This window comes from Geobacter sp. (assembly GCA_009684525.1).
Lineage (GTDB): Bacteria > Desulfobacterota > Desulfuromonadia > Geobacterales > DSM-12255 > Geoanaerobacter.
The window spans coordinates 57,672-115,025 of sequence record WKKR01000002.1 but is presented as its reverse complement, the minus strand read 5'-3'; the positions used below and the strand labels follow the sequence as shown (position 1 = coordinate 115,025).

Below are 57,354 nucleotides of genomic sequence, written 5' to 3'. Positions count from 1 at the left end.
GCAGTTGACTTGATATGGTATCAGCATGTATATAACACATTTCCGCTAAGTATGAAGAACGCATAAGGAGTTAGTATATGAAACGGACCTTTCAGCCGAGCAATACATCCCGCAAGCGCACCCACGGCTTCCTTGTCCGCATGTCGACCAAGAACGGCAGGCTGGTGATCAAGCGTCGTCGTGCCAAAGGGCGCAAAAAACTGTCTGTAACCATTGCATCCAAGTAATTGTCCCGACCAGAGCATCCCAACTCGTTTCCAAAGTCGCTTCGTCTCCGTAAACGTCGGGATTACCTCTCCGTAAATCAGCAGGGGCAGCGGGTTACGGCAAGCCATTTCATCGTCATTAGACGTGACTGCCCCGGCAGTGCGGTGCGTATTGGTATAACCGCCAGTAAAAAAGTCGGTGGAGCCGTAGTCAGGAACCGCATCAAACGCTTTGTTCGCGAGTGCAGCCGTCTTCATAAGGAATGGTTTCAGCAGGCCGACTATTCGCTCATTGCTCGTTCCAGTGCTGCGCGTCTCGATTTTGCGGGTGTCTGCAGGGACCTGCAACGCGCCCTGCAGAAGCTTCAGGCACATCATGGCTAACAGGATCGTTATTTACCTCATCGGTCTGTATCAACGGTACCTGTCCCCCCTGAAGGGGCCTACCTGTAGATTTTATCCTTCCTGTTCCCACTATGCCATAGAAGCGATACAAAAACACGGATTGCTCCGGGGTGCCTGGTGTTCCGTACGAAGAATCGCCAAATGCCATCCTTTTCATCCCGGCGGTTTCGACCCCGTTCAATAGACCAGCGAGGTAGTTCATGGAAAAGAGAGTTCTCATCGCCGTAGTCCTCTCCATTGCCGTTATGTACGGTTTTTCATATTTTTTCCCCCAGCCTTCATCCAAGACCGCAAAGCTGCAGGTAGCCCAGCAGGGCATCAGTTCAGCGCGTCAGGCTGCTGTTGGAACGGTTGCAACAACTATGGCGCCGCTCGCTGCAACTCTTCCGACTTCCCAGGCACCGGAGCGTGAGGTTACAGTCGAAACCGATCTGTACAAGGCGGTGTTCACCACACGCGGGGCGAGCCTGAAACAGTTTGTGTTGAAGAAGTACCGCGAAGACACAGCGAAGGGAAGCCCGGAAATTGCCCTCGTTAATGGTTCCAGCCCTCTGACACTTACCAGCTCTGCCGACGGGTTCCCCATTGACCCGAACGCCACCTTTACCACTACCTCCGGTAATGTGACCGTTTCCGGCACAGAGAAAAAGGATATCGAATTCGTCTGGACTTCAGCGCAGGGAGTGACATTCCGCAAGATCTACACGGTAACCGGCAACGGCTACGGTATCGACCTGAACCAGCAGCTGGCTAATGCGGGAACGGCACCGGTCAATGGCGTGCTGCGGCTGATCCTGGCAAACAAGGTTGTGACCGGTAGCAAGACGGGTCGATATGAAGTTCATGGACCGGTAACCCTGAGCGACGATAAGGTGGTATCGCTCTCTATCGCCGATTTGGCCAAAGGTGCGAAGACCTACGACAAGCAGCTCGTCTGGACCGGATTTGCCGACAAGTATTTCCTTAATTGTATTATTGCCAAGGATGCCAGTCTGGCGAGCGCGCAGGTAACCCAGGCTGGTGCCGGTGTTGCCGAAAATATCGTTTCCTCCCAGCGGTTGACCATTGCTCCAGGCCAGACAGCGACCGTACCGTGCCGGCTCTATTTCGGGCCAAAGGATCTGGAAATCCTCAAAGGGCAGGGGAGCCGACTGGAAGAGGTTATTGATTTCGGCTGGTTCTCTGTACTCGCCAAGCCGTTGCTGTTTGCTCTCAAGTTCTTTTACTCATTTACCCATAACTATGGTCTGGCCATCATCATCATTACGGTGATCCTGAAGATTTTCTTCTATCCGCTCACTCATAAGAGTTACAAGTCGATGAAAGAAATGCAGAAGCTGCAGCCGAAGATGCAGGCTCTGAAAGAGAAGTTCAAGAACGATCGGGATGCCATGAACCGCGCGGTCATGGAGCTCTATCGCGAGCACAAGGTGAACCCCCTGGGGGGCTGCCTGCCGATGGTCGTCCAGATTCCGGTCTTCTTTGCCCTTTACAAGGCGCTCATGTTCTCCATCGAGCTGCGCCATGCGCCGTTCTACTTCTGGATCCAGGATCTCTCCGCCAAGGACCCCTACTATGTGACCCCGATCCTGATGGGGGCCTCCATGTTCATCCAGCAGAAGATGACTCCCACCAACATGGACCCGATGCAGGAGAAGATGATGCTCATGCTGCCGGCGGTCTTCACCTTCATGTTCCTGAGCTTTCCGTCGGGATTGGTACTCTACTGGCTGGTCAACAACATACTGACCATTGCCCAGCAGGCGTATATCAACAAGTCTCTCAAGGAGGCATAGGCTCGCGATGTACATCGCCGACACGATTGCCGCCATCAGTACCCCCCTGGGCGAGGGGGGGATCGGCATCATCAGGATAAGTGGACCGGACGCACGGAGAATAGCCGAGCGGATCTTTCAGCGCACGAACAGCGGTGGCCTTATGAGCCACCGTTTTTATTATGGGGAGATAGTCGACCCTGCTTCCCTGTTGCCGTTGGATGAGGGGTTGATGGTCTTCATGCGCGCGCCCCGTTCCTTTACCCGCGAAGACGTTGTTGAGCTGCACTGCCATGGCGGCTATCTGCTGGTGCAGCAGATCCTGTCACTGATCCTTGGTCAGGGGGTGCGTCTTGCCGCACCGGGAGAATTCACCCGGCGAGCATTTCTCAATGGCCGTATCGACCTGCTTCAGGCCGAGTCGGTGATCGACGTTATCCGTGGCAAGACCGATGCTGCACTGGCGCTCGCCCAGCACCAGCGGGAGGGGAGGCTCTCCCGGCTCATTGCTGAGGCGCGCCAGCATCTGGTGCATGTCCTGGCCCTTCTGGAGGCGTATGTCGATTTTCCTGACGACGAGATCGGTGGTTTCCACCGGGAGCAGCTCGATTCTCGGTGTTCAGCTGCGCAATTGATCATTGCCCAGCTGCTGGGAAGTTATGATGAGGGACGCGTGCTGCGCGACGGGGTATCGGTGCTGATTGCCGGCAAGCCCAATGCCGGGAAATCGAGTCTCCTCAACACCCTCCTCAGGGAGAAGCGTGCCATCGTCACCGCCATTCCGGGCACGACCCGCGACATGATCCAGGAAGTAGTCAATATCGGCGGACTGCCGGTCACACTTATCGACACGGCAGGTATCCGCGAAACCGGCGACGAGGTTGAACAGGAAGGGGTGCGTCGCACCATGGAGGCGATTCCCCGTGCCGATCTGGTTCTCTTCCTGGTCGACGGTTCCCGTCCCTACGACAGTGACGACGAGCAGATCTGTGCTTCCCTGACGGGGCGTCGCTTCCTTCTTGTCAAGAACAAGTCCGATCTAAACGAGAGGGTGGAGCTGCCAGCCGGATTGTCCGAAGTCTCTCCCCTGGACATCTCGACCAAGACCGGCGCGGGCATCGACGAACTGAAGGATGCAGTCTGTCGGGAATTCCTCCACGGTCGGGCCGTGGACAGCCGCGAATTCGTGGCGCTGTCACGTGCCCGTCACCGGGATGCCCTTGTCAAATGCCAGTCTGCGCTGGTACAATTCGGCGAGAGCCTGACTGCCGGACTGCCTCCCGAGATCGTGGCTGTTGATTTGCGCGAGGCGCTCTCCGCCCTTGGCGAGGTGACCGGCGAGACCACGCCGGACGAAGTGCTAGACCTGGTCTTCAGCCAGTTCTGTGTCGGGAAATAACAGCATGTTCCACGTGGAACAAAGTGTGTAAGGCCCCATGGGGAGCGGCGTTGTCCCTGGGATACAGTATCATTGTCGTATGGTGTGTGGAACGGAAAACAGGATATGGGAATGATCGTCTATGACAGGCAGTATGATGTCATCGTGGTGGGTGCCGGGCATGCTGGATGCGAGGCTGCCCTGGCCGCAAGCAGGATGGGGTGCGCGACCCTGCTCCTCACCATTAATCTCGATGCCGTTGCCCTGATGTCGTGCAACCCTGCCATCGGTGGACTGGCCAAGGGGCATCTGGTCAAGGAGATCGATGCCCTCGGTGGCGAGATGGGAAAGAATATCGATGCCACCGGCATCCAGTTCCGCATCCTCAATACCAGAAAGGGGCCTGCGGTCCGTGCCTCAAGGGCGCAGGCCGACAAGCAGCAGTATCGCCTCCGGATGAAGCGCATCCTGGAACACCAGGAACACCTGGACCTGAAGCAGGCCGAGGTGACGGCGCTGCACGTGGAAGAAGGCAGGGTCCTGGGGGTGGATACCAGGGGCGGGGTTCGTTTTTGCGGTACGACGGTGATCCTGACCACCGGCACCTTCATGCGCGGACTGATCCACATCGGACTGGTGCATTATCCGGGCGGCAGGGCCGGGGATATCCCTTCCATGGGGCTCTCCGACCACCTGCGTGAGCTGGGGTTCAATGTGGGGCGTCTGAAGACCGGGACGCCTGCCCGTCTTGACGGCAAGACCATCGATTTCAGCCGGCTGGAGGCACAACCGGGCGACGACCCGCCCGTCCCTTTTTCCTTCTCCACCGAGCGGATCGACCGTCCCCAGGTTCCCTGTTATATCGCCTACACCAACGAGCGGAGCCATGAGATCATCCGTTCGGGACTCGACCGTTCACCCCTCTATGCCGGGATCATCGAGGGGATCGGCCCGCGCTACTGCCCCTCCATCGAGGACAAGGTGGTCCGCTTTCCGGACAAGGACCGGCACCAGAGTTTCATCGAGCCCGAAGGGGCCGATACTGTGGAATACTACCCGTCGGGGCTCTCCACGTCGCTTCCAATCGACGTCCAATGGGCGTTCTACCGCAGCATCGTCGGGATGGAGCGGGTGGAGATCATGCGGCCCGCCTATGCCATCGAATACGACTATGTCGACCCGATCCAGCTGCATGCCACGCTGGAAACCAAGGTGGTGCAGAACCTCTTCCATGCCGGCCAGATCAACGGGACCTCGGGGTACGAGGAGGCGGCAGGGCAGGGGCTTGTCGCCGGGATCAACGCCGTGCTCAGGGTCAAGGGGAAGGAGCCGCTGGTTCTGGGGCGGGACGAGGCCTACATCGGGGTCATGATTGACGACCTGGTGACGCTCGGAACGCGGGAGCCCTACCGGATGTTCACCTCGCGGGCCGAATACCGGTTGCTGCTGCGCGAGGACAATGCCGACCAGCGTCTGCGCCGGATCGGCCACGAGGTCGGGTTGGTGCCCGAGGAGGAATACGGCCGCTTTGCCGCGAAGCTGGCGCAGATAGATGAGCAGCTGGCACGTATCCGCCAGACCCGGATCGCTCCATCAGCCATGGAACCTGACTTCATGGAAGAGTACGGTCTGGTCGGCCTGCAGAACGCAATGAGTCTGGATCAGCTCCTGCGCCGTCCGGACGTTGGCTGGCGTGACCTGATCCGGCTCGACCCGACCATTGGTGAGGCCGATGCCCGAATCTGGGAGCAGATCGAGATCCAGGTGAAATACCAGGGGTATATCGACCGGCAGCTGGAGCAAGTGGCAAAAAGCCGGGTGCTCGAAGGGGTCAGGATCCCGACCGGCTTCGACTACACAACGCTTGCCGGTCTTTCGACCGAAGTGCGGGAAAAGTTGGCAAAGTTTCAGCCCGACACCCTCGGCCAGGCGTCACGGATTCCCGGCATCACACCTGCCGCAATCGCCATCCTCTCGGTCTCTCTCAAGGCGCGGAGCAGCCGGTGAACGCGGCGGAACGGGAACTGCTCCGTGACGGCGCCTTCCAGCTCGGCATCGACCTGGACGATGCCTGTCTGGATCGCTTCGCCCTGCTGGCGGGAGAGCTTCGGCGCTGGAACGCCAAGGTCAATCTGACGGCGCTGAAGAGTATCCGCGACATCGTTACCCGTCATTTTATCGATTCCCTTACCATTGCCACATTGCTGCCGCACGGGGCACACCTGCTGGACATCGGCTCCGGCGGCGGCTTTCCCTGCATCCCCCTGAAGATCGCCCGCCCCGACCTGGAGATTGTCTCGGTGGACGGCGTGCAGAAGAAGATCCTCTTCCAGCGCCATGTGGCCCGCCTGCTCGGATTCGACCATTTCTCGGCGGTCCATGGCCGGGCAGAATCGCTGGCCCAGGCCATGGACCGGCAATTTTCCGTCGTGGTCGCCCGTGCCGTCGCCGACGTGGAGACACTGCTCCGGCTCGGCCTTCCTCTCCTTGCCGACAATGGGATAATGATCGCCATGAAGGGGAGGCAGGGGAGGGAAGAGATCGAGTTGGCACGCGAGACGATTTCAGCGCTGGGGGTGGTGGTAAAGGATGTGCATGAATTGCGTCTGCCGGTGAGTGGCGACGAACGGACCCTGATTATCCTCGGTCGCGAGGTGGGTATGGCAACGATTGCTGCTGAAAACACGAAAATCGCGTGAAACGCCTTCAGTGGCTCTCAGAGCCGTTTTGGTCCCTTGTCGAGGTCGTGGTATTGGCCAGCCGGAAAAAACCTATTCTACGCATATTTTGAGCGCCCTCTTTTTGCATAAAAACTGTGCAGTTTGAATCTCCCTCCTGTAGCGATTATTCGTTCCCGTTTTTGCTGATCAATTTGTGTGCAGTACCGTGGCGGCAATGAAACCCTGACCTAGACGATGCCGTCATGGAGCTGTCGGAATTATCTGCTTCCACCTGCGGCGGAGAACTCGCGGATCATGAGCGCCTCCTTTTCGGGAATGCCGAGCGACAGCAGAAAATGGTGATGCGCTTCTGGAGCTCGACGTTCGAACTCCACATGCAGCTGATTCATGGCATTGTCGTCCATACCGGCGGCGCGCAGCAACTCGACGAACATCTCCTTGTCCACGGAAGACTTCGGACCCCCCTCCTCCTTGAGCCTGAGCATCCTTGCCAGCATCCGCTGCTTTGCCTGCAGGGCATTGATCTCCGCACCGATCTGGTACAACCGGCGTTGCAGCACAGAGGTCGTGTCGTCGCCGGCAACGTCCAGGATCGTTCGGATGCCCTCAATATCCAGTCCGGCCTGCTTCAAGGAGCAGATGGTCGCCAGCCGCTCGCGATCGACTGTCGAATAGCAGCGATAGTTCGCGTCGCTCCGCATGGAAGGCCGGAGCAGCCCGATATGATCGTAATACAGAAGTGTGCTGCGCGATAACCCGAATTGACGGGCAAGCTCGGTGATACGGTACATGGCGCCTCCTGATGACTGACAGGAACAGCCTCCGGCAGGGCGCCGGAGGCTGCTTTTACGTCAGGCGGATTTGGTGCGGATCTCGGCTATCCGACCTGCGGGAAGCCCCAGCCATTCGAGAAAACTCTGGTGCCCATTTGGATTTTCCTGCTCGAACAGCCTGTGCCAGCGCTCCATGGCGGCATCATCCAGGCCGATGGCCCGGAAACGCGCAACCCACTCCTCTACCGTGACTGCCTGTTTCATCGTCGTACTCCTTTCGCTGCATGATTAGTGTGTGCGTCATGGCCGTGACAAAATCAAGGGTAAAGTGTGAAGCTGTAGACGGGTCAAGGATGAAAATTGCAGTGAAGCACGATTGTGCTCGCAGAGTGATAACCGAAGCGGCGCGGCGGCACCGATGGACGCGGGGCTTAAAGGGAGGTATGGTTTCTATAAATGCAGAGAAAGGAGTCTGACCATGCGATACATACTGATGCTCTGTCTGGCAATGGTCGTTGCAGGCAGTGCGGGGTGCGCCAGCACCAGAAACTTTGTACTGCTCCGCCATCCCGTCACCAACAAGACCGTGGAATGTCCGGGAGAAACCGGGATCGACACCGGTTCAGCCGCGCAAATGAAAACCTGCGTCGAGTCGTACAAGAAGGAAGGGTATGAGGTGATAGTCAGCTATTAGCGAGATCCGGCGTGTTCGGGGAGAATACCGGTAGCCGGCGGCAGAATCACTTCTCCCGGTTTTCGGTGCAGGGCTCGGTGCGCGCAACGGCGCGGTTGTGCAGGTTCTGTTCGTGGAGATAGGTCCGCAGCTCGTATTCCCTGAGCAGTCCGCGGTCGACGAAATACCTGCCGACAGGGAGCTGCAGCATCTTCTGGTGGGTCAGGATGACCCTGACCTGGGCCTCGCTGAGCAGCCCGAGCTTGACGGCCCGCTCGCCAAAGGTGCCGGGGATCTCAGTTGCGGAGCGGATGACCGAGACGAAATAGGGATCGAGCCACCCCCAGGCAGCAGCCAGCTCGCCAAAGGGGGGGCGCATGTCGCGCTGCCAGATGATGGCCTTGACCACGGCCTGATAGGAAACGGCTGACCGGTAGTAGAGATAGAGCCCGATCTTCAGGGGGAAGGTGGGAAGAGGTCCGTCGTAGTAATGCTCTTCGGGGTTGCGGGCCGGCTTGCCTGAGGAGTAGCGCGGTCTGAACGGCCTGGAAGTACCGTGCACATGGGGTCTCTGGAATGGTGAAGCTGGTGCGGGGTGCCTCGCCTTGGACCAGAAGGCCTGCTGCAGGGAGAGAGTGTCACGTTTCCGTATGTAGCCGGTCAGCAGCTCGTAGGCGGACGTCACCCGGCGGAACTGGTCGGCCTGTCGCGTGGTATCGGGCAGGCCGACGCAGGAGTCGGGGTGGTATTCCTTGGCAAGTGAACGATAGGTGCTTTTCAGCTGCTGGGCATGCAACTGGTCAAGAAAGACCGGTTGGATAAGGACGTCGGGGAACAGCACCCTGCAGGCGTCTAACAACTGTGGTGATGCATTGGCGCTGGATATGCCGTTCATGCGTTCCAATCCTTAGACGGTCGATAAATCTGCAGTGATACCGGGGCCGCGGTCGAGGGTGCCGTGATGTGCCACCCAGGCAGCGCATCGGCCAGGAAAGGCCGACCGTTTGCGTGCTACGTTAATCTCATGAAAATATGGATAACAGGATACCCGTCTCCATGCAGCAGGTCAAGAAAGTGTGTGCAATGGAGCGTCAGTCCTTGAATTGCAGCTGGTAGAGCCGGTAGTAGATGCCCCGGTCCGCCATCAGGCGGTCGTGAGTCCCTTCCTCCACCTTTTCACCCCGGTGAATCACTACGATCCGATCGGCATCGCGGATGGTGGAGAGCCGGTGCGCAACGACCAGGGTGGTGCGGCCCGCCATCAGCCCCTTGAGCCCCTCCTGGATCAGCCGCTCGCTGGCCGTATCGACGCTGGCGGTTGCCTCGTCCAGAACCAGCACCTCGGGGTTGAAGGCAACGGCCCGGGCAAAAGAGATCAGCTGCCGTTCGCCGGCCGAGAGGTTTGCGCCCCGCTCCCTGACCTCTTCCTGGTAGCCATGGGGGAGCCGGTCGATGATACGGTCGGCACCCACGGCTGCAGCAGCCTGCCGGACGCGCTGGCGCGCGGCCTCATCACCCAGGCAGATGTTCTCCTCGACGGTGCCGGTGAACAGGTAGGGATCCTGGAGCACCACGCCGGTCCTGCGCCGCAGTTCGTTGAGCGGGATGTCCCGCAGATCGATGCCGTCCAGGGTTATCCCGCCGCGATTCACATCGTAGAGCCGGGAGAGGAGGCGGGTCACCGTGGTCTTCCCCCCCCCGGTTTCACCGACCAACGCCACCTTTTCGCCTTGCCGCAAGGTCAGGTTGAACCCCTTCAGCACATGATCATCCCCCTGGTAGGCAAACCAGACATCCCGGAAATCGATGACGGCCGCCGGTCGGGGCGGGATGGTGCGGTGTGCCTCGTCCGGTTCGGGGAGGGTATCGCGGGTGTCAAGGAGGTTGAACAGCCGCTCCAGTGCGGCCATGGCGCCCTGCATCACCGAATACTTGGCCGACAGGTCGCGGATTGGCGAAAAAAACTTCTCGATGTACTGGATAAAAGCGACCAGGGCACCGAAGGTGAGGGTGCCGCCGAGGATCTCGCTGCCGCCGTACCAGATGAGAAGCCCGACTGCAACGGAAGAGAGCGCCTCGACCCCGGCATAGAGGGCAGCATCCCAGGTGATCACCGGCAGGTTGGCATCCCGGTAGGAGGCGTTCAGACGGCGGAATTCCTCGTGCTCTGCTGCCTGGCGGTTGGAGAGCTGGATCAGCGACATGCCGGAGATGCTCTCGTTGAGAAAGGTGTTGAGGCTGGCGAGCCTGGCCCTGACCTGTCGGAACGCTGCCCGCATCCGGCGGCGGAAGGTGAAGGCGATCCAGATCAGGAACGGCAGCACCGAAAAGGTGACCAGGGAGAGCTGAAGATTCATCCAGAGCATCACTGCGACGATCCCTACCAGGAGGAGCAGGTCCCCCACCACGGTGATGATGCCTGCGGCAAACATCTCTCCCAGCACCTCAACGTCGCTGGTCAGCCTCGTCACCAGGCTGCCGGTGGGGGTCTTGTCGAAAAAGGCTGGCGAAAGCCGCTGCACGTGGGAAAAGAGCTCGATACGGATGTCCTGCATGAGCCGCTGTCCCAGGTACTGGAGAAGCCAGACCTCCAGGAAGGAGAGAAGGGATTCGGCCATGATGAGCAGCAGGAAGAGCGCTGCCAGCCTGGGCAGGCCGGCCAGTTGGCCGGTCATGATGTGATTGTCGATGGCCAGCTTGATCAGGTAGGGCTGGGCCAGCTTGGCGACGATGGTCAGCGGCAGTACGGTGAGCGCTGCCGCAACCAGCAGACGATAGGGCGCCAGGTAGCGGAAGAACCGCGCCATCAGCGCACGGTCATAGGCCTTGCCGACTATTTCGTCTTCGTATATCCCGCCGTGGTGCATTCAGTACCCTTCGATTTCCTGGCGGAGTTGCTGCTCGCGGTGGATCGCGGCGTAGCGGCCATTGAGCCCCAGGAGCTCTTCGTGGCTCCCCTGTTCGGCAATCCGGCCCTGCTCCAGGACGATGATCCGGTCGCAGTCGCGCAGGGCCGAGAGCCGGTGGGAGACGATGATGACCGTCCGCTGGCCGTAGTAGCCTGAAAGGCCGGTGAGGATCTCCTCTTCGGTGCGGGCGTCCACTGCCGACAGCGGGTCGTCCAGGATCAGGATGGCCGGGTCGTTGAGGATTGCCCTGGCAATGGCGGTGCGCTGTTTCTGCCCCCCGGAGAGGGTGATCCCCCGTTCACCGACCATGGTGTCATAGCCGCCGGGAAACCGGGAGACGTCGCCCGACAGGCTGGCCAGCCCGGCTGCCGCCTCGATCTCCTCCTGGGTGGCGCCTGCGCTGCTGAAGGCGATGTTGTCCCGGATGGTGCGGGAGAAGAGGAAGCTCTCCTGGGGGACATAGCCGATGGCGCTGCGCAGGCCGGCAAGGGGGAGGGTGTTGATGTCGATGCCGTCGATGAACAGCATGCCGTCGGCAACGGGGTAGAGCCGGGCGATGAGCTTCACCAGGGTCGATTTGCCGGAGCCGATCGGCCCGACGATGCCGAGCCGCGAGCCGGCCGGTATCTGCAGCCCGATCCCGGCAAGGAGCGGTTCGCCGCCATAGGAGAAGGAGAGGTTGCGCAGTGTGATCTCGCCGCGGAGAACCGGCACGGGAGTTGCCCGTTCCGGTTCGGTTACCACCGGTTCGGCGGCCAGGATGGCGTTCAGCCGGGACATGGAGGCGGCACCGCGCTGGGCCAGGTTGAGGATCCAGCCGAAGACGATGGTTGGCCAGATCAGCATGGCGAGATAGCCGTTGAAGGCGACGAAATCCCCCAGGGTGAGGGTGCCGCCGACCACCCGTTCGCCGCCGACCAGAAGGACGATGAGGGTCCCGAGCGCACCGGTTGCGGCCATGACCGGGATCATGAACCCGCGCAGCTGGGCGATCCGCATGTTGCTCTCCATGTAGCGCCCGCTCGTTTCCCGGAAGGAGGAGATGGCTGCCTCTTCCCGACAGTAGGCCTTGATCACGGCTGCCGCGGAGACATTCTCCTCCACGGCGCTGGTGAGGCGTGCCAGCTCTTCCTGGGCCCGTTTGGAGCGGCGGAACATGGAGGCGCTCAGGCGCTTCACCACGAAGATCATGGCAGGGAAGGGGAGAACGGCATAGAGCGTCAGGGAAGGGCTGATGCTGATCAGCAGGGTAAGGGCAGCAACGTAGAGAATGGCGGTGTTGATGATGTTCTGCACCCCGAAACCGACCAGCATCCTGACGTTGGTCAGGTCGTTGGTGAAGCGGGACATCAGGTCGCCGGTCCGCCCGCCGGTGAAAAAGGGCTGGTCAAGGGTGAGCAGTTTGGCGTAGAGGTCGTCCCTGATCCGATATTCGATGCGACGGGCCGCATGGAGCAGGGTGGTGCGGGAGAAGATGCGGATGAAACCGTGCAGGAGGGCGGCACCGATGATCATTCCGCCGTACCAGGAGGGTGAATGGGCGGCTTTTCCGGGTGCCTGCAGGCTTTCGATGGCCAGCTTCAGGAGCCAGGGGATCAGAAGGGCGAATCCGTTGGTCCCTGCCAGGAAGAGAGCGCCGAGGAGATAGCTCCGCCGGTTCTCGCCTGCATAGCGGTATAATCGTGACAGCTCGCTGATGGGGCTCCCCGTCCGGATAGGATGACCTGCGTGAACGATTCAAGTTGTACCCTGTTTTTTCCGGGCTGTCAAAGCGTTTGCCCCATACCTGCATGGTCGCGATCAAGAATGCCGCTGGAAATGCCGTAATTGTTCGCAAAAAGGCTCAATGCCGGTTGCAGACATTCCGGGATTGGAGTATAGTGCTGGATGCTGCAGGTCGCCCGTTCTAGAGTTGTGTATACCGTGCAACTTATTGATTGACAAAGGCGTGTGGCATATGGTATCGATTTTTTATTGATAGTAAAAACTTTAGCCGATATGAACGAGATACAACGTTATTCTCTTTTAATAGTTTAGTGCGACTAAAAAACCTCGCCAAGCTTTCAGCTCTTCCCCTTCCCCTGTGATGCGGTATCGGGTTTTCCGAAAATCCCCCTCTTTTCGCACAGATGTGGAAAAGGAGTCACTATGAAGCATTCCAAGATGACCCTCTCAGCCGAAACCATGAATCTCGGCTTTGTGAAGAAGGTGGAGCAGCTCTCGGGCAGTTCGGTGCGGCGCTGTTTCCAGTGCGGCAAATGCTCGGCCGGCTGCCCCATGCGCTCTTTCATGGAACACCCCCCCAACCGTATCGTCCGGCTGCTGCAGCTGGGGCAGTACGAGCGGGTGCTGGCGGGCCGTTCCATCTGGTATTGCGCCTCCTGCGAAACCTGCACCACCCGCTGTCCCAACAAGGTCGACCTGGCGGCGATCATGGATGCGCTCAGGAAGCTTTCCTGGGATGCCCAAGGTCCGTCCAAGGAGAGCCTGGTGCAGCTGGCCAACCGGCTCTTCATCGACAACATCCGCACCTACGGTCGCCAGTACGAGATGCGCCTGGCCGCTGTCTTCAACCTGAAGAGCGGCAAGCTTCTGAAAGACTTCATGCTCGGCCCCTCGCTCTTCACCAAAGGTAAACTGAAGGTCTTCCACAAAAAGAACCGGAATATTGGCGAGATCGAACGGATCTTCAGCAGAATCGAGGAGCTGCGGCGAAAGGGTGAGGCAACATGACACCGGCAAAAAACATCCTCAACTATTCCTATTACCCAGGCTGTTCCCTGCACGCCTCGGCCAAGGAATATGACGAATCGACCCGGGGCCTGTTCAAGGCGTTGAAGATCGGGCTGCACGAAGTACCCGACTGGCTCTGTTGCGGTGCCACCCCGGCCCACAACGTGGACGAACTGTTGTCGCTGTCGCTGTGTGCCAAGAACCTGGAGCTGTCGAATAAGGTGGACGGTGACTTGGCCGTTGCGTGTGCCGCCTGTTTTTCCCGGCTTAAGGTGACTCAGCATCGGCTGGCGGAAAACGAGGAGAAACGGCAGCAGGTGGCCTATGCCCTCGATGCCCCGCTTGCCCTGGACAAGCCGGTCAAGCACCTTCTGGAGATACTGGCCACCGACTTCGGCCTCGACCGGCTCGCCGCTGCGGTGCAGAAGCCGCTTTCGGGGCTTAAGGTCGCCTGCTACTACGGGTGCCTCCTGACCCGCCCACCCGATGTCCCTGAGCTGGACGACTGCGAGGCCCCCAGCATCATGGAGCGGGTCATTGGCGCGACCGGGGCGGAGACGGTATCCTGGAGCCACCGGATGGAATGCTGCGGCGCCAACTTTACCCTCTCCCGTCCGGGTGTGGTTCTGAAGCTTTCCGGTGAGGTCCTCGCCTCTGCCAAGCGGGCCGGTGCCGACTGCGTCATGGTCGCCTGTCCCCTGTGCCACGGCAATCTCGATATCCGGCAGAGAGAGATTGAGGAGGCGACCGGCAATCGTTACGGCATGCCGGTTTTCTACATGACACAACTGCTGGCCCTTGCCGCCGGCGTAGCCACGGGCAAGCTCGGCTTCGGCAGCATGATGGTCAGCCCTGAGCCGCTGCTGAAAGCGAAAAATCTATTATAACGACCACGGAGGCACGGAGCAGATCAAAACCGGGGCTTCTTTTCAGGTTTTCTCCGTGTCTCAGTCTCCGTGGTGGATTTAAATGAGGCTTTAGATGTCCAGAATCGGTGTCTTTGTCTGTCATTGCGGCGAGAACATCTCCCGCACCGTCGACGTGGAAAAGGTCGCGGCCGAGGTCGGCAGGCTGTTCGGCGTTGCCTACACCTGCGACTACAAGTACATGTGCTCCGATCCCGGCCAGAACCTGCTCAAGAAAGCAGTAGCCGAGCACAAGCTGGAGGGGATCGTCGTTGCCGCCTGCAGCCCCCGGATGCACGAGAAGACCTTCCGCAACGCGGCAAAAGCCGCAGGCGTGAACCCCTTCCTCTGCGAGATGGCCAACATCCGCGAGCACTGCTCCTGGGTCCACGAAGACCGGGACGAGGCGACTGCCAAGGCCATTGACATCGTCGGCATGATGGTCGAGCGGGTGAAGAGGAACAAGAAACTCCAGCCGATCACCGTGCCGGTGACCAAAAAGGCCCTCGTCATTGGTGGTGGCATCGCCGGCATCCAGACTGCCCTGGACATTGCCGATTCCGGCCACCAGGTCGTGCTCGTCGAGCGGGAGCCTTCCATCGGCGGGCATATGGCTCAGCTCTCCGAGACCTTCCCGACCCTGGACTGCTCCCAGTGCATCATGACTCCCAAGATGGTCGACGTGGTCAACCATCCCAACATCACCCTCCATACCTACGCAGAAATAGAGGCGGTGGACGGCTACATCGGCAACTTCCAGGTCAAGGTCAGAAAGAAGGCCAGAAGCGTCGACATGGCCAAATGCACCGGCTGCGGGATCTGCATGGCCAAGTGTCCGCAGAAGAAGATTCCCAACAGTTTCGACAAGAACCTGGGCTTCAGGCCTGCCATCTACGTCCCGTTCCCCCAGGCAGTCCCCAACACCCCGGTGATCGATCGCGAAAACTGTACCTACTTCAAAACCGGTAAGTGCGGGGTTTGCCAGAAGGTCTGCGGACCCGGCGCCGTCGATTACACCCAGGAAGACGAGATCGTAGTCGAACAGGTGGGGGCCGTGGTCGTTGCCACCGGCTTCCAGCTCTACGACATCGGTCCCAAGCCTGCCGGTTCACCCATCGAAGGCTACGGCGAATTCGGCTACGGCACCATCCCCGACGTCATCGACGGGCTCACCTTCGAGCGGCTGGCATCCGCCTCCGGGCCCACCGGCGGCAAGATTCAGCGTCCGTCCGACGGTACCGAGCCCAAATCCGTGGTCTTCGTCCAGTGCGTCGGTTCCCGTGCCCGTGAAAAGGGGATCTCCTACTGCTCCAAGATCTGCTGCATGTACACCGCCAAGCATACCATGCTCTACAAGCACAAGGTCCACGACGGCCAGGCGTATGTCTTCTTCATGGACGCCCGCACCCCCGGCAAGGGATACGACGAGTTCTGGCGCCGCTCCATCGAAGAGGAGGAAGCGGTCTACATCCGTGGTATGGTCAGCCGGCTCTACCAGAAGGGTGATAAGATCGTGGTGATGGGGAGTGACGTGCATGTCGGCGTCCAGGTGGAGATCGAGGCCGATCTGGTGGTGCTCGCCACTGCCGTTCAGCCGAGGGAAGGAGCCGACACCCTGGCGCAGAAGCTCGGTATCTCGTACGACAAGTACCACTTCTACTCTGAGGCCCACGCCAAGCTAAGGCCGGTGGAATGCGCTACTGCCGGGATCTACCTGGCCGGCGCCTGCCAAGGGCCGAAAGACATCCCTGACACCGTTGCCCAGGCCTCTGCTGCCGCTGCCAAGGTCATGACCCTGTTCTCCAGAAACGAACTGGAGCGGGAACCGATCGTCGCCAAGGTCAATGAGCGCTTCTGTGTTGGCTGCCTCGCTTGCCGGAAGGTCTGCCCCTACGGTGCGGTGGAGGAGAAGGAGATCCGCGACCGCAGCGGCAACCTGATCAAGGTGGTCGCCTATGTCAATCCCGGCGTCTGCGGCGGCTGCGGCACCTGCCAGGCCACCTGCCCGTCGAAGAGCGTCGAGCTGGACGGCTATACGGACGAGCAGATCATGGCCATGATCGAGGCTTTATGACAACCCACCACGGGGGCACGGAGACACGGAGAAAGTCAACAACTGGGACATAATGGAAAGATGCATGTTTTTCCGGTTCAGAAAAACGTGCGCCGTTATTTTCCCCAAACCTGGTTCTTCTCCCGCGTCTCTCCGTGCCTCCGTGTCTCCGTGGTGAAAGGTTATTGAACTATGCATGTTGACAAAGTGAAACATGACTTCGAACCGAAGATCGTCGCCCTGGTCTGCACCTGGTGCACCTATGCCGGTGCCGATCTTGCCGGCACCAGCAGGATGCAGTACCCCCCCAATGTCCGGGTGGTGAAGTTCCCCTGCACTGGCCGGATCGACCCGGTCTTCATCCTCCGGGCTTTCCAGAAGGGGGCCGACGGGGTGCTGGTCTCCGGCTGCCATCCGGGCGACTGCCACTATATGGCCGGCAACTTCCACGCCCGCAGGCGTTTTGCCGCTTTCCGCAAGCTCCTGGAGTTCGTCGGTGTTGATCTCTCCCGCCTCCAGTTCTCCTGGGTCTCTGCTGCCGAGGGGGGGAAGTGGGTGGAGATGGTCACCGAGCTGACAGAGCGGGTGCGCCAGTTGGGGCCGCTCACGGAATTCCGGGAACTGGAACTGGCGGAGCAGTGGTCCGGTTCGACCCTTACCACTCCGGAACTCAAAGAGGCGTACCAGGCGATCTGAACAATACCCATTCAATTCACCACTAAGACACTAAGAGCACTAAGGAAGGCAAAACAGATAAACAGTTTTAGGATTTTCTTCGTGTACTTAATGCCTTAGTGGTGAGAACGGTTACGAGAATTATGAACAAAACCGCACGAAAACATGATTCCGCCGTACTGGTCGATGAGGGCTACTGGTCCTCGGTCAGCCAGGCGATTCAGCAGGAGGCGGTTCGGCTCCTGGAACAGGGGGCAGTGGCCGGTGTGGTCGGCTACATTGCCGGCCGGCGCACGGGGACTGCCATGCCGGTCGTGGCAGCCACTCCTGATGAGGCTCGGCAGCTCATCTTCTCCCCTGCCTGCGTCAACAACCTGGCTCTCTACTTTACCAAGGCGAAGAAAGAGGTTAGCTCCAAGGGAAAGCTGGCCATCGTTGCCAAGGGGTGCGACTTGCGTGCCCTGGCCGGGCTCATGGGAGAAAGCCAGCTGAAGCGGGAGGACGTTTACATCATCGGCATCGCCTGCGCCGGGGTTTACGGCGCCCATGCCGACCGGAGCCAGCCGCTGTGCGATGCGACCATTGCCCGCAAATGCCGGGAGTGCACGGTTCATGAGCCGACAGGTGCCGATGCGGTTGCAGGGACGCTCCCTGCACTGCAGAAGCTTGAGCCCCTTGAAGCGCAGGAGCTGGCAAGGCTGGAGGCGATGACGCCGCAGGAGCGCTGGGCCTTCTGGAAGGAACATTTTTCCCGCTGTATCAGGTGTCTTGCCTGCCGGCAGGTCTGCCCCTTCTGCTTCTGCGAGCAGTGTCTCTGTGACCGGAACCGGCCCCAGTCGGTGGAGACCACTCCCCGGCCCGCCGGCAACACGGCCTGGCATATCGTCCGTGCCATGCACCTGGCCGGCCGTTGTGGCGGTTGCGCTGAGTGCGAGCGGGTCTGCCCCATGGATATCCCGCTCAACCTCCTCAACCGGAAGATGGCAAAGGAGCTGAAGGAGCTGTACGACTACGAGGCTGGCCTGACCCCGCAGGAAAAGGGGCCGCTGACCGAGTACAAGGAAGACGACGACGAAAGCTTCATAAAGTAATAAGTCTTTATTACCACGAAGACTCTAAGGGCACTAAGTAAGATCAAAGCCCCTGGTTTGGGTGTATGCCAACACGATTGGAAGTTCTTAGTGTCTTTAGTGCCTTAGTGGTGAAATAAAAGGTTCCTTATGCCAAAAACCATAACTGAACAGAATCTCAACAGTCTCATTGATGCGCTGGTGCAGGATGGCACCCGGGTGGTCGGTCCGAAGCGGGCCGGCACCATGACCGTCTACGAGCCTCTTTCCGCGGGGGTGGAACTCTCCCTGGCGGAGATGCCCCGGCGTTCCGCCAAGGAAGTCTTCTTCCCGGTCTGCGAGAACATCCTTTCCTTCCAGCGCACCGAGCAGGGGACGACGGTGACGGATGTGGACGTCTGCACCTTTCCCGAGACCGTGCTGGTGGGTGCCCGCCCCTGCGATGCCGCGGCGGCTCCGGTGCTGGATGCGGTCTTCTCCTGGGACTACCGGGACGAGTTCTTCCTGGAGCGACGGAAAAAGACCACGGTCATCGGCGTTGCCTGCACGAAGTGCGATGACGCCTGCTTCTGTACCGCTGTCGGGCTCTCCCCGGCAGAGACCAGGGGGAGCGACCTCTTCCTTACCCCGCTGGCAGGTGGGGGGTATGTCTGCCAGGTAGTGACTGACAAGGGTGAGGCGCTGGTCGACCAACATTCGCAGCTCTTTGCCGATACCCCCTCGGCTACGCCGCAGCCGCTGGCCGAGCCCGCAGCGGGTCAGTTCGATCTGAAGCGGATCAAGGCGTGGCTCGACAATCACTTCGAATCGCCCTTCTGGGTCGGCATCTCCGAGCGGTGTGCCGGCTGCGGCGCCTGTGCATTCCTCTGCCCGGCCTGCCACTGCTTCGATATCAACGACGAGGGGACGGAGAAGGAGGGGCATCGCCGCAAGCACTGGGATGCCTGCGCCTTCGGCAAGTTCACCAACCATGCCTCCGGCCACAACCCCCGCGACGCACAGCCCGAGCGCTACCGGAACCGGATCATGCACAAGTTCAAGTATTACGACGACAAGTTCGGCCAGACACTCTGCACCGGTTGCGGCCGCTGCATCCGGGCCTGCCCGGTCGGCATCGACATCGCCGCGATCCTGGACGAGATACAAAAACAATAACATCTACCACGGAGACACGGGGGCACGGAGAAAAGCAACATCGTAACCTGACTGCTGACAACTCCGTGTCTCCGTGACTCCGTGGTGGGTTCTAAAGGTTGTCACCATGTGCGATCACAGCAAGAACATCTACAAGCCCCATCTCGCCACCATCGAGGCGATCCGCGACGAGACCCCGGATATCCGCTCCTTCCGCCTGGTGTTCCAGGATGAAGAGCTGCGGAACAGCTTCTCTTTCCGGGCCGGCCAGTTTGCCGAGTATTCGGCTTTCGGTTATGGCGAGTCGACCTTCTGCATCGCCTCTTCCCCCACGCGGAAAGGGTACATCGAGTGCTGCTTCCGTGCCGTTGGCAGGGTAACCGATGCCCTGCGCCGTCTGGAGGTGGGAGATGCCATCGGTGTGCGCGGCCCCTATGGCAACTCCTTTCCCATCGAGCAGTTCGAGGGGAAAAACCTGGTCTTTGTCGCCGGGGGGATTGCCCTGCCGCCGCTCCGGACCCTGATCTGGAACTGCCTCGACCTGCGGGAGCGGTTCGGCGAGATCACCATTGTCTATGGTGCCCGCTCCGAGGATGATCTGGTCTACAAGCATGAACTGAAGGAATGGGAGGCACGGCCGGACGTCAGGCTCGTCAAGACCGTCGATCCCGGCGGCAACGGTCCGGCCTGGGACGGCAGGGTCGGCTTCGTCCCGACCATCCTGGAAGAGGCTGCCCCCAGCGCGGCTAACACCATCGCCCTGGTCTGCGGCCCGCCGATCATGATCAAGTTCACCCTGCCGGTCCTTGAGAAGCTCGGCTTTTCCGACGAACAGATCTATACCACCCTGGAAAACCGCATGAAGTGCGGTCTGGGCAAGTGCGGCCGCTGCAATGTCGGCAATGTCTATGTCTGCAAGGACGGCCCGGTCTTCACCGCCGCCCAGGTCAAGGCCATGCCCCAGGAGTTCTGAGCCGGAGGCCCCGGTGATCGTGCCACCCCGGGGCCTCCGTGCCTGCCACATATCTTCCCACCCTGCACCAGTCTTCTTTTCCTCTTATCCGATCACCACCCCGATCTCGCCCCTTTTCACGGTACGGACCGTGACAGGCTGCGCTTACCCTGCAGGCAAGGAGATTCCATCGGCACCATTTGTCATTAGCGTCTTCTATGTTACTATTTTGCTGAGGGAATGTCGGCAGAGCAAAACATAGGGCACATTCCATGGAAACGGCACATCGAGGTATGAACGGGACCGGAGAGGTGAGGCTCAAGGGCTGCGTGCTGGGGGTGCTGTTCGGACTGCTCGGTTTTGCGGCAAACGGGTTCAACCTTGAACTGTACCATGGGATAGATTTTCTCTTCGGCTCGATCTTTGTCATGCTGGCAGTCGGATGGTTCGGCATGGTGCCGGGCCTCATTGCCGGCATGATTTCCGCCTCCTTTACGGTCATGCACTGGCACCATCCCTGGGCTCTGGTCGTCTTTTCCTGCGAGGCGCTGACAGTGGGGTGGCTGCACCAGCGCCGCGGCAAGGACCTCGTCATTGCCGACACACTCTTCTGGTTCGTTGCCGGGATACCGCTTTCGTGGCTCCTCTACCGCAGCATGCTCCAGATGTCGCTGGAACAGGTGGCGTTCATTGTTTCCAAGCAGGCAGTCAACGGCATCTTCAATGCCCTCCTGGCAGCCGTCATCCTTGCCTTCTTCCGGGTCCGTTCGACGCTGAAGGGGACGGCAACCGGCACGGCGACGTATCTTCGCAGCTTTCTGTTCATCGTGATACTCTCCCTCCTCCTGATTCCCGCACTCTGCTTCATGGCCATCGATACCCGCTACGACATCAGTGCCAAGGAAACGGAAACGCTGCTTCGCATGAACCATTATGCCGAAACGGTGCGGGACATGGTTGACGAACGGATTGCTGAGCAACGGAAGGGGGTGCGGGAGGGGGGAACGGTCACAAGCCAGGTTGCGGCAGCCATGGGCCTGGGGTTTCTCGACAGCAAGCTGTCCAGCTATGCCGCGAAACGGGGTGTGCTGATCACGGTCGTGGATGGGCGGGCAAACGTTGTCCTTTCCACCGCAGGGGGGAGAACACGGGGAGAACGATACGATCCGAAAAAAGATCGGGAGATTGCACTCCTTCCGCATGGGGTCAATCTGGTCACGCCAAGGGCCATGCTCGGGGAGAGCGCCTTTGCGCGGTTTCAGAAGTCTATCTACCTGAAAGAGGCACCCCTGGAGAACGGGACGGACTGGTCGATCCTGATAGAAGCGCCCCTTGCCCCGCTCTTCGTGGCCATTCGGAATGAAGTGATCAGCAGATTCCTGATGATGCTCCTGCTGGTGATCTTTGCCGGCGCCATCTCGCAGGTGCTGAGCAGGGCGCTTTCACGACCGCTCATGGATGTTGCGGAACTCACCACGGCACTGCCCCAGAAGATCATTGCCCATGAGGTACTGACATGGCCGCGGGTGGCATTCCACGAGCTGGAAGTGCTGTTGGGCAATATCTCGCAGATGGCTGAGAGCCTGCGCAGCTATCTTGCCGGTCTTGAGGAGGCAAAGGCTACCCTGGAGTCCCGTGTTGCCGAACGGACCCACGATCTGGAGGAGAGTGAGCGGACCTACCGGGAATTTGCCGAGTTTCTCCCCCAGACGGTCTTTGAGACCGACAGGGAAGGGAGGCTCACTTTTGTCAACCGCCACGCACTGGAGCTGTTCGGGTTTTCAGAAGAAGAGCTTTACCAAGGGCTCTGGACCTTCGATATGCTCGCCTCCGGGGACCGTGAGCGCGCACGGGAAATTTTCAGGTTTATCCTTGGTGGTAATTCCGGCATGGAGACCGGCCGTGAATATCTGGCCCGGCGCAAGGACGGGAGCACCTTCCCGGTTATCGTCTATGCATCGCCGGTGACTCACGAAGGGGAGGTGACCGGTGTGCGCGGCATGCTCATTGATATTTCAGAACGCTACAAGGCCGAGGACGAGGTGCGCAGGCTCAACGAGGAGCTTGAGCTGATCGTGTCGGAGCGGAGTGCTGCCCTGGATTACACCAACCGGGAGCTCGAAGGGTTCTGTTATGCCATATCACATGAGCTTCGCGCCCCGATAGCCCGGCTGCAGGGGTTCTGCGAAGTCTTGAAGGACGAGTGCACCGATGAGGCGGATGGCTTCAAGCTGTTCTATGCCGAACGGATCAATATTGCCGGGCAGCAGCTCAGGCAGGTTATCGACGCGATTCTCCTTCTATCCCGGTTGTCCAGGACGGAAATCGTCCGGGAGGAGATCGACATCTCTGCACTGGCAGAGGACATCATGCACAACATTATGCTCTCCGAACCGGGCCGCAAGGTGCAGTTCCTGATCGAGCCGGGTTTGACGGCGCAGGGTGACGAGCAACTGCTGGCGATCTGTCTGGGAAATCTCCTGGGCAATGCCATGAAATACAGTTCCCGCAAGGAACTGAGTGTCATCGAATTCGGCAGGACGTCCGACGACGGAGTAACCGCCTTCTTTGTTCGCGACAATGGGGCAGGTTTCGACATGGCGTATGCCGACAAGCTGTTCAAGCCGTTCTCCCGGCTGCACGGGCCGGACGAATTCCTGGGCACCGGCATTGGCCTGGCCACGGTACAGCGCATCGTCGAGCGGCATAACGGCCGGATCTGGGCCGTTGGCACCCCCGACGAGGGTGCAACCTTCTACTTCACCCTCGGTTGATCTTCCGAGCCCCGTCACACCCATTGCCCCGGCCTTCTCTGTTACGATACCATCCTCAGCCTGCCCGGACTCGGGCATCGGCAGGCATAGAACAATTGCATAACCTGCCGAATGGTGTATAATTAAAAAATATAAATCTTTAGTCTATGTCAGTTGAATGTCATGGTCCATACCCACGGAGGGGGACATGTTCCGGCTGATCATCACAGGACACTCTGCCGGTCAGGTTTGCTCTGCAATGCCGGGAAGGAATACTGACGCCTTGACCGACAGCAGGGGGCTCCGTTCGCGCCATGGATCGGGACGGATGCTGCTGCGGTTACCACAGACAGAGGGAGATTTTGGCAGCACGGCAGTGACCGGCGCTAGCCTTTATGTATTGCCGGTTCGCGCCTTTCCCGGAGGCGGAACATGACCTTTCGTCTCCGTATTCTCGCCGCATTCCTGCTCTTCTTTATCCTTACGACCATCTCCATCATCGTATATTATTACCAGACAACCACGCAGAACGAACAGCGTCACGCCATGGCGCAGCTCCAGGGAAATGCCGTCCGGGCGCTTTCGGACATGGAGCGGTTTATCGACGAGCGCCAGGTCGAGGTTGCGGCCATTGCCACGGCACGGGTCTGGTTCGACAACTCGTCGCTTGAGTACATGAACCAGAGGCTTACCCAATATCGGGACATTACCAAGGTATACGAGCGGATCTCCCTAGTGGACCTGGAGGGGGTCGTCAAAGCGGATTCGGACGGCCTGGATATCGGAAAAGAGCTGGACTGCCAGTGCATGAACGAGGCGTTGCGGCAGACTTCCGGCCATGAGGTGGAATTTTCCGGCGACCAGCATGTCGGGTCGGTCCATATTTACCGGCTGGTGTTCAATCTGCAGGAGAAGCCGACGGGAGTGCTGATCGCCCGCGTGCCGCTCATCCGGCTCAGCGAATTGGTGCGGGGATTCGACTTCTACCAGCAGGAGGGCATGCCCACCCTGAAGGTGGAGATGATCGGTAGCGATGGTCTGCTCCTCTATTCGAATACCGGCGAAAAAGGGGTGAACCGGTTGGTGGATGGCTGGCCCGAACTGAAGGGATACCTGGCAGATATTGATGCCAGGCGGGAAAACGACCTGACCGTGGAAACCCCTGAACAGATCACACTCATTGCCACCAGGGGGAAAGATCGTTCGGGCCAGGGGGCGCCGTGGTTTCTCAGGATAGAGGCGCCAAAGAAGCTACTTTTCAGCGAGGCGTGGCTCCATGGCAGGGAAATGGTCATATTTGCCCTGCTCATGACCCTGCTTTCCGCTACCCTGGTCTGGTTTACCGCCTCCAGCATGATCCTCCCCCTTGAGGATCTGGCGCGGCATGCACGGGCGCTCGGCCGCGGGGATTTTTCCAAGATCGGCCTTCTACCGCAACGCTCCGATGAATTCGGGCAGCTTATGGAAAGCTTCCGGAGCATGGCGCAGAGGCTGCAAAAGACCCTTGACGAATTCCGCCAGAGCGAAGAAAAATTCAGGACCGTGGCGGATTTCACCAGTGGCTGGGAATACTGGATAGCACCCGACGGGAGCTTCAAGTACATATCGCCCGCATGCAAGAGGCTTACGGGATACGCCCCGGAGGAGCTGCTGGCAGATGCACGGCTGCTCGAACGGATCATTCATCCCGACGACAGGGCCTCTTTCATGAAGCACTACACCGACTCGCTGGCAGCCACGGTTCCTGCCGATGCCCATGACGAGCTGGAATTCCGCATCGTCACCAGGGAAGGGGAGACGCGCTGCATCGGGCATGTCTGCCGGCCCATCATCGGCAGCGAGGGGGAATATCTCGGCCGCCGGGCCTCGAACCGCGACATTACGGAACGGAAGCAGGCCGAACAGGAGATCCAACGGCTGAACGAGGAATTGGAGCATCTGGTGCTGCAGCGTACGCAGGAGCTGGAAAAAACCAGCCATGAACTGGCAGAGTTCTGCTATGCTATTTCCCATGAGCTGCGTGCCCCGATTGCGCGGATTCAGGGCTTCAGCACCGCACTCCTGGAGGAATGCGAAGGGCAGGCGGACCGGAGCCGCTGCTACTACGTGGAACGGATAGCCAGGTCGAGCACGCAGCTCAGGACGGTGATCGATGCCATCCTCATGTTGAGCAGGCTTTCCCGCGCCGAGATCCACTGCCAGCAAGTGAACCTGTCCGCCATGGCGGAACAGCTGGCCGGAGAGTTCCGCGGTGCAGAGCATGAGCGGCGCCTGCAGTTCGTCATTACGCCGGATCTCACGGTCAAAGGCGACCCGGTGCTCCTCAGGATCTGCCTGGAAAACCTGTTGGGGAATGCCGTCAAGTACACCTGGAAGATCGATGACGCGCGCATCGAGGTCGGCAGGGAATTCCAGCAGGAGACGCCGGTCTACTTCATCCGGGACAACGGGGTCGGCTTCGATATGGCCTACATCGACAAGCTGTTTATCCCGTTCCAGCGGCTGCACCGGATGGAGGACTATCCCGGAACGGGGATCGGCCTGGTCACGGTGGCACGGATCGTGGAAAGGCATGGCGGGAGGATCTGGGCGGAATCCCGTGAAGGGGCCGGAGCGGTATTCTATTTCACGCTGGGAGTTGCAGGGGGTTCGTGTGCCTGACAGGGGCGCCCCCTGTGCCGTCGATCTGGCACACGTCAGTCCATGGGGCTGCACCGTCTGTAGTGACTGGATTGGGATTGTTGATCGAACAGGGTAAATCTGATTTCATGTAGCTTTTTGCGACCGGTGAAAGGGGGCTGGAGCGTGTCTGAGCCGATCATTCTTCTGGTAGAGGACAATAGCGACGACGAGTTTCTGGCATTGAGGACCCTGCACAAGATGGGGTTCAACGATGTGCGCGTTGCCCGTGACGGGAGGGAGGCGATCACCCTGCTGCTGGGAGACGAGGGGTCGGGGGCTTTGCCGCGGCTGGAGAATCCGCGTTTTGTTCTGCTGGACCTGCGCCTGCCGAAGCTTGACGGGCTCGAAGTCCTCCGGAAACTGCGCAGCGATGGACGAACCCGAACCCTGCCGGTCTATATCCTGACCTCGTCGGAAGACCCCCACGACAAGGAGGTCTGCCGCGAGCTGGGAGCCCTGGGCTTTCTTCCCAAGCCGCTCACGGTGGAATCCTTCAGCGCGGCACTGGATCTCTCGCGCGAGCCATGGGGTGGGAGCCGACACCAGCTCGATGATCGGTGAATGTCGGCAGAAACCGTGCAGGCAATAAAGAGGTGTCACAGGGGGGCGAGTATTCGCCCCCCTGTTTGCATGAACGAGCTAGGCAGGGGGGAGTGCGGACAGCCCGTCCTCGATGAACTGGAGGGCATAGTGCACGTAATTCTGCGGCGATTTCCGCAGCAAGGCGATTTCGTCAGGTGTGAGGTTGCGCTTGTTCTTGGCCGGTGCGCCGACCCAGAGGGTGTAGGGCGGAATCACGGTCCCTTCGGGGACCAGCGCCCGTGCTCCCACCAGAGCCCCTTCACCCACGAACACCTTGTCCATGACAATCGCCTGCATGCCGATGAAGGCGCCATTGCCGATGGTGCAGCCATGGAGGGTAACTCCGTGCCCGACCGTTACGTCGTCGCCGATGACCAGCGGCGCTCCCGGATCGCCGGCATCCTTGCGGTGGGTGACATGGAGCATGGAGAGGTCCTGGATGTTGCTTCTGGCGCCGATCCGGATGAAGTTCACATCGCCGCGTGCAACCACGTTGTACCAGATGCTGCTCTGGGGACCGATGGTGACGTCGCCGATAATGACGGCGGTCTCGGCGATGAAGACGCTCGGGTCGATGCGGGGGTGCATCCCCTGGAAGGGCTTGATCATGGCCTGTTCCTCAAAGGCGCGCGGCTGGCGCAGCCTGCTGTCAGTCCCGCGGGATGGCCAGCATCCGGTCCAGCGACCTTTTTGCCGGGATGCGGATATCCTCGGCAACGGTGACCACCGGTTCCATGCTGATCATGGCCGCGCGGATGTCCTCCAGGGAGGTCAGCTTCATGTTGGGGCAGATGAGGGCGGGCGAAGCCTGGATGAACTCCTTGCCCGGATTATCCGCCCGGAGGCGATAGAGGATGCCTGCCTCGGTGCCGATGATGAAGCGGCGGGCCGGGCTCTGCCGGCACCAGTCGTACATGCCGGTGGTGGAACAGACATGGTCGGCAAGGTCAACCACCGCGGGGTTGCATTCGGGGTGGCAGATAAAGAGGGCGTCGGGGTACTCTTGCTTCCGACGGCGGACATCCTCTGCCTTCAGCCGCTCATGGGTGGGGCAGTAGCCGTCCCAGAAGTGGAAGACCTTGTCTGAGGTGCGGGCCACGTAGCGCCCCAGGTTGCGGTCCGGGACAAAGATGATCTCCCGGTCGGGGAGGGAGGCGACCACCTTCTGCGCGTTGGCCGAGGTACAGCAGATGTCGCTCACCGCCTTGACCGCGGCGGAGGAGTTGACGTAGGTGACCACCGGCACGCCGGGGTGTCGCTCCTTGAGGGCGACCAGCTCCTCCACGGTTACCATGTCCGCCATGGGGCAGCCGGCGTCCAGCCGCGGCAGCAGCACCGTCTTGCCGGGGGAGAGGATGGCGGCCGATTCGGCCATGAAATGGACCCCGCAGAAGACGATGACGTCGCTCTCCGTGCGGGCAGCCTCGATGGAAAGCCCCAGCGAATCGCCGGTCAGGTCGGCAATCTCCTGGACCTCGTCGCGCATGTAGTTGTGGGCGAGCAGAACGGCATTCCGTTCCTTGAGCAGATCTCTGATCTCCTGCTTGATCCGGTCTTCCATGGTCTCCTCGGTCTGAGCGGTAGTCCTGTCGTATACGAAGATCAGGCGATAGTAGTAAATGTTCCGTAGCATGTCAAACCCTTTGCATCACGAATCGACGCGATGTCGCAGGGAATCGGGGGTTGACAATCGGTACAGAAGCGGTAAAAATTGACGGGCTTTTCATGGAACCGTCCTCCGCGGGGGACCGGAAGGAGCAGTACGTGCAGATTCTCTTCGGAACCGATGGGTGGCGCGGTGTCATTGCCCGCGAATTCACTTTCGACAATCTTTCGCTGGTGGCCCAGGCCACCATGGATTATCTGCACCGGCATGGCCTGGCCGGCAAGGGGCTGGTGGTCGGCTACGACCGGCGCTTCCTCTCCCGCGAATTTGCCGAGCGGGTGGTAGAGATCGCCTGCGGCAACGGCCTGCAGGTCTGGCTGGCCGATGCCTATGCCCCGACCCCGGCGGTTTCATGGGCCGTCCGCGAGCTGGGGGCCGGTGCCGGCGTGATGATCACTGCCAGCCACAACCCTCCGTGCTACAACGGCTTCAAGATCAAGGAATCCTTCGGCGGCTCTGCTCGCCCCTCAACCACCAAGGAGCTGGAGGAGCTGGTTGCCGAGAATATGGCTCAGTCGCGGCCCGTCAGAGAAGAGCCGCTCGCGGACGCCCTGGCAGCGGGGCATCTGGTGGTGTTCGATGCCGCTGCCGGCTACCTTGCCCAGCTCGGCCGCTACATCGACCTGGAGAAAATCCGCCAGGCAGCGATCCCGGTGGTGGTCGACCCGATGTTCGGCGCCGGCTGCGGCTTCTTCCCCCGGCTGCTCCCCGGTATCGCCGAGATCCACAGCGAGCAGAACCCCGCCTTCGGCGGCCAGCCGCCCGAACCGACCGAAGAGCACCTGACCGAGCTGGCGTCCCTGGTGCAGGCAGGGGGCTATCGCGCGGGGCTGGCCCTGGACGGCGACGCCGACCGGATCGGCGCCGTGGACGAGACCGGCGCCTTCTTCTCCTCCCACATGATCTTCACGGTGCTCCTGCGGCATCTCTGCGAGCGTAAGGGGCTCTCCGGCGGGGTGGTGAAGACCGTTTCCACCACCAGGATGATCGACCTCCTGGCCGAAAAATTCGGCCTTGAGCTCTTCGAGACCCCCATCGGCTTCAAGCATATCTGCGAACTGATGCTGGAGCATGACATCCTGATGGGGGGGGAGGAATCGGGCGGACTCGGGGTCAAAGGGCATATCCCGGAGCGGGACGGTATCCTGATGGGACTGTTGCTCTTGGAGGCGATGGCCATGACCGGCAAGGGGCTGCGCCAGCTCCTGAATGAAACCATGGACGAGATCGGCCACTTCTTCTACCGGAGGATCGATCTTCCCATCGGTCAGGAGGCCAAGGCGGCGCTCATCGCCCGGTTGCGGGACGATGCACCGGTGGCAATCGCGGGACGCGCCGTGGCTGCCACCAACTTCCGTGACGGCTTCAAGTTCATCTTTAGCGACGGTGCCTGGCTCCTGGTCCGGCCTTCGGGGACCGAGCCGGTGCTCAGGCTCTACAGCGAGGCCAATGATCCTGCGGTGGTGGAGGAGTTGCTATCTGCAGGGAGGACCCTTGCGGGGGTGTGAAGTTTTTCGAATGCATCACCGGTAGTTTTTGCGCCGGAATAGCCCTGTCTTCAGCGATACGATCCGGTCCAGGAAGAGTACCCCGTCCAGGTGATCCATCTCATGCTGGATCGCCACCGCCTCGAAACCACTCGCCTCGATCTCCTGCTCCGAGCCGTCCGCTGTCCGGAAGCGGAGCCTGATCCGGGTAGCCCGCTCCACGTCGCCGGTGTAATCCGGCACGCTCATGCACCCCTCCCGCATGATCGCCCCTCCTTCCCGTTCGACAATCTCCGGATTTACCAGCACCAAGAGGCCGTGGTTGTTCTCCTTGCCGTGCCGGTTGGCGGAAACGTCCACCACGCAGACGCGCAGCGACACGCCGATCTGTGGTGCCGCCACACCAACGGAGCCGGGGCCTTCGCGCATGGTGTCGATCAGGTCCTGGACGAGACCGGCGATCTCGTCGTCGAGACGGTTTACCGGCCGGGCCATCTTCTTCAGGATGGGATGGGGATAGAGGAGAATATTCTGGACGGGCATTTATGTTGTCACAAGGAGACCGGCGTGATGGCGCGTACCGAAATCTCCACGTTCAGCTCCTTTTTGAGGTTGTCGAGCAGGGCGCTAGCGTCCTCCACGGTGAGGCCGACGGGAAGGATCGCCTCCAGCATCAGCACATAGACCGGCTCTTCCCTGGTGCCGATCAGCTTGGTGTTCAGATCGGTGATGTTGACCCTGCGATCGGCCAGGGCCCGGGTCACCCGGTAGACGATCCCCGGCTGGTCCGAGCCGTAGACCGAGACCAGGCAGAGTTCCCCCTCGTCCTTTACCGGGCAGATCTCCTCTTCGGAGAGGGAGCGGATGTGGATCTGCAGCCCGGTCCGCTCGTGGAGCAGCTTGAACTCGTCCGCCAGCTTCGCCTTGGCAAACGGCTTGTCGTGGGAGACGACCAGGATCATGGCAAAGTCGCCACCCAGCATGGTGCAGCTCGAATCCTCGATGTTGCAGCCGAGCCGGAACAGCACCTCGGTCACGTCTGCCACGATGCCGGGGCGATCCTTGCTGATGATGGTCACGGCGAAATGGACCAGATTGTCTTTGCGGCAATGGGTCATGGGATCTCCTTCTTCTGCTCCCCGGGCCGGGAACAGGTAAGCAGAGGCCGATCTGATGGCCGTTTTACAGCTTGTTGATGAACACTTCCCGTGGTTTGCTGGTGCCGTCCGAGGGACCGACGATCCCTTCCTGCTCCATCTTTTCGATGATCCGGGCGGCGCGGTTGTAGCCGATCCGCAGACGGCGCTGGATCATGGAGATGGATGCCTGCTTGGCCTCTGCCACCAGGGCCACGGCGTCGTCGTAGCGGTCGTCCAGCTCTTCGTCGCCGTCGCCCCCCTTGTCGTCGCCTACCTTGACCTCCAGGATCGACTTGTCGTAGACCGGTTTCCCCTGTTTCTTCAGGAAGTCCACCACCCGCTGCACCTCGGCGTCGGAGACGAAGGCGCCGTGGCTCCGCTGCAGCTTGGCGGTCCCCGGCGGCAGGAAGAGCATGTCGCCGGCGCCAAGGAGCGATTCGGCGCCGTTGCAGTCGAGGATGGTGCGGGAATCGATCTTGCTCGATACCTGGAAGGAGATCCGGGCCGGGAAGTTGGCCTTGATCAGGCCGGTGATGACGTCCACCGACGGCCGCTGGGTCGCCAGGATCAGGTGGATGCCGGCGGCGCGGGCCATCTGGGCCAGCCGGGCGATGGATTCCTCGATCTCGCGGCCCGCCACCATCATCAGGTCGGCCAGTTCGTCCACCACGATGACGATGTAGGGGAGATGGCCGTGCTCCAGCTGCTCGTCCTTTTCCAGGAACGCCTCGATGGCCATCTGTTCGTCGCCGGCCGGCTCCTCGACCTCCTCGACCACCACGGTCTCGCGGGCCAGGTTCTCGGCGGTCTCTTTTTCCTCCCGCTCCAGCGCCTTGTTGTAGGAGTCGATGTTCCTGACCCCCTTGTCGGCCATGAGCCGGTAGCGCCGCCCCATCTCCTCGACCGCCCAGCGCATGGCTATGGAGGCCTTCTTCGGGTTGGTCACCACCGGCAGCAGCAGGTGGGGGATGCCGTCATAGACGGAGAGCTCCAGCATCTTCGGATCGACCATGATGATCCGGACGTTGCGGGGGGTGGCGGTGTAGAGGAGCGACAGGATCATGGTGTTGATGGAGACCGATTTGCCCGAGCCGGTGGCGCCCGCCACCAGCAGGTGCGGCATGCGCGCCAGGTCGGTCACCAGCGGGATGCCGGCGATGTCTTTCCCCAGCGCCAGCGGGAGCTTGTGCTTCCCTGCCTGGAATTCCTCGCTGGTAAAGATCTCCTTGAGAGAGACCATCTCCCGGTCGCGGTTCGGGAGTTCGATTCCCACCACCCCTTTGCCGGGGATCGGCGCCACGATCCGGATGGAGAGCGCCTGCAGAGCCATGGAGAGATCGTCGGAGAGCCCGGCGATGCGGCTCACCTTGATCCCCGGTCCGGGCGCGAATTCGTACATGGTGACCACCGGGCCGGGGCAGATCTCTACCACCTCCCCCTCGACGCCGAAGTCCCGAAGCTTTTTCTCCAGGAGCCGGGCGTTCATGGTGAGGACTTCCTTGTCCACCTTGCGGTTGCTGGCCTGGGGCGGGTCCAGGAGGGAGAGCGGCGGGGTGCGGAAATCGCCGTCGCTCTTGGCGAAATCGAACAGCTCCTGCTGGGGGCGGCTCTTTTCTTCGTCCCGCTTGTCCCGCTTGGTCTGGGTGGCCGGGGAGGGGGCGGGTGCCACGGTTACCGGCTTGATCACCGGTTCCACCTTGTCCCGATCCTTGTTTTTCGGCTTTTCGTCCTTCAGCAGCTCGCGGTTGAGCGCCCGTTTCTCGCGGTAGCGAGACCAGCGGTCCCCCAGGGCGTTGATCCACCAGTCGGCGAACAGGACAAAGGAGAAGCGCGACATGATGGTGATGGAGGCGGCCAGCATCGGCAAAAGCAACAGCAGCGCCCCGGTGACGCCGAGCAGCCCCTTGAGGAGCGAGGCGGTCTTGTAGCCGATGGCGCCGCCGGTGGGGATCCGCTGGCCGAGCAGGTCGGTGAACTCGATGTTGAAGGCGAACAGGGCGGAGAGGGAGACCAGCAGCCCCACAAAGGCGAAGCACTTGTAGACGGTCAGCTTCAGCTCCTTGAAACGGAGCAGCCGGTAGGCCGTTACCAGGCAGGCGCCGGGCACCAGATAGGCGGCAACGCCGAAGAACTGCAGCAAAAGGTCGGCGATCTGGGCGCCGAGCCGGCCGCCGAAGTTGCGGATCACATTCTCCGACGAGAAGGTATTGAAGGAGAGATCGTCGGCATTGAAGGATGCCAGCGCCACCAGCAGGAAGAGCCCGGCTGCCCCCAGGAGCATCCCCTTGATCTCGCTGGTCAGTTTCTCTTTTTTCGGTTCAGTGGTTTCCATGGCAATTTATCGTCGGTCCATTCCAGTATGCATGGGGTTTGTTACATTTCAAGAATGAGCGGCAGGATCACGGGGCGCCGCTCGATGGTTTTTTTGAAAAAGCGGCGCAGCCCCTGCCGCACCTCCTGCTTGACCTCGTTCCAGTCCCCCATTACCTCGGCGTTGAGCTGAGACAGGGTGTCGGTAACCACCTGGCGGGCCGCGTCCAGGTAATCCTGGCTTTCGTCTTCGAAGACGAAGCCGCGGGAGACGATATCCGGGCCGTAGATGATGTCGCCGCTGGACTGGGCGATGCCGATGATGACCACGACCATGCCGTCCTCGGAGAGATGCTTGCGGTCCTTGAGAACGATCTCCCCCACGTCGCCGATCCCCTTGCCGTCGACGAAGATCCGACCGCTTTCCACCTGGCCGAGGACACACCCTTCCCCCTGGGAGAAGGCGATGACGTCGCCGTTGTTGGCGACGATGCAGCGCTCTGCCGGGATGCCGACCCGCTGGGCAAGGCGGGCGTGGCGGACCAGGTGGCGATACTCGCCGTGCACCGGGATGAACCACTGGGGCCGGACGAGGTTTAACATCAGCTTCAGTTCCTCCTGGCTGGCATGTCCGGAGACATGGACCTCGGAGACCTGCTCGTGGAAGACCTCGGCGCCGCGGCGGTAGAGGTGGTTGATCATGTCGGTGATGGTCTTCTCGTTGCCGGGGATGACCCGCGACGACAGGATGACCGTATCGCCCCGCTCCAGCTTGATCTGCTTGTGGTCGTCCATGGCGATCCGGGTCAGGGCGCTCATCGGTTCCCCCTGGGAGCCGGTGGTGACGATGCAGACCTCTTCCCTGGGGAGGCGGGGGAGTTCCTTCAGGTCGATGAGGAGTCCGTCGGGAATCCTGAGGTAACCGAGTTCACGGGCGATCTGCACGTTGGCGATCATGGAGCGGCCGTTCAGCAGCACCTTGCGGTTGCAGGCCAGGGCCGCGTCCACCACCTGCTGGACCCGGTGGATGTTGCTGGAGAAGGCCGCCACGATGATCCTGGAGTCGCACTTGGGGAAGAGATCGAGGAAGGCCTCGCCCACGGAGCGTTCGGAGATGGTGTACCCCTGGCGCTTGACGTTGGTGGAGTCGGACATGAGGGCCAGCACCCCGGCCTCGCCATAGCGGGAAAAGGTGGCCAGGTCGGTCAGCTCCCCATCCACCGGGGTCTGGTCGATCTTGAAGTCGCCGGTATGGATCACCACCCCTTCCGGGGTCCGGATGGCCAGGCCGCAGCCGTCGACGATGGAATGGGTCACCCTGATGAACTCCACCGTGAAGCAGCCGGCCGTTGCCTTGCCGCGGGGCTTCATCACCCGCAGGTCCACCTTGGAGTCCAGGTCGAACTCCTTCAGCTTGGCCTTGACCAGTCCCAGGGTGAGGGCCGTGCCGAACAGGGGCGGGTTGATCTCCGGCAGCACATAGGGGAGGGCGCCGATGTGGTCTTCGTGGCCATGGGTCAGGAAGATGCCCCGGACCCGGTCGGCCCGCTCCCTGAGGTAGGTGATGTCGGGCACCACCAGGTCGATCCCCAGCATGGAGGCGTCGGGGAACATCAGGCCGCAGTCGACGACGATGATGTCTTCGCCGTATTCGAAGATCGCCATGTTCAGGCCGATTTCACCGAGCCCCCCCAGGGGGATGATCTTCAGGCCGGTGGTGTCGCGGTTCTCGGTGGTCATGGGTGATCCCCTTTCAGGGTCGGGCAGGCTGGTGCGGCAGAGTCGCCGGAGCGCCTGTCAGCGCGGCAATCCGGGCATCGCACTTGTCGATCCACGCTCTGCCCGGCTCATACAGCCCGCGCACGGCGTAGAAGGAGCTGCGCAGCGACCGGTAGGCAACCAGCGCCTTGGCAGTGTCTCCCCGCTGCTCCAGGGTCTGGGCGATAAGCCAGAGCTTTTCCGCAGCACGCCCCACCAGCGGTGAGAGCGGGGTGTACATGTGGATGGCAGCTTCGTAGCCGGCGATGGCGCCGATGTAGTCGCCGCTGGCAAGGGCCTGGTCGCCTTTGTTGAACTGGCTCCACTGGCGGTACTGGGTCGTGCCCCAGATGAGCAGGAGTGCGATGACTCCGGCCACGGCGACGTTCAGGGCGATATGTTTCGGTTTGTCCATGGGATGGCTCATCCGGCGAAAAATCCGGGCACCGCTGCCAGCAGGCAGCCGAGAAGGGCGGCGACGACGCCGGCCAGCACCGTGAGCGCTGCCAGGATGTCAAAAGGTTTGCGCAGCCGGTGCAGGGCGGGCAGCCCCCAGGCGACCCCTGCGATGCCGCAGATGATCAGGGCGATGGCGATGAATGTCACGTCTAGTGCTCCAGATTGGCGTTTATGGCCGCCTTGACCTGCTCGGCAAGGTCGTCGCGCTTGCGGCCCGTCTGCGCCTGCACGGAGATCGGCTCGGCAAAGGAGATGGAAATGGTTCCCGGCTTGAGCCTGATCTCCTTGGCCGGGTTGATCCGGCCGCTGCCGTTGATGGTGACCGGCACGATCGGAACCCTGGCCTTTTCCGTGAGGAGAAATCCCCCCATCTTGAAGGGGAGGAGATCGCCGTCGTTGGTGCGGGTCCCCTCCGGGAAGATGACCACGCTGTGCCCGCTGCGGATGTGCTCGGCTGCGGCCACCATGCTGCGCAGGGAGCGCCGGCCGTCGCTGCGGTCCAGCGGGATGTAGCCGGCCCGCCGCATGGAATGGCCGAAGACCGGGATGTTGAAGAGCTCTTCCTTGGCGATCCAGGAGAACCGCTCCGGTATGGCCTGGTACAGGGCCAGGATATCGAAGTTGCTCTGGTGGTTGCTCATGAAGATGACCGGCTCGCCGCGGGGGATCAGCTCCTGGCCGTAGGTTTCGATCCTGGCCCCTGCCATCCGCAGGCTGATCCGGCTCCAGAGCCGGGCATGGAAATGATACGCCCTGCCGCTGGCATCGAACAGCGTGGCGATGAGTGCGCTGAAAGCCAGCAGGAATGTCAGGGGGACAAACAACACCAGAAACAGATAGGCTCGCAGCATGCGGACAATCCGATAGAGTTAAATGCCCCCAACTTACTTGTTTTTTCCCCTTGAGTCAACAGATTGTGCGGTTGCGAAACGGCCCGGCGATGCGGTATCCGGGCCGTTTTGCCAGGGGCACGCTGCCATCCGCTATGTCGCCTCCTGTTGCCGGGCGTACTGGCGAGGTGAGCTTCCCAACTCTCGGCGGAACATCTCAATAAAGGCGCTCAGGCTCCGGTAGCCCAGATCGAAGGCAATCCGTGTTATCTGCTCCCCCTGGCCCAGACGGTTGACCGCTTCCTGGAGGAGCAGCCGCTTGCGCCAGGCGCCGAAAGTCAGGCCGGTCTCGCTGATGAACAGGCGCGCCAGGGTCCGGCTGCTGGCACCGGCCATGTTCCCCCAGTCCCTCAAGTCACGCGGGTCGCCCGGATTCTGCAGCAACGCTTCGATCACCCGCATGACCCGTTCGTCCTGCGCCATCGGCAGGTGCAGCGGAGTCGATTCTGCCTGCCGCAGCTCGTCCAGCAGCACCTGCATCAGCCGCCAGCCGACACCGTCGGGCTCATACCGCTCCCCCACCCGCACTGCCGCCAGGATCAGCTCCCGCAGGAGCGACGTTACCTTCAGCACGGTACACTGCTGCGGTAGACCGGCGATTGCCGACGGGTCGACGAAGAGGCTGCGTAGGGCCACATTGCCGGGGAAATAGACCTCGTGCTCTTGGTTGGGGGGTACCCAGACTGCCTGAGATGGCGGCACCACCCAGATGTCGCGGCCGCAGATCACCCGCATCACGCCGCTGCTGGCGTAAATCAGCTGGCCGCGCGGGTGGGCGTGGACCGCCGCGCACCCCACCTCTCGGGACCCCATCTTTTGTGGATTGACCTCAATGGCCAGCGGGATGACGGGGAGCATCGGATCCAGACGGAAGCCAAGCTCCACCGGAGCCAATCTTGTCAGTTTTGCGATACTCATTGTCATAGTATAGAAAGACAGACATTCGGAATCAAGCTATAGTTTTGGGTACCATATCCGGAGAGGAGCGGACCCCATGAGTCGGAGCCATAACGAAGAGATCATTGATCAGTTTTCCCGCCAGGCCGTGCCGTTTGCCCAGGTACCCGGCCACCTGGATGCCATGGAGCTGCTGCTGGCAATGGCGCGGCCGAGCCGGGGAGACAGCGTGCTCGACGTGGCCTGCGGTCCGGGGCTGGTGGCGTGTGCGTTTGCCGGGCACAGCGGCAGTGTCACGGGCATAGACATTACGCCGGCCATGATTGCCCAGGCTGAAAAGCGCCAGCAGGAGCAGGGGTTGGCCAACCTCTTCTGGCGGGTCGGCGACGTTCTGCCGCTTCCCTATGAGGACGGCTGCTTTTCTCTGGTGATAACCCGCTACAGCTTTCACCACTTTCTCAACCCCGGCGCGGTGCTGGCGGAGATGATCAGGGTCTGCCGTCCCGGCGGCAGGGTGCTGGTGGCGGATGTAGCCATTGCGCCGGAAAAGGCAAAAGCTTATGATTGTCTGGAGCGTCTGCGCGACCCGTCCCACACCCACGCGCTGACCACTGATGAGTTCGCCGCCCTGTTTGCCGGCTCTGGACTCACGGGTTGCCGGCAGAGCGCCTATGGGGTGGAGATCGAACTGGAAGCGCAGCTGCGTGCCTCCTTTCCCAGGGAAGGGGACGCGGAGCGGTTGCAGGAAATGATCGTCTCAGACATCGGCGTCGACGCGCTGGGCATAAGCCCCCGCCGTCAGGGTGATACGGTGGTCTATACCGTGCCGATCGGGGTATTCGTTGGCACGAAGAAGGGGTGAATCATGAGCGATTTTTCGACAATCTCGACATTCTATCGGGAAAAGTCCCTGGTGCAGGCATCGGCAGGGAGGCAGCTCATGGAGCTGCTCGACATCCAGCCGGATGCCGACATACTGGACGTGGGGTGCGGCGCCGGCAACCTGACGACCGAACTGCGGGAGCTGACCTCGGGGCGCGTGGCGGGGATCGACCCGGCCGAGGGGATGATCCGGCAGTCGCGGGAGCTCTGCGCCGGCAAAGAGATCGAGTTCTCGGTCATGTCTGCCGACGAGCTTCCCTTCGTGGCTGAATTCGATATTCTTTACTGCAGCTCCGTGTTCCAGTGGTTCAGCCAGCCCTCCGCCGTGCTGGAGCGGTTTCATCGGGCGCTGCGCCCGGCGGGGCGGGTCGGCATCCAGGCCCCGGCTACGAGGAGCTATTGTCCGAACTTTCTCCGGGCAATCGAGCATTGCCGCCGGGTGCCCCGGATCGATGCGCTCTTTGCCGGCTTCCGCCCCCCCTGGCATTTCCGCGAGACAGCGGGCGACTACCGGCTGCTGTTCGAGCAGGCAGGGTTCCGGGTCCCTTTCAGCCGGATTGACGAGGAGCGGCAGGAGTATACGGTCGATCAGTCGCTCGATGTCTTCCGCTCCGGCGCCGCTGCCGGCTATCTCAACCAGGACTGCTTTTCGGCGCCGCTGCCGGCGGACTTTTCCGCGCAGCTCCTGCAGGGGATCAGGGAATCGTTCGTCGCGGAAGCGAACGCCGCCGGCCGGGTGGAGCTGGTCTTTCACCGGATCTACCTGGTGGCGGAAAAGGAGTGATCCCTGCAGCTTTCCGGTTGACAAGCTAGACCGATCGGTCTATACGTTTCCCATGGACAAAAAAGACACGCGCACGGAAATCGTCCGGATCGGCACTGAGCTGATCTCCCGCCAGGGCTACAACGCCACCGGCATCGAGGCGATCCTCAAGGAGGCCGCGGTCCCGAAAGGCTCCTTCTACCACTATTTCCGGAGCAAGGAGGATTTCGGCCTGGCGGTGATCGACCGTTTTGCCGAACGCTTTGCCCAGCGCCTGGAAACCTTTCTGCAGGACGAAGAGGTGACGCCGCTCAACCGGATCCGCAACTTTCTCGAAAGCGGCCTGACGCGGGTCAGCCAGAACAGCTGCACCAGGGGGTGCCTGATCGGCAACCTCGGCCAGGAGATGGCCGACCTGAACGAGCGGTTCCGGGAGCGGCTCGACCAGGTCTTTTCCCTCTGGCGGGCGCAGTTCGCCGCCTGCCTGCGCAAGGCCCAGACACGGGGGGAACTGGGGGAGATGGACGTGGAGGCGGTGGCCTGCTTCATCCTTTCCGGCTGGGAAGGGGCGATCCTGCGGGCCAAGGTGATGAAATCGCCGCAACCGATGCGGGATTTCCTCGACATCCTCTTTGCCACCACCCTGCGGCCGCGATAAATTTTTTTGCCCGCATGCTAGACGACCGGTCTAATGCGGATGATAACTCTGACACCCGAAGGAGGAGCCGATGAAGAAATCGATGGGAGCAAAGACACTGGCCATGCCCTGCCCGGTCTGGCTGGTCGGGACGTATGATGCCGATGGCAGGGCCAACTTCATGAACGCCGCCTGGGGCGGCATCTGCTGCAGCCAGCCACCCTGCGTGACCGTGTCGCTTCGCCGTGCCACCCACAGCTATGCGGCAATCGAGGCCCGCCGGGCGTTCACGGTCAGTATTCCTTCCCAGGCCCAGGTGGCAGAGGCCGATTTCGGTGGCATCGCCTCCGGTCGCGACGTGGACAAGTTCGCCGCCTGCGGCTGGACCCCGGTGCGAAGCGAGCTGGTGGATGCCCCCTATGTGGGGGAGACACCGCTGGTGGTGGAGTGCCGGCTGCTTCATACCCTGGAGATCGGCCTGCATACCCAGTTCGTCGGCGAGATCGTCGACATCAAGGCAGACGAGTCGGTACTCGGCGACAAGGGTTACCCCGACATCACCAAGGTGCGGCCGATCGTCTGGGATTCGGCCCACCGTCGCTACTTCGGCCTGGGCGACAGCATCGGCACGGCATGGGAGATCGGCAAGAACATAGGAGCGGAGGAGAAACGATGAAAATAGTCAGTCTGCTGGGAAGCCCCCGTACAAACAGCAACAGCACCGCCATTGCGCGCCGGTTCATGGAAACCGCGACAAGCCTCGGGGCCGAGACCACGGAATATACGCTGAACGGTCTCGCCTATCGGGGCTGCCAGGGTTGTTACGTCTGCAAGACAAAGCTCGACAGATGTGTGCTGAACGACGACCTGACCGAGGTGCTCGCCGCGGTGAGCGAGGCAGACCTGGTACTGCTCGCCACTCCGGTCTATTACGGCGAGGTCACGAGCCAGCTGAAGGGGTTCATCGACCGGACCTTCTCCTACCTGACCCCGGATTACCGCACCAGTCCGCAACCGAGCCGTCTCTCCCCGAAAAAAATGGTCTTCGTTCTCACGCAAGGGCACCCGGATGAGGCGATGTTCGCCGATATCTTCCCCCGTTACGAGATGTTCCTGAAATGGGTGGGTTTCTCCGAAGTCCATTTGATCCGGGCCTGCGGGATCGGCCCCAACAGCGTTGACACGGTTCCTGAGCATATACTCCGTCAGGCCGAGGAAACGGCCCGCCGGCTCATGGCCTGACCGGAAGGAGGAGGGGATGGACGAACAGGTTCGCGACGAGATTATCCGCTGTGTCGCCGAAAGCCCGCTGAACCGCTTTCCGGACAGTACCGAGCCTTATTTCAGCGCGCCGCTGGTCGGGTTCGCCGCTGCCGACGATCCGCTCTTTGCCGACTACAAGCGGATCATCGGCAGCTTTCACATGACGCCGCATGAGGTGCTGCAGGCCGCCTGCGGCCCGGAGGCCCGCGCCGCCACGGTGATCAGCTGGGTCCTGCCGATCACCCCTGCGACCCGCGCCAGCAACCGGCCGGAAAAGCGTTTCCCGTCCCGCGCCTGGTCGCAGACCCGCACCTTTGGCGAGCAGTGCAACGCCGACCTGCGGAAACGGCTGGTGAGCTGGCTGGAGGCGCAGGGCTACAAGGCCGTGGCGCCCCAACTGGCCCCCTCCTGGCAGGAATTCGCCGAAACGCCGGTCGGCATCGCCTCCACCTGGTCCGAGCGCCATGCCGCCTATGCCGCCGGGCTCGGCACCTTCAGCCTGAACGACGGCCTGATCACCCCCGTTGGCATTGCCCAGCGCTGCGGCAGTGTCGTCACCGACCTCCCTCTGACGCCGACGCCGCGCACCGCTCCCCATTTCCGCCACAACTGTCTCTTTTACCGGGAGGGGACCTGCGGTGCCTGCATCGCCCGCTGCCCGGTCGGGGCGCTGTCGCGGGAGGGGCATGACAAGGATATCTGTCGGGACTACGTCTACAAGACCGTCATCGCCGCGCTCGCCAAGGAGTATGGCGTCACGGCGACAGGCTGCGGCCTCTGCCAGACCGCGGTCCCCTGCGAGGGGCGCATCCCGCCGGGGTCCCGGCGCGACTGAGAGAGCACCCCTTGGGGCTGCTACGAAAGGAGACAGACCATGACCATCACCGGAAAGAACTTCACGGCAGAGGATGCCGGCCCGCTGGAAAACCTGCTGGAGCGGGATTTCATGGGGTTTCACGGCAAGTACTTCATCGGCAAAGAGCTCGGCCTCACTGGCTGCGAGGTCTCGCTCAACCGACTGCCGGCCGGCAAGGGGATGCCGTTCGTCCATAGGCACACGAAGAACGAAGAGCTCTACATCGTGCTGCGTGGCAGCGGAACGTTCCATGTGGACGGCGAGGAGTTCCCGATTAGCGAGGGGAGCCTGATCCGGGTCGCCCCGGAGGGGGAGCGGGCCTGGAAGGCGGGCGCGGAGGACCTCTACTTCATCTGCATCCAGGCCGAGGCGGGCAGCCTCACCCAGGCCACCCTGGAAGACGGGACCAGGCTGCCGGCCAAGGCGTCGTGGATGGTGAAGTAGCGGCGCGGTGTGGCAGTTTGTATGGCAGGACTGACATAGGGCGAGGGGGTCGTACAGTGGTGCTGTCACAGCACCGGTGTACGGCTGAATGAATGGATCGTGCGAATGACATTTACGGTTGCCAACCGGCTGGAGGTGGTGTAAAAGTCCGTAGTAGCTGAGAAAACATCGGAAGAGGTGAAGCAATGGCAACAGGGGGAACACCCCGTTGATTCAGGGCCGCACCGGCCGGCAATGCGCTGGTTGGTGCGGCTTTTTATGTTGCCGCAGACTCCACCAAGGGAACGGATATGTCTCAGGAACCATCAAAGGCGTTTGTCGGGTTTGACCTCACCATCCATATCTTTGCGGTTTCGCTGGCGCTCTCCTCCGGTATCGATTCGTGTGGCCTACCACGTCTGAGTAATGGAATCGGGCGTTACTGCCACGGTAGCGCGTAACCAGTCGAATTTTGACTTGAGCAGGTCGAAATCCGGTCCGGAGGTTATGAAGGCCGCTTTGCCCTTGATGAGGAAGCCGGCGCCGGGACCGTGCAGACCCTGGACCTTGCTGCTCCCCAGGGTGATCAGGACTTCCGGGTTGACGGTGATATTGGCCTCGGTGCGGTGCATGTAGCCGGCGGGGATCAGCAGGCGGCCATCTGCGGCTATGCGGACGTAGCTGTTCCAGGTGTTGACCAGATGCGGCCCGTCCGGGCCCAGCGTGGCGATGGCAACAATGCCGTCCTGTTTCAGTATTTCCAGCAGTTTTTCGGGAATCATCGGTACGACCTCCATGGTGTTGCGTGGTTTTTCAGCCACTATGCGGTGATGGGACGTTTCTATGTTTGTTCTGGACACTAACGACACTGCCCCGTTATATCGGCAGCTCTACCGGCAGATCCGGGAGCATGTGCTCTCGGGGAAGCTGCCTGCCCATACCAAGCTCCCGTCGGTCAGGGATCTGGCAGCCGAGCTGTCGACCAGCCGCAATACCGTCGAAGGGGCCTACCACGAGCTGTACGCGGAAGGGTATATCTATAGCAGGCAGCGCAGCGGCTATTTTGTGTCGGCGTTGGATCATGAAGCCGTCACCCGGAAACCCCGCACAAAACAAGGCCGCCTTCCGCACCCTTCGCCAGCCTACACCTACGATTTCCATCCTGCCCGTCTCGACCCTGCCAGCTTCCCCGCGGCGCTCTGGCGCACCTGCTTCCTGGAGTGCCTGCGCGGGAGCTCCCGCGAGCTGACCGGGTACGGCGATCCCCAGGGGGATTGGGGCTTGCGCCTCACCATCCAGCGCTACCTGGAACGCTCCCGGGGCGTGCTCTGCGAGCCGGATCAGATCGTCATCTGCGCGGGGCTGCAACAGGGCCTGGATATCGTGGCGCACGTGCTGCGGGCAGACCACGCAGCAGTCGCGGTGGAAAATCCCGGTTACCACCTGCCGCGCGCGGTCTTCAGCAACAATGCGTTCCGGGTCGTCCCGATAGCCGTCGGGCCGAGCGGGATCGACCTTGAGATGCTCAGGGCCAGTGACTGTAGCATCGCCTACGTCACCCCTTCCCATCAGCTCCCCCTTGGCTGCGTCATGCCGATTGCCAACCGGCTGAACCTGATCGACTGGGCGGAGTCGGGCAACAGGCTGATCCTCGAAGACGATTACGACAGCGAGCTCCGCTACCACGGTAAACCGATTCCCTCCTTGCAAGGGCTGCGGCCGGACGGCAACATCATCTACCTGGGGACGTTTTCCAAAATTCTGTCCCCGGCACTGCGCCTGAGCTACATGGTGCTGCCCCGTTCGCTGCTTGCCCCGTACCGCGCGCTGTACCGCGATTATTTTTCCACCGTCTCGCTGCTTGAGCAGAAAACCATGGCAAGGTTCATGGAGCAGGGATACTGGGAGCGTCATGTCCGGCGCATGCGCATTGTCTACCAGAAGAAGCACGATGCCCTGCTCGACGCCGTCGCCCAGCATTTCGGCAACAAGGCCACCGTCATCGGACAGGGTGCCGGGCTGCACGTGGTCTTGCAACTGGACGCCAAGAACCCCGGCGAGGCAGAGATACTCCGCAGGGCAGCGAACAACGGGATCAATCTGTTTCCCTTCAGCGCCACCTGCGCCACGGGCGAACCTGCCGCAACCAACCTCATGCTCGGTTTCGGCGGGATGACCGCAGACGGGATAGCGCAGGGTATCAAGCTCTTGTCGGAGCTTTGCTTTTGAAAATGGCCTGCGCTAGTGTGCCGTTATTGAAAGGATAGTGCATTTTTGGCCCCATTGGCAGGTCCAGTTTTGAAAATAATTGTGGGGGCAGATCCCCAGTAATCAGCTCCAACAAGTGACACGACCAATTTGCCCGGAACATCTTGCAAGTTGATATTGGAACTGTTTACTTTAATAGGTGAAAAGTTTAGTGTCGCAAAATTTGCTCGCAGGCATCCAAATTTTTTCTCAGCCTAAAATGAGGACTTTATATGGCTAGGCTATTGACTATATTCCCATGTCAAATAGACGATTGGTGCAATATATGTGGAGGAGTCGGAACAAATCTAATTTCCACAATAATTGAGTTAATTATCGGAGTCATTCTAATAGCGATTGTGGTTTTGATAAAGCAGAGTTCTAAAAAACTCTTTTTTTTAAATGGAGCAAATCATTTTATAGCAATGACCTCACGACTCAATGTTATTGAATCAAAAGATTTCAGAGATCAGCGCAGAAATTTTTACGGCTCAGCAATTCCTGATTATGAAATAGTCGCCTTAAGGAATTTCTCGCGAATTTTCAACTTCGATGATACGTCCCTTCGCGATTTGCCATGGATCAAAAAAATAATGTTTTTAAGATTTCCGACTTTAGCCATTGAGGCCTCGCCAAATAGAGAAATTACAAATGAAAATGATATTCCAAATTCAACAACAATATTTTGCATTGGTTCACCGGGATATAACGCGACTTCTGAATACATTGAAAATTCAGCTAATTTGGCAAGGTTCATAAATGATAACATTGCACTTGAATTAGGCTCACACGTTTCATCGCATAATCCATTTATCATTCAACGAGTTCGAAGAAGTGCAGGTGGATATTATTTCTATATGGCGGGATGCTCTATAGAAGGTACTACTCAAGCAATTAACAACCTCATTCTAAATTGGAAATCGTACAAAAAAAGATTTGGAAAAAGTGATTTTGCAATACTCTTTGAGATCCGTAATGGTTTACCAATCGAAGTCAATGTTCAAGTGCGGTCATAAGATCGACTAGAGCGGGTTGCCACGGGTCAGGGGGCTGGGGGGCTGGGGGGGCTGGGGTCAGGCCTGGGGGCTGGGGTCAGGCCTGCAAAGCTGCAAAAATGTGGTATAAGTAGCTAATGGCACGTAAACCAAGATTGCATATTCCCGGCGCAACCTACCACGCCATACTTCGCGGCAATGCCCGCGACGATATCTTCTTTGAAGATGAAGACCGCTATCGCTTTTATCTGCTCCTGCAAGAGGGGGTGGAGAGGTTCGGGCACCGTATCCATGCGTTCTGCCTGATGACGAACCATGTTCACCTTGCAGTCCAGGTGGGTGAGGTGCCGCTGTCGAAGATCATGCAGAATATCTCGTTCCGCTATACGCGCTGGATCAACTGGCGCAAGAATCGCACCGGCCACCTTTTCCAGGGACGGCACAAGGCTTACCTCGTCGATGCGGACGAATACCTGCTCCAGCTCGTTCGCTATATCCATCTGAACCCCGTTCGTGTCGGGCTGGCAAAGCTGCCGAGTGATTACCGGTGGAGCAGTCATCGTGCTTACATCGGCGAGGAAGTCCTCCCGTGGCTCACCACCGACTGGATTTCCGGACAGTTTGCACCAACGAGCGGCAAGGCTCGGAGAGGCTTTGCCACGTTTGTTGCCGACGGCATGACAGAGGGACATCGGCCTGAATTCCACGGAAATGGCATGATTGACAGCCGTTGCATCGGCGAAGACCGGTTCGTGGAGCAGGCGTTGATGCGTGCGGACACCCATCCCGTGCGAAAGTATTCAGTCCTGGAGTTGATAGCCGCAGTCTGTGAAGTCTATGGGGTTGGCGAAGAACGGATACGATCAAGTGGGATGTTGTCGGCGGAGATTCGCGGTGTGGCGGCGCACGTTGCCCTGGAACTGCCCGGATGTGACCTTGTGAGCTTGGCGCATGAGGTAGGTCGCGACCCTTCGTCATTGAGCTCGGCGGCACGCAGAATCGTCGACCGGGCAAAGCACGACAAGGCGATCAGTAATAAAATAAGCATGTTACGAGGCATAATTGCAGCTTTGCAGGCCTGACCCCAGGTTTTCAGGTACGTGGCAATCCATGAAACGTGGGAAACATGCCTGACCACGCACTCAACCGGTCGCGGGAAAAAACTCCGCACCGGCTAGCTTTCCCATGCAACGCAATCACTATCCCCGCATCAGCGGAAGAAAGAGATCACCATGATATCCCGTCTGCTCATCACCATCCTGCTCCTGCTGCTCACTTCCGGCGGCGCCGTTGCCGCCGTGCCGCCATCTTCGATCAACCTGAGCGTGGAGACCTCTGCGGCAGATCTGGCCGCCATCATCAACAAGTCTCTCCCCACGGCACTCTACAAGGGGCAGGGTCTGCTGGGAACCTCGGTGACGGTGCTCCGCACCGGGCCGGTGGCCGTTTCAGCGTCGGACAATTTCGTCTATTTTACGCTGCCGGTCCAGTTGACCTTCGGCTATTCGTTCTACGAGAGCTATCCGCTCCGGGCGGGGCTCAGGTTCAAGGCCAGGGTCAGCGTCAGGCCGGACTGGCGGCTGAAGACCGAGCTCTACTACACCGGGCTGTCGGACAATCTGGCCGACAAGTTCTCCATCGGGCCGCTCTCCCTCAACCCGAGGAGCGCGGTCGAGAATATCTCGCAGCCGGTGCAGAGGCTGCTGGAGCCGATCATCGATGCCAAGGTCAACGACGCCGTGCAGCTTCGGGCCAAGGTTGCTCCGCTCTGGCAGCAGGCGTTCACCCCGCGGCTGGTAAGCAAGGAATTCAGCGCCTGGCTGCGGCTGACCCCGGAAAAGATCGTCATGAGCCCGCTCTTGGCGATGAACAACCGTATCCGGATGTCCATCGGGCTTATAACCGGTGCGGAGATCACGGTCGGGCCGAAGCCGGCCGACGCCCCGGTGCGGCCGCTGCCGCAGATGCAGGAGCTGTTCGGCTTCGACAAGAGGTTCCATGTCCAGCTCGCCACCGAGATCCATTTTGCCGACCTGGTGACGGCGTTGAACCCGGTGCTGATCGACAAGACCTTCGGCGAGGAGAAGAAGATCACGGTGAAGAGCTTCAACCTGAAGGGGGAGGAGGGGCGGCTGGTCATCGTGCTGACCGCCACCGGAGATTTCGACGGCGAGCTGACGATCCTGGCGAAGCCGGTGTTCAACCCGCAGAGCAATACCCTGACCTTCGAGGATGTCGATTTCGATACCCGCAACGCCGGGATGCTGATCAGCGCCGGGGGCTGGCTGTTCAGCAGCACCATCCGCAGCACCATCAAGGAGAAGCTCGACGCCGCCATCGTGGGGCAGCTGGAGAAGGCGCGCACGAAGATGTGCGGAACGCTGTCGTCCGTGCGCGTGGCCGACCATCTGATGCTGACCGGTGCCGTTACGGCGCTGTCGCTCGGCGAAGCAAAGGTGCAGGATGACCGGCTGTCGGTCGATGTCGTCGCCCAGGGGGAGACGAGCGTCAGGCTGCAGTAATGCAGGCCCGATGGCCGGCGGTCAGACCGATACAGCAGGCAGGAAGCCGAAATGACAAGAAATAATCTTGCCGTGATGATTGAGTGGCTTAGACCCTGTGGCATAGGGCTCGTCATTTTTTTCGCCTTTTTCCCCGACGGGGATGCGATATCGCGATTTCATGTCATTGGACCGTTTGTAGTCATGATCATGTCAGGCACGGTGGCCTTTGAATCCTTGATTCTGGGAGAGGCTGCATCAGAAAAGATTGGTTATGCGCCCGATCGGGCCTATCAAATTCAATCAGGCCTGGCCAATGCGGCTACAGCAGTAACGGCTTTACTCGTATATCTCATGGATTGGGGAAGATATGCCGATGCCACCATCGTTACGGCAATGCTGCTGTTTTTTGCTCTCTCAGCGGCAAATCATGTTGTCACGGCTGTCAGGGGAGGAAACATGAAAACCGTTAACCTGCTCCGTCCAGGCATGACACTGCTATTGATAGGCTTCCTTCTTCCCCTCATGTTCAAAGCGCTGAATCAGTAACGCTCCGCGTACAATCAGGAACCAACAGCTCTTTGGTGAGTGATAAGGAAAGGGAAACCAGTGTCAAGTGAGACCGACAAACAAGCGCTGGAGATCTATTACCGGGAACTCGCACGGCTGGCCGATCATAGCGAGAACCTGACGTGCAATGCCTTTGAGGACATCAAGCTGCTCGGTGGCGTCGGGGCGCTCCTTTCCTGGAAGCCGCTTTTGGGGCAGATCTCCGGAAGCGGCGCGCAAGCCCAGCAGGTCTACCTCCTCCTGGGGTATCTCCTGATCGTGCTGGCTTTGGGCATCATCGGCTATGCCGCCCTCATGAAGCAGTCGGTGGTCCTCTTCTACCTCAGGGAGATCCAGCGCTACGAAGCGGAGATCAGAAGACGCCTGGGCCAGGAGAATGCCGACACGTTCCGGGTCGCGGCCATGTGGCACCAGTGGTCCGAAAAGACGCAACGGCCGCTGGGCAGGCTGTTCTATGGGCACTTCTATCTCGTCATACTGCTCTTCCCGTCGTGCGTCCTGCTGTTCTCGGGGGACCCGGCCCCGAATCCTTCCTCATGCCTCTTGGCGGGCATCTGCTTTGTCGTTTCGGCTGCCGTATGCCTGATGCACTACCGGGCGACCACCGGAATAGTCTACACCCCTGCCAATATAGAGCCCTTGCGTGACGGGGCCGGTCATGGCTCAAGGTCATGACCTCCACGACGTCAACCCTGTCCGAGGTGCTGCCATGAACATGCGAACGATCATCGCCGTTCTGCTCCTGCTGGTAATGACTGCCTGCAGCGCCTACCGCCGGGAATTCGACGCCAATCCCCCCTTTGCCCCCCATTCCGTCCGGAGCTTCGATGTCGAGATCGCCTGGCAGGCGAAACGCAAAGACCACGAGATCCTGGTGGCCGGAATAGTGGCCAACCACCGCATCGGATACCTGCGGGACCTGGAGCTGACGGTCCGCCTGCTCGACGACAAGGGAAAGGTGCTAGCCGGGGAGACGATTACGGACTTCCCGACGTACCTGCCATCGAGGAAGAGCGAGCCGTTCAGCCTGGGGCTCCGCTTCCCGGTCGACAGGACGCCGGCGCGGCTGCGCTTTGGCTACACCTACCGGCTGGTCGAAGAGCCGCCGGCCTTTCGGGGTGGCGACTCCGGGGAGGTCCCGCGCTTCGGCACGTTCGACGCCCCCCTGTGATGGTGCGTCGATGCGGGGCAGGCGGTTGGCATGCTCCGCGGTTGCAGCTGCTGCAATTAGATTTTGCCTCAAGGAGAAATTTGAGGTAACATGCCGGACGTTTTAATGACCCTGCGATTCGCGGCGTTTCAACGATTTCAGTATCGGTAATTTCAATCATAAAGGAGACATGACATGGCCAGTCTCAACAAGGTGATGCTGATCGGCAACCTCGGCAAGGACCCTGAGGTGCGCTACACCACCTCGGGCCAGGCGGTGGCGAGTTTCTCGATTGCCACCAGCGAAAAGTTCAAGAACCGCAACGGCGAGATGGAGGAGCGGACCGAGTGGCACAATGTCGTCCTCTGGGGGCGCCAGGCGGAAATAGCGGGTGAGTATCTTGCCAAGGGGCGCACGGTCTTCATCGAGGGGCGGTTGCAGACCCGGAAATGGCAGGACAAGGAAGGCAGAGACCGCTACACCACCGAGATCGTCGGCGACCGGATGCAGATGCTCGGCGGCAAGGGGGAGGGTGGCTCGGGGCGCCCGGCTGGTGGCCGTCAGGGGGGCGAGTACAATTCGGCACCTGCCTACGACGAGCCGGCTTTCAACCCGGACGACGACATCCCGTTCTAGAGCAGGGTCTTTATAAGTGCAAAAAAGCCGCAACCCATCGGGGATTGCGGCTTTTTTGCGTCTGAAAGCTCCTCAAAGCGGGAAAGCGGTAGCACGAAAAAGTCAGGGCCGTTGCCGGCCCTGTTTCCCATCGCAAAAATATCATCGCACCTGCCGGGCGACTCGGGTCGAGGCGCCCGGCAGTGACTTCATCAGAGGGTTTTGGCCAGTTTGATGAAGTATTTCACGTCGAGCAGATCGACCTTGCCGTCGCCATTCAGGTCATAGCCGGGGTTGCGGGGCGGCTTGTTGATCACCTCGGACAAGAGGATGCCGAGGTCCTTGACGTTTACCATGCCGTCATTGTTGAAGTCGGGGAACGCGGGGTTTACCCTGACCACGTAGGGCCGCATCATCTCGTTGTCCTCATGTTCGAGGATGTGGCAGTGCCAGACATAGAGGCCGGGGATATCGAACGTGGCCTTGATCCGGGTGACCTGTCCGGGCAGGGCAACGACCGTGTCCTTGAAACCGGTTTCCCATGGCTGGGGTGGGGTTGCCTGGGCATTCTCGTCGGCCATCGGCATGACCATACCGGTCATGGGGTCGGTCATGAGAGGCTGCCGGTTCACCACCTCGAACCGCACCAGGTGCAGGTGGATCGGGTGGCCGTCCATGGTCATGTTGAAGATCTCCCATACCTCGGTATCGCCCAGGATCGGGTTTTCGGTGACCGGTGCCATCCAGCGGAGTGGCACCGAGGCTCCGGTGGCGATATTGACCGTCCCGAGGAGGGCTGCCCTGGGGCCGAACGGCTCGCCGCCCGCAGTGGCACAGGCGGTCTCGAACAGTGCGGGATTCGCCGGGTCAAAGGGTATGCCGGGGATGGCAACGACACTGCCGTCCGGCACGGTCTGCACGCAGACCTGACCGGATACCTCTTCGTTGAGCGAGACCTTGCGGGTCTGTGCAACAGGACCGGCAAGCCTGGCTTCCGCGGGCAGGACGAGATTGGCCGGCGCTGTGGCCAGCAGGTCACCGGGGCGGACCAAGCCCGCGTTCAGCACAAACTCCATAACCTGGCCGGTGGTATCGGGGTCTGCCAGGTCGCCAGGATCGATGGGGAAGCCGCCGAAGGGGAAATCCGGGGCGGTGTTGAGCATCCTCACCCTGACGGTTCCAGCCGGGAGTCGGGAGAAGTCGACAAGCACGTCAGCCCGCTCCGCAAGCCCCATCAACAGGGCAGGGGAGACGCCGGGGGCCGGGTAGGTTGCGGGAAGCGGCGGTTCGGAGGCACCTGGGGTCAGCGCGATCTGCTGGCCGGTCACAATCCTGACTACCTGAGGTAGAAAGCCCTGCTCGGCTCCGATCAGATAGAGCGGCACTTCGCCGAGGCTGTTGCCGCCGGCATCCAGCGCCACCAGGCTCAGGTTGAGGAAGCGGGCGTTGCTGCCGTTCAGGAGCCGGAAACGATAGAGCGCGGGTGCCACGTCCAGCTTCGGCCAGGTGCTGCCGTTGACCACCATGGTGTTGAAGAAGGCCTCCGGGTTCCAGATGGAGGATATGTCGCTCGGATTCATCATGTCGCCGATGAAGGGGATGTCGAGGAACGGCACCGTCGTCGGCTTGTTCAATCCCTCAAAGAAGGCCCGGTTGTCGGGGTAGAAGAGCGAACCGTCCGCGTTGAAGGAACGGTCCTGGATGACGATCGGGATCTCCCGGATCAGGGCCCTGGCAGTGGCGTCGAAATTGGGATCGCCTTTGCCGCTCCGCGGAGCCGGGCCTGGCAGCTTGCCGTCGTTTGCAAGAGCTGTCGACGCGTCATCGATGGCTGCATCGCCGTTTGCGCCGCCCCGGATGAGCCAGAAACCGGCTGGGCCGGCATAGACGTTGGCCCGGGTCATGCCGAGGGCATGGTCGTGGTACCAGAGGGTGGTTGCGGGCTGGGTGTTCTCGTAGGCATAGAAGGCAGAGCCTGCCACGTTGTTGAGGCGGTTATACTGGTCGAAGAGCGACCCTTTCCTGGCATAGCCGGCCGGGATATTCTTCGCTGCCGGCAGCCACCATGCCTCGGGGTAGCCGTCGCTCTCCGGGTTCACGTGGGAACCATGGACATGGGTGACGAGCGGAACCGGGCCGGTGTAGGGGGCCGGGTTCATGGTCATGCAGTCGGTATGGTTGGTGCCGTCTGAACAGCCGGTTGCGGCCGGGTTGGCCCAATGCAGGGTCTGGTCGATCGAGAACAGGTGGGGGAGATAGTTCCCCTTGGCGTCCTTCAGGTCGTTGATCCAGCGGACGCTGGTCAGTTTCCCCGAGATGTTTTCCACGGTGAAGGCTGGGTAGTTGAAACTGGAGTTGCGTGCCGGGGCCACCCCTCGCGCACCGCCGGCAATTCCCGATGAATCGGGAAACGGGTCTTCCGCCCGGCCGTAGCTCCAGATGGTCGTTGCCTGGAAGGTGTCGTTCCTTCCGTTAATGGCGTTCCATATGCCGCCGGGCAGGATCTGTTGCTTGAACTGCCTGACCGCGATGTTGTAATCCGCTTTCGGGAAGCCGGGTTGCTTGGCGCTCTTCGGCATCTCCGGCGGTATGACGAGTGGGGTTACGTATTTGGGAATGGTTAGGGGATCGAGGGTACCGCCGGGAAGCGGGACCGCAAAAGCTCCCGTTGCCAGCAACGATACCGCCACCAGGGACCAAAGGCCGGTTCGCAAGGCCTTGGAAAATATTGATAATGGCCGGTTCATACATACCTCCTTATTACCCTCTGAGAACGCATCCGCTCACGTCTCTCTGTTGTATGCTCTCCTCTGGAACTCTTATCCTGCCCTCCTTGTGCTGTCGATCCCGGAAAAGGCAAAGCCGGGTTGCATCAGGATAGACATCCCTTCGCAACCCGGCTTTCTCCGTAGTGAAGATCCGTGGCTTTCCGTCCCACCCTCACGGGTGGTTTGGCCTTGAGGCAATGATTTCAACGTGCTGTCAAAGATGCTCTCGAGCAGATGAAGAAACTGGGCTGATTGTATTGCTTACTCATATTTCGTGCCATTGCCGGCAATTCTCATGAGAGACAAGACAGATGGGGTGTTGGAGGAGAGAAGCGGGTGGTGAGAGGGGAGGAAAGGGGTGCAAATATTTTGCAGGCCGGAGGGCACAAGCGGTCGGATCGGCTTTAACAGCTGATCCGCAGCCAGTTAGGGATTTGACGACAGTAAAAAAGTTGCACCCTTTTTCCGTTCAGATGGGATCGGCTTCCCTCCCTTGGCCGGACCGGTCTGAATCGGGTGGCCAGGGGAGGGGTGCTCACGTCATTTTTTCCCGGCTTGCGCAGCCAGGTTGCCTGAACTGCATCGTGCCGCAATGTCGGCCACGATCTCGCCGAATGCCTTGGCAGCGGGCGAGTCGGGCTGATGCTCCACAAAGGGTGTTCCCTGGTCGCCGGCACTGACCATGGCCGGGTCCAGCGGGATTCGCCCAAGGAACGGGACGTTCATCTCGTCCGACATCTGGCTGCCGCCGCCGCGCTTGAAGATATCGACCTCGCCGCCGCAGTGGGGGCAGACAAAGCCGCTCATGTTTTCGACCACTCCGATGACCGGCAGTTGCAGCTGCCGGCAGAAGGTGACCGATTTGCGCACGTCGGTCAGGGCCACATCCTGGGGGGTGGTGACGATGATGGCCCCTTCGGCCTTCTCCAGGAGCTGGATCACCGAGAGGGGCTCGTCGCCGGTCCCCGGCGGGCAGTCGACGATGAGATAGTCCAGGTCGCCCCACGAAACATTGGTCAAAAACTGCTTGATCACGCCATGCTTGGCCGGGCCGCGCCAGATTACCGCTTCGGCCTGGTCGCGAAGCAGAAGCCCCACGGACATGACCGAGAGGTTCGGACTATAGGCGACCGGTTCGATGCGGTCAGCGGCCGCGGTCGGGTATCGGCCTTCGATGCCGAGGAGGGTCGGGATGCTCGGTCCGTGGAGGTCGACATCGAGAAGCCCCGTCTTCTTCCCCTGGAGCGAGAGTGCCACTGCCAGGTTGGCGGCTACGGAACTCTTCCCCACGCCCCCCTTGCCGGAGAGGACCACGATCTTGTGTGTGATCTTGTGAAGTGCTTCCTGGAGTTCGAGCTGCTCTTTGAGCCGGTAGAGTTCGTCGTTCTGCCCGCCGCCGCACGATTTATGTGCCGTCTGTTCATTCTGATGCATGCCGTTCACCCTGTTCCTCCTCTGATACGTGTTGTTTGTTTACCGTGGCTGTCTTCCGAAAGCTGCGAGTCTCTCCTTCAGTGCGGAGATGGTCCCCTTCATGCCGATAATCTTCCGTCTCAGAAAGGTCGGCTCAGCTGTTGCGTCTCCCCCCAGACCATCCCGCAAGGGGTTGCACAATTTTTTCCGAGAACGTTCGAGTCTCTTGCCCTTGCCCTGACCAGTCTTGCAACCCGGAGCGCCGGCTCCGGAGCACAATCCTCTTTGCCCTCCCGACCGCGGTCCCAGACCTTGCGGTCCTGTTCTGTCTCCTGAAGGCATACTCCTTCTCCTTTCCGTTGCCCGCTTTCAGGGCTGGCAACTGAGCAGTTTGCTCCTCCCGGTGCGAGAATGGCTCAGGGTGACCCGGGAAAAGACCTTTCTGTACGGCTCGACCCCGCCTGTGACGAATTCGCGGGCATCCTGCGCCCCCATGGAAAGCATCCGCACGTAAAAAAGGAGCTTGATGACCGGATGCCGGGGAACCTCGTGCTCCATGAGCAGCACGTAACCGTCGCTGCGCACTACCCGCTTCATCTCCTGCAGGGCGAGCTGTCGGGTCTCCCCCTTCAGTTCGTAGAGGGCATGGGAGCAGGTTACCGCATCGAAACTGTCAGCGGGAAAAGGGAGCAGTGCGGCATCGCCTTCCACGAAAAGGACCCGGCCCGTGACGTTTTTCTCCGCAGCCCTTTGCAGCATGCCGTGGGAAAAATCGTAGCCGATCGCCACAGACTGCGGGCAGCGCTCCTTGAAGGTCAGGATCACCGAACCCGTGCCGCAGCAGATATCCAGAATCCGGGGCATCGTCTTCTGTTCCAGATGCGCTGCGGCGACCAGGAAATCCCTGGTGTCGTCCTCGTCCTGGCGCGAATGAAGCCGGATAAAGGCGTCGTAATACCGGGAAAAGATATCGTAATACCTGCGTCGTCCCGTTCTGAGCTGCGTCATGGATAACCTCTCTTGCCTGACCTGGAGCCGCGAGAACCCGGGGGACGGATCAGGCCTTGGCCTGCCGCAGCACGTTCATCCGCCGGTCGGCCTCAAGGATGATCCCGTCCGCGGTCCGGTGCTGCGCAAGAAACGCCCGGACTTCACTCGCAAACGACTCCGGTTGCTGTTGGTAGTCGGGGAGCAGGCTGGCGAAAAAATCCTCGTCGTCCATGAAGCTGAACAGGGTACGAAACAGCACCGTCTCCCCCACGGTCCACCCTTCGAGTGTGTGCATGGCGCGGATGGCCGCCTCCCTGGCGGGCCGTTCGTCGCCGCTTCCCGCACCGAAACGCTCCTTTGCCTCGGTGAACGAACCGCCGTCCCCCGGTTCGAGCACCATGATCACTCCTCCCGGCTTCAGAAGCGCTGCTGCCTTGGCCAGGCTGGCGGACATCCCGTCGATGGGCACATGGTGGAAGGAGAGAGTGTAGATGACTAGGTCAAAGGTCCCGGCAGGGAGGTCCGGCAGACCGTCGGGCGCCAGTACGAACTCCACGTTGTCCGCCGTAATGGCAGCCCGCGCCACGTCCAGTGCAGCCCCATCCGGATCAGTGGCAATCACCCTGGCGGCATGCTGCGCCAGGTCCCGCGTGATCCTCCCCTTGCCGCATCCCACTTCGAGGAGTTCCTTGCCCCGCACCTCGGCCTGGGAAAGAATCGTCGCGATGTACTGATTGGTAGGGTCCTGTATCACCTGCAGCCTCCTTTAGCGATCGTGGTGCCTGTGGCCATTCCGTACGGCATACGGCCAGATCTGCATGCCGCCATCCATGAATTTCACATTGGTAAAGCCCCCCGATTCCAGGATCTTCTGTGCCTCGTAACCGCGCAGGCTGATCTTGCAGAAGGTGACGATCTCCTTGTCTTTCGGCAGGCCTTCCATTTTTTCCCGCAGCATTCCCAGCGGGATCAGTTTGGCCTCGGCAATGTCGACTTCGACATGTTCCGCGGGGGAGCGGACGTCGAGCAGGATGAAGTCGTCGCCCTCATCGAGCTTTTTCTTGACCTGCATGGGCGTGATGCCGCGTGCCTGGCCATTCAGCTTGTTTTTCAGGATGTCGGCCGCAACGATGAGATTGTCCATGGCTGCCGAGTAGGGTGGGGCATAGGCCAGGTCGAGCTGCGAGAGCTGTTCGGCAGTGGCCTTGAAGGTAATCGCCGCGGCAGCCGCATCCAGGCGCTTGTCCACGGCCCCTTCGCCGACTGCCTGGAGGCCGAGAATCCTGCCGGTCCCCTGTTCTGCCACGATCTTCAAGGCGATCGGTTTGGCGCCGGGGAAGAAATGGGCCTTGTCTGAGGCAGGGGAGAGTACCGTCTCCACCCGGTATCCGTTGGCCCTGGCCTCGGCTTCGGTAAGGCCGGTCTTGCCGGCATTGATGCTGAACACCTTGAGGATGCTCGTGCCGATGATGCCGGCAAACGACGCATCTCCGCCTGCGGCATTTGTCCCCGCGACCCGGCCCTGCTTGTTGGCCGTACTGCCGAGCGGGACATAGACCTTCTGCCCGGTAACCAGATGGTTTGTTTCGCAGCAGTCGCCGCAGGCGTAAATGTGCGGGTCGCTGGTGCACATCCGTGCATCGACGGCGATGGCGCCTGTAACGCCGATCTCCAGACCGGCGTCCCTGGCCAGGCCCACATTCGGCGTCACCCCCGGTGCAAGGACGACCAGATCGGCTGCCAGCTCCTTTTCGCCAACGCGGACCGTTTCAACTGCGGTTGTCCCGCCAATGCCGGTTACCCTGCTCCCCGTCAGGACCGTGACCCCCTGCTGCCTGACCTGTTTTTCGACGATCGCGGCCATTTCCGGGTCCAGCACTCCCGGCAGGAGCTGATCGCGCATTTCGACGATCGTAACCCGCATCCCCTTTTGCTGCAGGGCTTCCGCGGTTTCCAGCCCGATCAGCCCGCCGCCGACGATGCAGGCCGACATGCCCGGAACAGCCTTTTCCTTCAACAGTTCGGCGTCTTCGATCGACTTGACGGTCAGGATGTTGGGGAGATCGACGTTGTCGATGGCCGGAACAAAGGGTGAGCTCCCCGTTGCCAGGATCAGCCGGTCATAGGGAAGCGAAAAACTTCGGGACGAGGCCGTTTCGAGGAGGTGCACGACGTTGGCCTCCCGGTCGATCCCGGTGACCTCGGTTGTGGTCATGACCGTCACCCCTTTCACCTTCTTGAAGAAAAGGGCGTCCCGGATCACCCCCACCGGTGTGCTCATCAACTCGTGCACGTCGGCAACGGTGTCGGAGACGTAATAGGGTATGCCGCAGGCT

55 protein-coding genes and 1 riboswitch (1 of these 56 cut by a window edge) are annotated in these 57,354 nt (G+C 60.7%); of the genes, 34 read left to right on the top strand and 21 right to left on the bottom strand.

Annotation, left to right across the window (positions count from 1 at the left end; translation table 11 throughout):
• Nucleotides 1-77 precede the first annotated feature (77 nt).
• From rpmH to rsmG, 7 genes are all read left to right on the top strand, one after another.
• On the top strand, nt 78-227 hold the full coding sequence (gene rpmH / locus GJT30_06830) for a 50S ribosomal protein L34 (GenBank protein MSM39319.1): 150 nt from the start codon (nt 78-80) through the stop codon (nt 225-227).
• A complete protein-coding gene (gene rnpA, locus GJT30_06825) occupies nt 228-590 on the top strand; it encodes a ribonuclease P protein component (protein ID MSM39318.1) in 363 nt (120 codons plus the stop codon). It begins immediately after the preceding gene.
• Complete coding sequence (yidD, locus tag GJT30_06820) at nt 583-795, top strand: membrane protein insertion efficiency factor YidD (protein MSM39317.1); 213 nt, start codon at nt 583-585, stop codon at nt 793-795. Before rnpA ends, yidD begins: the two co-directional genes overlap by 8 nt.
• Nucleotides 796-811: 16 nt before the next feature.
• The gene (gene yidC / locus GJT30_06815) at nt 812-2,407 is read left to right on the top strand and encodes a membrane protein insertase YidC (GenBank protein ID MSM39316.1); all 1,596 of its coding nucleotides are present in this window, start codon (nt 812-814) and stop codon (nt 2,405-2,407) included.
• Between the two features lie 7 nt (nt 2,408-2,414).
• Entirely contained in the window at nt 2,415-3,785 is a 1,371-nt protein-coding gene (gene mnmE / locus GJT30_06810) for a tRNA uridine-5-carboxymethylaminomethyl(34) synthesis GTPase MnmE (protein ID MSM39315.1), read from the top strand.
• Nucleotides 3,786-3,890: 105 nt separating this feature from the next.
• Entirely contained in the window at nt 3,891-5,771 is a 1,881-nt protein-coding gene (gene mnmG / locus GJT30_06805) for a tRNA uridine-5-carboxymethylaminomethyl(34) synthesis enzyme MnmG (protein MSM39314.1), read from the top strand.
• Nucleotides 5,772-5,788: 17 nt separating this feature from the next.
• Nucleotides 5,789-6,463 carry a 16S rRNA (guanine(527)-N(7))-methyltransferase RsmG gene (rsmG, locus tag GJT30_06800; protein MSM39313.1) on the top strand — a complete coding sequence of 225 codons (675 nt, stop codon included), beginning with the start codon at nt 5,789-5,791 and terminating at the stop codon, nt 6,461-6,463.
• Nucleotides 6,464-6,702: 239 nt separating this feature from the next.
• On the opposite strand, the gene GJT30_06795 is transcribed toward rsmG, so the two are convergent.
• Both GJT30_06795 and GJT30_06790 read right to left on the bottom strand, forming a co-directional pair.
• Nucleotides 6,703-7,236, bottom strand: a complete 534-nt coding sequence (locus GJT30_06795; GenBank protein MSM39312.1) for a MerR family transcriptional regulator — start codon at nt 7,234-7,236, stop codon at nt 6,703-6,705.
• A gap of 60 nt (nt 7,237-7,296) precedes the next feature.
• Nucleotides 7,297-7,482: a hypothetical protein gene (locus GJT30_06790; protein MSM39311.1), complete on the bottom strand. Its 186-nt coding sequence runs from the start codon at nt 7,480-7,482 to the stop codon at nt 7,297-7,299.
• A 214-nt stretch (nt 7,483-7,696) separates the two neighbouring features.
• On the opposite strand from GJT30_06790, the gene GJT30_06785 reads away from it, so the two are divergent.
• On the top strand, nt 7,697-7,912 hold the full coding sequence (locus GJT30_06785; GenBank protein MSM39310.1) for a hypothetical protein: 216 nt from the start codon (nt 7,697-7,699) through the stop codon (nt 7,910-7,912).
• A 46-nt stretch (nt 7,913-7,958) separates the two neighbouring features.
• Here GJT30_06785 and GJT30_06780 read toward each other — a convergent pair whose 3' ends face one another.
• From GJT30_06780 to GJT30_06770, 3 genes are all read right to left on the bottom strand, one after another.
• Nucleotides 7,959-8,786, bottom strand: coding sequence for a DnaJ domain-containing protein (locus GJT30_06780; GenBank protein ID MSM39309.1), 828 nt, complete (start codon nt 8,784-8,786; stop codon nt 7,959-7,961).
• A gap of 196 nt (nt 8,787-8,982) precedes the next feature.
• Complete coding sequence (locus tag GJT30_06775) at nt 8,983-10,758, bottom strand: ATP-binding cassette domain-containing protein (protein MSM39308.1); 1,776 nt, start codon at nt 10,756-10,758, stop codon at nt 8,983-8,985.
• Nucleotides 10,759-12,516: an ATP-binding cassette domain-containing protein gene (locus tag GJT30_06770; protein MSM39307.1), complete on the bottom strand. Its 1,758-nt coding sequence runs from the start codon at nt 12,514-12,516 to the stop codon at nt 10,759-10,761.
• Between the two features lie 432 nt (nt 12,517-12,948).
• Between GJT30_06770 and GJT30_06765 the strand changes: the two genes are divergently transcribed.
• The 10 genes from GJT30_06765 (at nt 12,949) to GJT30_06720 (ending at nt 26,318) form a co-directional block, all read left to right on the top strand.
• Nucleotides 12,949-13,533: a 4Fe-4S dicluster domain-containing protein gene (locus GJT30_06765; GenBank protein ID MSM39306.1), complete on the top strand. Its 585-nt coding sequence runs from the start codon at nt 12,949-12,951 to the stop codon at nt 13,531-13,533.
• Nucleotides 13,530-14,420 carry a heterodisulfide reductase subunit B gene (locus GJT30_06760; GenBank protein ID MSM39305.1) on the top strand — a complete coding sequence of 297 codons (891 nt, stop codon included), beginning with the start codon at nt 13,530-13,532 and terminating at the stop codon, nt 14,418-14,420. The genes GJT30_06765 and GJT30_06760 overlap by 4 nt, the downstream gene beginning before the upstream one ends.
• A gap of 94 nt (nt 14,421-14,514) precedes the next feature.
• The gene (locus GJT30_06755) at nt 14,515-16,512 is read left to right on the top strand and encodes an FAD-dependent oxidoreductase (GenBank protein ID MSM39304.1); all 1,998 of its coding nucleotides are present in this window, start codon (nt 14,515-14,517) and stop codon (nt 16,510-16,512) included.
• A 171-nt stretch (nt 16,513-16,683) separates the two neighbouring features.
• Nucleotides 16,684-17,187, top strand: a complete 504-nt coding sequence (locus GJT30_06750) for a hydrogenase iron-sulfur subunit (protein ID MSM39303.1) — start codon at nt 16,684-16,686, stop codon at nt 17,185-17,187.
• A 122-nt stretch (nt 17,188-17,309) separates the two neighbouring features.
• Nucleotides 17,310-18,257 carry a Fe-S oxidoreductase gene (locus tag GJT30_06745; GenBank protein MSM39302.1) on the top strand — a complete coding sequence of 316 codons (948 nt, stop codon included), beginning with the start codon at nt 17,310-17,312 and terminating at the stop codon, nt 18,255-18,257.
• A gap of 129 nt (nt 18,258-18,386) precedes the next feature.
• Complete coding sequence (locus GJT30_06740; GenBank protein ID MSM39301.1) at nt 18,387-19,391, top strand: heterodisulfide reductase subunit A; 1,005 nt, start codon at nt 18,387-18,389, stop codon at nt 19,389-19,391.
• Nucleotides 19,392-19,497: 106 nt separating this feature from the next.
• Nucleotides 19,498-20,343: a heterodisulfide reductase subunit F gene (locus GJT30_06735; protein ID MSM39300.1), complete on the top strand. Its 846-nt coding sequence runs from the start codon at nt 19,498-19,500 to the stop codon at nt 20,341-20,343.
• 251 nt (nt 20,344-20,594) lie between these two features.
• Nucleotides 20,595-23,096 carry a PAS domain S-box protein gene (locus GJT30_06730; GenBank protein ID MSM39299.1) on the top strand — a complete coding sequence of 834 codons (2,502 nt, stop codon included), beginning with the start codon at nt 20,595-20,597 and terminating at the stop codon, nt 23,094-23,096.
• Between the two features lie 411 nt (nt 23,097-23,507).
• A complete protein-coding gene (locus GJT30_06725) occupies nt 23,508-25,736 on the top strand; it encodes a HAMP domain-containing protein (GenBank protein ID MSM39298.1) in 2,229 nt (742 codons plus the stop codon).
• Between the two features lie 144 nt (nt 25,737-25,880).
• Nucleotides 25,881-26,318, top strand: a complete 438-nt coding sequence (locus GJT30_06720) for a response regulator (protein ID MSM39297.1) — start codon at nt 25,881-25,883, stop codon at nt 26,316-26,318.
• A 78-nt stretch (nt 26,319-26,396) separates the two neighbouring features.
• Here GJT30_06720 and GJT30_06715 read toward each other — a convergent pair whose 3' ends face one another.
• Both GJT30_06715 and nadA read right to left on the bottom strand, forming a co-directional pair.
• On the bottom strand, nt 26,397-26,948 hold the full coding sequence (locus GJT30_06715; GenBank protein MSM39296.1) for a gamma carbonic anhydrase family protein: 552 nt from the start codon (nt 26,946-26,948) through the stop codon (nt 26,397-26,399).
• 40 nt (nt 26,949-26,988) lie between these two features.
• On the bottom strand, nt 26,989-27,972 hold the full coding sequence (gene nadA / locus GJT30_06710) for a quinolinate synthase NadA (GenBank protein ID MSM39295.1): 984 nt from the start codon (nt 27,970-27,972) through the stop codon (nt 26,989-26,991).
• A gap of 131 nt (nt 27,973-28,103) precedes the next feature.
• Here nadA and GJT30_06705 point away from each other — a divergent pair, with 131 nt between their 5' ends.
• A complete protein-coding gene (locus tag GJT30_06705; GenBank protein MSM39294.1) occupies nt 28,104-29,513 on the top strand; it encodes a phosphoglucomutase/phosphomannomutase family protein in 1,410 nt (469 codons plus the stop codon).
• A gap of 15 nt (nt 29,514-29,528) precedes the next feature.
• Here GJT30_06705 and def read toward each other — a convergent pair whose 3' ends face one another.
• From def to GJT30_06665, 8 genes are all read right to left on the bottom strand, one after another.
• Nucleotides 29,529-30,035: a peptide deformylase gene (gene def, locus GJT30_06700; protein MSM39293.1), complete on the bottom strand. Its 507-nt coding sequence runs from the start codon at nt 30,033-30,035 to the stop codon at nt 29,529-29,531.
• A gap of 8 nt (nt 30,036-30,043) precedes the next feature.
• Nucleotides 30,044-30,610, bottom strand: a complete 567-nt coding sequence (locus GJT30_06695; protein MSM39292.1) for an amino acid-binding protein — start codon at nt 30,608-30,610, stop codon at nt 30,044-30,046.
• 64 nt (nt 30,611-30,674) lie between these two features.
• Complete coding sequence (locus GJT30_06690) at nt 30,675-32,963, bottom strand: DNA translocase FtsK (GenBank protein ID MSM39291.1); 2,289 nt, start codon at nt 32,961-32,963, stop codon at nt 30,675-30,677.
• Nucleotides 32,964-33,004: 41 nt separating this feature from the next.
• Complete coding sequence (locus GJT30_06685) at nt 33,005-34,681, bottom strand: RNase J family beta-CASP ribonuclease (GenBank protein ID MSM39290.1); 1,677 nt, start codon at nt 34,679-34,681, stop codon at nt 33,005-33,007.
• A 13-nt stretch (nt 34,682-34,694) separates the two neighbouring features.
• Entirely contained in the window at nt 34,695-35,114 is a 420-nt protein-coding gene (locus tag GJT30_06680; GenBank protein ID MSM39289.1) for a hypothetical protein, read from the bottom strand.
• Nucleotides 35,115-35,122: 8 nt separating this feature from the next.
• Complete coding sequence (locus GJT30_06675; protein MSM39288.1) at nt 35,123-35,305, bottom strand: hypothetical protein; 183 nt, start codon at nt 35,303-35,305, stop codon at nt 35,123-35,125.
• Between the two features lie 2 nt (nt 35,306-35,307).
• A complete protein-coding gene (locus GJT30_06670; protein MSM39287.1) occupies nt 35,308-36,009 on the bottom strand; it encodes a 1-acylglycerol-3-phosphate O-acyltransferase in 702 nt (233 codons plus the stop codon).
• Nucleotides 36,010-36,141: 132 nt separating this feature from the next.
• Entirely contained in the window at nt 36,142-36,972 is an 831-nt protein-coding gene (locus GJT30_06665) for a helix-turn-helix domain-containing protein (GenBank protein ID MSM39286.1), read from the bottom strand.
• A 70-nt stretch (nt 36,973-37,042) separates the two neighbouring features.
• Between GJT30_06665 and GJT30_06660 the strand changes: the two genes are divergently transcribed.
• The 7 genes from GJT30_06660 (at nt 37,043) to GJT30_06630 (ending at nt 41,790) form a co-directional block, all read left to right on the top strand.
• Nucleotides 37,043-37,807: a methyltransferase domain-containing protein gene (locus tag GJT30_06660; GenBank protein MSM39285.1), complete on the top strand. Its 765-nt coding sequence runs from the start codon at nt 37,043-37,045 to the stop codon at nt 37,805-37,807.
• A 3-nt stretch (nt 37,808-37,810) separates the two neighbouring features.
• Nucleotides 37,811-38,611 (top strand): methyltransferase domain-containing protein, encoded by an 801-nt coding sequence (locus tag GJT30_06655; GenBank protein MSM39284.1) that lies wholly within the window; start codon nt 37,811-37,813, stop codon nt 38,609-38,611.
• A gap of 52 nt (nt 38,612-38,663) precedes the next feature.
• On the top strand, nt 38,664-39,248 hold the full coding sequence (locus GJT30_06650; GenBank protein ID MSM39283.1) for a TetR family transcriptional regulator: 585 nt from the start codon (nt 38,664-38,666) through the stop codon (nt 39,246-39,248).
• A 70-nt stretch (nt 39,249-39,318) separates the two neighbouring features.
• On the top strand, nt 39,319-39,903 hold the full coding sequence (locus tag GJT30_06645; protein ID MSM39282.1) for a flavin reductase family protein: 585 nt from the start codon (nt 39,319-39,321) through the stop codon (nt 39,901-39,903).
• A complete protein-coding gene (locus tag GJT30_06640; GenBank protein ID MSM39281.1) occupies nt 39,900-40,469 on the top strand; it encodes a flavodoxin family protein in 570 nt (189 codons plus the stop codon). Before GJT30_06645 ends, GJT30_06640 begins: the two co-directional genes overlap by 4 nt.
• 16 nt (nt 40,470-40,485) lie before the next feature.
• Nucleotides 40,486-41,325, top strand: a complete 840-nt coding sequence (locus tag GJT30_06635) for an epoxyqueuosine reductase (protein ID MSM39280.1) — start codon at nt 40,486-40,488, stop codon at nt 41,323-41,325.
• A 39-nt stretch (nt 41,326-41,364) separates the two neighbouring features.
• Nucleotides 41,365-41,790 (top strand): cupin domain-containing protein, encoded by a 426-nt coding sequence (locus GJT30_06630; GenBank protein MSM39279.1) that lies wholly within the window; start codon nt 41,365-41,367, stop codon nt 41,788-41,790.
• Nucleotides 41,791-42,179: 389 nt separating this feature from the next.
• Here the strand turns inward: GJT30_06630 and GJT30_06625 are convergent, their stop codons facing one another.
• The gene (locus GJT30_06625; GenBank protein ID MSM39278.1) at nt 42,180-42,551 is read right to left on the bottom strand and encodes an FMN-binding protein; all 372 of its coding nucleotides are present in this window, start codon (nt 42,549-42,551) and stop codon (nt 42,180-42,182) included.
• A 61-nt stretch (nt 42,552-42,612) separates the two neighbouring features.
• Here GJT30_06625 and GJT30_06620 point away from each other — a divergent pair, with 61 nt between their 5' ends.
• The 8 genes from GJT30_06620 to ssb all read left to right on the top strand — a co-directional run bounded on the left by GJT30_06620 (nt 42,613) and on the right by ssb (nt 49,868).
• Nucleotides 42,613-43,998 (top strand): aminotransferase class I/II-fold pyridoxal phosphate-dependent enzyme, encoded by a 1,386-nt coding sequence (locus tag GJT30_06620; GenBank protein ID MSM39277.1) that lies wholly within the window; start codon nt 42,613-42,615, stop codon nt 43,996-43,998.
• A gap of 251 nt (nt 43,999-44,249) precedes the next feature.
• A complete protein-coding gene (locus tag GJT30_06615) occupies nt 44,250-45,032 on the top strand; it encodes a hypothetical protein (protein MSM39276.1) in 783 nt (260 codons plus the stop codon).
• Nucleotides 45,033-45,148: 116 nt separating this feature from the next.
• Nucleotides 45,149-46,093, top strand: a complete 945-nt coding sequence (locus GJT30_06610) for a transposase (GenBank protein ID MSM39275.1) — start codon at nt 45,149-45,151, stop codon at nt 46,091-46,093.
• Nucleotides 46,094-46,243: 150 nt separating this feature from the next.
• The gene (locus GJT30_06605) at nt 46,244-47,533 is read left to right on the top strand and encodes a DUF4403 family protein (GenBank protein MSM39274.1); all 1,290 of its coding nucleotides are present in this window, start codon (nt 46,244-46,246) and stop codon (nt 47,531-47,533) included.
• A 51-nt stretch (nt 47,534-47,584) separates the two neighbouring features.
• Entirely contained in the window at nt 47,585-48,061 is a 477-nt protein-coding gene (locus GJT30_06600) for a hypothetical protein (protein MSM39273.1), read from the top strand.
• 60 nt (nt 48,062-48,121) lie between these two features.
• On the top strand, nt 48,122-48,757 hold the full coding sequence (locus tag GJT30_06595; protein MSM39272.1) for a hypothetical protein: 636 nt from the start codon (nt 48,122-48,124) through the stop codon (nt 48,755-48,757).
• 34 nt (nt 48,758-48,791) lie between these two features.
• Nucleotides 48,792-49,253 (top strand): hypothetical protein, encoded by a 462-nt coding sequence (locus tag GJT30_06590; protein MSM39271.1) that lies wholly within the window; start codon nt 48,792-48,794, stop codon nt 49,251-49,253.
• A gap of 174 nt (nt 49,254-49,427) precedes the next feature.
• A complete protein-coding gene (ssb, locus tag GJT30_06585; protein MSM39270.1) occupies nt 49,428-49,868 on the top strand; it encodes a single-stranded DNA-binding protein in 441 nt (146 codons plus the stop codon).
• A gap of 191 nt (nt 49,869-50,059) precedes the next feature.
• On the opposite strand, the gene GJT30_06580 is transcribed toward ssb, so the two are convergent.
• The 5 genes from GJT30_06580 to GJT30_06560 form a co-directional block, all read right to left on the bottom strand.
• On the bottom strand, nt 50,060-52,594 hold the full coding sequence (locus GJT30_06580; GenBank protein MSM39269.1) for a multicopper oxidase domain-containing protein: 2,535 nt from the start codon (nt 52,592-52,594) through the stop codon (nt 50,060-50,062).
• A gap of 140 nt (nt 52,595-52,734) precedes the next feature.
• Nucleotides 52,735-52,813, bottom strand: a riboswitch (cyclic di-GMP riboswitch).
• A gap of 342 nt (nt 52,814-53,155) precedes the next feature.
• Nucleotides 53,156-54,049 carry a P-loop NTPase gene (locus tag GJT30_06575; GenBank protein ID MSM39268.1) on the bottom strand — a complete coding sequence of 298 codons (894 nt, stop codon included), beginning with the start codon at nt 54,047-54,049 and terminating at the stop codon, nt 53,156-53,158.
• A gap of 348 nt (nt 54,050-54,397) precedes the next feature.
• Complete coding sequence (locus GJT30_06570) at nt 54,398-55,036, bottom strand: methyltransferase domain-containing protein (GenBank protein ID MSM39267.1); 639 nt, start codon at nt 55,034-55,036, stop codon at nt 54,398-54,400.
• A 49-nt stretch (nt 55,037-55,085) separates the two neighbouring features.
• Nucleotides 55,086-55,772 (bottom strand): methyltransferase domain-containing protein, encoded by a 687-nt coding sequence (locus GJT30_06565; protein ID MSM39266.1) that lies wholly within the window; start codon nt 55,770-55,772, stop codon nt 55,086-55,088.
• 12 nt (nt 55,773-55,784) lie between these two features.
• On the bottom strand, nt 55,785-57,354 hold the 3' portion of the coding sequence (locus GJT30_06560; protein MSM39265.1) for an NAD(P)-binding protein. 125 nt of this gene lie beyond the right edge of the window; 1,570 of the gene's 1,695 nt are visible here — the last part of the coding sequence; its start codon lies beyond the right edge, outside the window; its stop codon occupies nt 55,785-55,787.

Bases quoted from the DNA above. Each gene is read 5' to 3' on its own strand.
- rpmH (MSM39319.1), top strand. From the start codon at position 78: ATGAAACGGACCTTTCAGCCGAGCAATACATCCCGCAAGCGCACCCAC.
- yidD (MSM39317.1), top strand. From the start codon at position 583: ATGGCTAACAGGATCGTTATTTACCTCATCGGTCTGTATCAACGGTAC.
- yidC (MSM39316.1), top strand. From the start codon at position 812: ATGGAAAAGAGAGTTCTCATCGCCGTAGTCCTCTCCATTGCCGTTATG.
- mnmE (MSM39315.1), top strand. From the start codon at position 2,415: ATGTACATCGCCGACACGATTGCCGCCATCAGTACCCCCCTGGGCGAG.
- mnmG (MSM39314.1), top strand. From the start codon at position 3,891: ATGGGAATGATCGTCTATGACAGGCAGTATGATGTCATCGTGGTGGGT.
- GJT30_06795 (MSM39312.1), bottom strand. From the start codon at position 7,236: ATGTACCGTATCACCGAGCTTGCCCGTCAATTCGGGTTATCGCGCAGC.
- GJT30_06790 (MSM39311.1), bottom strand. From the start codon at position 7,482: ATGAAACAGGCAGTCACGGTAGAGGAGTGGGTTGCGCGTTTCCGGGCC.
- GJT30_06785 (MSM39310.1), top strand. From the start codon at position 7,697: ATGCGATACATACTGATGCTCTGTCTGGCAATGGTCGTTGCAGGCAGT.
- GJT30_06780 (MSM39309.1), bottom strand. From the start codon at position 8,786: ATGAACGGCATATCCAGCGCCAATGCATCACCACAGTTGTTAGACGCC.
- GJT30_06775 (MSM39308.1), bottom strand. From the start codon at position 10,758: ATGCACCACGGCGGGATATACGAAGACGAAATAGTCGGCAAGGCCTAT.
- GJT30_06765 (MSM39306.1), top strand. From the start codon at position 12,949: ATGAAGCATTCCAAGATGACCCTCTCAGCCGAAACCATGAATCTCGGC.
- GJT30_06760 (MSM39305.1), top strand. From the start codon at position 13,530: ATGACACCGGCAAAAAACATCCTCAACTATTCCTATTACCCAGGCTGT.
- GJT30_06755 (MSM39304.1), top strand. From the start codon at position 14,515: ATGTCCAGAATCGGTGTCTTTGTCTGTCATTGCGGCGAGAACATCTCC.
- GJT30_06750 (MSM39303.1), top strand. From the start codon at position 16,684: ATGCATGTTGACAAAGTGAAACATGACTTCGAACCGAAGATCGTCGCC.
- GJT30_06745 (MSM39302.1), top strand. From the start codon at position 17,310: ATGAACAAAACCGCACGAAAACATGATTCCGCCGTACTGGTCGATGAG.
- GJT30_06740 (MSM39301.1), top strand. From the start codon at position 18,387: ATGCCAAAAACCATAACTGAACAGAATCTCAACAGTCTCATTGATGCG.
- GJT30_06735 (MSM39300.1), top strand. From the start codon at position 19,498: ATGTGCGATCACAGCAAGAACATCTACAAGCCCCATCTCGCCACCATC.
- GJT30_06730 (MSM39299.1), top strand. From the start codon at position 20,595: ATGGAAACGGCACATCGAGGTATGAACGGGACCGGAGAGGTGAGGCTC.
- GJT30_06725 (MSM39298.1), top strand. From the start codon at position 23,508: ATGACCTTTCGTCTCCGTATTCTCGCCGCATTCCTGCTCTTCTTTATC.
- GJT30_06715 (MSM39296.1), bottom strand. From the start codon at position 26,948: ATGATCAAGCCCTTCCAGGGGATGCACCCCCGCATCGACCCGAGCGTC.
- nadA (MSM39295.1), bottom strand. From the start codon at position 27,972: ATGCTACGGAACATTTACTACTATCGCCTGATCTTCGTATACGACAGG.
- def (MSM39293.1), bottom strand. From the start codon at position 30,035: ATGCCCGTCCAGAATATTCTCCTCTATCCCCATCCCATCCTGAAGAAG.
- GJT30_06695 (MSM39292.1), bottom strand. From the start codon at position 30,610: ATGACCCATTGCCGCAAAGACAATCTGGTCCATTTCGCCGTGACCATC.
- GJT30_06690 (MSM39291.1), bottom strand. From the start codon at position 32,963: ATGGAAACCACTGAACCGAAAAAAGAGAAACTGACCAGCGAGATCAAG.
- GJT30_06685 (MSM39290.1), bottom strand. From the start codon at position 34,681: ATGACCACCGAGAACCGCGACACCACCGGCCTGAAGATCATCCCCCTG.
- GJT30_06680 (MSM39289.1), bottom strand. From the start codon at position 35,114: ATGGACAAACCGAAACATATCGCCCTGAACGTCGCCGTGGCCGGAGTC.
- GJT30_06670 (MSM39287.1), bottom strand. From the start codon at position 36,009: ATGCTGCGAGCCTATCTGTTTCTGGTGTTGTTTGTCCCCCTGACATTC.
- GJT30_06665 (MSM39286.1), bottom strand. From the start codon at position 36,972: ATGACAATGAGTATCGCAAAACTGACAAGATTGGCTCCGGTGGAGCTT.
- GJT30_06660 (MSM39285.1), top strand. From the start codon at position 37,043: ATGAGTCGGAGCCATAACGAAGAGATCATTGATCAGTTTTCCCGCCAG.
- GJT30_06655 (MSM39284.1), top strand. From the start codon at position 37,811: ATGAGCGATTTTTCGACAATCTCGACATTCTATCGGGAAAAGTCCCTG.
- GJT30_06650 (MSM39283.1), top strand. From the start codon at position 38,664: ATGGACAAAAAAGACACGCGCACGGAAATCGTCCGGATCGGCACTGAG.
- GJT30_06645 (MSM39282.1), top strand. From the start codon at position 39,319: ATGAAGAAATCGATGGGAGCAAAGACACTGGCCATGCCCTGCCCGGTC.
- GJT30_06640 (MSM39281.1), top strand. From the start codon at position 39,900: ATGAAAATAGTCAGTCTGCTGGGAAGCCCCCGTACAAACAGCAACAGC.
- GJT30_06635 (MSM39280.1), top strand. From the start codon at position 40,486: ATGGACGAACAGGTTCGCGACGAGATTATCCGCTGTGTCGCCGAAAGC.
- GJT30_06630 (MSM39279.1), top strand. From the start codon at position 41,365: ATGACCATCACCGGAAAGAACTTCACGGCAGAGGATGCCGGCCCGCTG.
- GJT30_06625 (MSM39278.1), bottom strand. From the start codon at position 42,551: ATGATTCCCGAAAAACTGCTGGAAATACTGAAACAGGACGGCATTGTT.
- GJT30_06620 (MSM39277.1), top strand. From the start codon at position 42,613: ATGTTTGTTCTGGACACTAACGACACTGCCCCGTTATATCGGCAGCTC.
- GJT30_06615 (MSM39276.1), top strand. From the start codon at position 44,250: ATGGCTAGGCTATTGACTATATTCCCATGTCAAATAGACGATTGGTGC.
- GJT30_06610 (MSM39275.1), top strand. From the start codon at position 45,149: ATGGCACGTAAACCAAGATTGCATATTCCCGGCGCAACCTACCACGCC.
- GJT30_06605 (MSM39274.1), top strand. From the start codon at position 46,244: ATGATATCCCGTCTGCTCATCACCATCCTGCTCCTGCTGCTCACTTCC.
- GJT30_06600 (MSM39273.1), top strand. From the start codon at position 47,585: ATGACAAGAAATAATCTTGCCGTGATGATTGAGTGGCTTAGACCCTGT.
- GJT30_06590 (MSM39271.1), top strand. From the start codon at position 48,792: ATGAACATGCGAACGATCATCGCCGTTCTGCTCCTGCTGGTAATGACT.
- ssb (MSM39270.1), top strand. From the start codon at position 49,428: ATGGCCAGTCTCAACAAGGTGATGCTGATCGGCAACCTCGGCAAGGAC.
- GJT30_06580 (MSM39269.1), bottom strand. From the start codon at position 52,594: ATGAACCGGCCATTATCAATATTTTCCAAGGCCTTGCGAACCGGCCTT.
- GJT30_06575 (MSM39268.1), bottom strand. From the start codon at position 54,049: ATGCATCAGAATGAACAGACGGCACATAAATCGTGCGGCGGCGGGCAG.
- GJT30_06570 (MSM39267.1), bottom strand. From the start codon at position 55,036: ATGACGCAGCTCAGAACGGGACGACGCAGGTATTACGATATCTTTTCC.